The organism is Marivita sp., from assembly GCF_048006345.1.
Taxonomy (GTDB): Bacteria; Pseudomonadota; Alphaproteobacteria; order Rhodobacterales; family Rhodobacteraceae; genus Marivita.
Genome location: NZ_CP180351.1, coordinates 3,897,814 through 3,953,764, shown reverse-complemented (window position 1 = coordinate 3,953,764; position 55,951 = coordinate 3,897,814). Strand labels below are relative to the sequence as shown.

Annotated in this window: 55 protein-coding genes and 1 pseudogene (2 of these 56 running past the window's edge); 28 read left to right on the top strand and 28 right to left on the bottom strand. The window is 61.3% G+C overall.

What is annotated here, in order from left to right; translation table 11 throughout:
- The 4 genes from ACMVPR_RS19170 to ACMVPR_RS19155 form a co-directional block, all read left to right on the top strand.
- Positions 1–23, top strand: the final stretch of a protein-coding gene (locus ACMVPR_RS19170) for a glycosyltransferase (protein ID WP_416884176.1). Its footprint begins 1,195 nt before the window's first position; the window shows 23 of its 1,218 coding nt (coding positions 1,196–1,218); its start codon lies beyond the left edge, outside the window; its stop codon occupies positions 21–23.
- A 67-nt stretch (positions 24–90) separates the two neighbouring features.
- The gene (locus ACMVPR_RS19165) at positions 91–1,077 is read left to right on the top strand and encodes a glycosyltransferase family 2 protein (protein ID WP_416884175.1); all 987 of its coding nucleotides are present in this window, start codon (positions 91–93) and stop codon (positions 1,075–1,077) included.
- Positions 1,074–2,780, top strand: a complete 1,707-nt coding sequence (locus ACMVPR_RS19160; protein ID WP_416884174.1) for a beta-1,6-N-acetylglucosaminyltransferase — start codon at positions 1,074–1,076, stop codon at positions 2,778–2,780. Before ACMVPR_RS19165 ends, ACMVPR_RS19160 begins: the two co-directional genes overlap by 4 nt.
- A 3-nt stretch (positions 2,781–2,783) precedes the next feature.
- The gene (locus tag ACMVPR_RS19155) at positions 2,784–4,217 is read left to right on the top strand and encodes a sulfotransferase family 2 domain-containing protein (RefSeq protein WP_416884173.1); all 1,434 of its coding nucleotides are present in this window, start codon (positions 2,784–2,786) and stop codon (positions 4,215–4,217) included.
- Positions 4,218–4,231: 14 nt separating this feature from the next.
- On the opposite strand, the gene ACMVPR_RS19150 is transcribed toward ACMVPR_RS19155, so the two are convergent.
- From ACMVPR_RS19150 to ACMVPR_RS19125, 6 genes are all read right to left on the bottom strand, one after another.
- The gene (locus ACMVPR_RS19150) at positions 4,232–4,696 is read right to left on the bottom strand and encodes a PTS sugar transporter subunit IIA (protein WP_416884172.1); all 465 of its coding nucleotides are present in this window, start codon (positions 4,694–4,696) and stop codon (positions 4,232–4,234) included.
- A gap of 42 nt (positions 4,697–4,738) precedes the next feature.
- Positions 4,739–5,302 carry a ribosome hibernation-promoting factor, HPF/YfiA family gene (gene hpf, locus ACMVPR_RS19145; RefSeq protein ID WP_300585387.1) on the bottom strand — a complete coding sequence of 188 codons (564 nt, stop codon included), beginning with the start codon at positions 5,300–5,302 and terminating at the stop codon, positions 4,739–4,741.
- A 225-nt stretch (positions 5,303–5,527) separates the two neighbouring features.
- Entirely contained in the window at positions 5,528–6,286 is a 759-nt protein-coding gene (gene lptB / locus ACMVPR_RS19140) for an LPS export ABC transporter ATP-binding protein (RefSeq protein ID WP_292268650.1), read from the bottom strand.
- Positions 6,286–6,768: a lipopolysaccharide transport periplasmic protein LptA gene (lptA, locus tag ACMVPR_RS19135; protein ID WP_292268656.1), complete on the bottom strand. Its 483-nt coding sequence runs from the start codon at positions 6,766–6,768 to the stop codon at positions 6,286–6,288. Before lptA ends, lptB begins: the two co-directional genes overlap by 1 nt.
- Positions 6,768–7,361 carry a hypothetical protein gene (locus ACMVPR_RS19130; RefSeq protein WP_300585382.1) on the bottom strand — a complete coding sequence of 198 codons (594 nt, stop codon included), beginning with the start codon at positions 7,359–7,361 and terminating at the stop codon, positions 6,768–6,770. Before ACMVPR_RS19130 ends, lptA begins: the two co-directional genes overlap by 1 nt.
- A 17-nt stretch (positions 7,362–7,378) precedes the next feature.
- Positions 7,379–7,993 carry a ribonuclease D gene (locus tag ACMVPR_RS19125; protein WP_416884171.1) on the bottom strand — a complete coding sequence of 205 codons (615 nt, stop codon included), beginning with the start codon at positions 7,991–7,993 and terminating at the stop codon, positions 7,379–7,381.
- Between the two features lie 912 nt (positions 7,994–8,905).
- On the opposite strand from ACMVPR_RS19125, the gene ACMVPR_RS19120 reads away from it, so the two are divergent.
- Complete coding sequence (locus tag ACMVPR_RS19120; protein ID WP_416884170.1) at positions 8,906–9,595, top strand: sugar transferase; 690 nt, start codon at positions 8,906–8,908, stop codon at positions 9,593–9,595.
- On the opposite strand, the gene ACMVPR_RS19115 is transcribed toward ACMVPR_RS19120, so the two are convergent.
- From ACMVPR_RS19115 to ACMVPR_RS19105, 3 genes are all read right to left on the bottom strand, one after another.
- Positions 9,596–10,150 (bottom strand): NADPH-dependent FMN reductase, encoded by a 555-nt coding sequence (locus ACMVPR_RS19115; protein ID WP_416884169.1) that lies wholly within the window; start codon positions 10,148–10,150, stop codon positions 9,596–9,598.
- A gap of 129 nt (positions 10,151–10,279) precedes the next feature.
- Complete coding sequence (locus ACMVPR_RS19110; RefSeq protein WP_300580379.1) at positions 10,280–10,948, bottom strand: OmpA family protein; 669 nt, start codon at positions 10,946–10,948, stop codon at positions 10,280–10,282.
- Positions 10,949–11,063: 115 nt separating this feature from the next.
- Complete coding sequence (locus ACMVPR_RS19105) at positions 11,064–11,909, bottom strand: methylated-DNA--[protein]-cysteine S-methyltransferase (RefSeq protein ID WP_416884168.1); 846 nt, start codon at positions 11,907–11,909, stop codon at positions 11,064–11,066.
- Positions 11,910–12,029: 120 nt separating this feature from the next.
- Between ACMVPR_RS19105 and ACMVPR_RS19100 the strand changes: the two genes are divergently transcribed.
- The 3 genes from ACMVPR_RS19100 to ACMVPR_RS19090 are packed head-to-tail and all read left to right on the top strand — an operon-like array spanning position 12,030 to position 14,522.
- A complete protein-coding gene (locus ACMVPR_RS19100; protein ID WP_416884167.1) occupies positions 12,030–12,839 on the top strand; it encodes a GNAT family N-acetyltransferase in 810 nt (269 codons plus the stop codon).
- A gap of 49 nt (positions 12,840–12,888) precedes the next feature.
- The gene (gene nth, locus ACMVPR_RS19095; protein WP_416884166.1) at positions 12,889–13,533 is read left to right on the top strand and encodes an endonuclease III; all 645 of its coding nucleotides are present in this window, start codon (positions 12,889–12,891) and stop codon (positions 13,531–13,533) included.
- Positions 13,530–14,522, top strand: coding sequence for an adenosine kinase (locus ACMVPR_RS19090; RefSeq protein WP_416884165.1), 993 nt, complete (start codon positions 13,530–13,532; stop codon positions 14,520–14,522). Before nth ends, ACMVPR_RS19090 begins: the two co-directional genes overlap by 4 nt.
- An 11-nt stretch (positions 14,523–14,533) precedes the next feature.
- Here the strand turns inward: ACMVPR_RS19090 and ACMVPR_RS19085 are convergent, their stop codons facing one another.
- Genes ACMVPR_RS19085 through polA form a run of 3 tightly spaced genes read right to left on the bottom strand, consistent with a single transcriptional unit; the run spans position 14,534 to position 19,145 of the window.
- Complete coding sequence (locus ACMVPR_RS19085; RefSeq protein WP_416884164.1) at positions 14,534–15,709, bottom strand: winged helix-turn-helix domain-containing protein; 1,176 nt, start codon at positions 15,707–15,709, stop codon at positions 14,534–14,536.
- Positions 15,710–15,727: 18 nt separating this feature from the next.
- Positions 15,728–16,285: a YdeI/OmpD-associated family protein gene (locus ACMVPR_RS19080; protein ID WP_416884163.1), complete on the bottom strand. Its 558-nt coding sequence runs from the start codon at positions 16,283–16,285 to the stop codon at positions 15,728–15,730.
- A 58-nt stretch (positions 16,286–16,343) separates the two neighbouring features.
- Positions 16,344–19,145 (bottom strand): DNA polymerase I, encoded by a 2,802-nt coding sequence (polA, locus tag ACMVPR_RS19075; RefSeq protein WP_416884162.1) that lies wholly within the window; start codon positions 19,143–19,145, stop codon positions 16,344–16,346.
- Between the two features lie 151 nt (positions 19,146–19,296).
- On the opposite strand from polA, the gene ACMVPR_RS19070 reads away from it, so the two are divergent.
- Entirely contained in the window at positions 19,297–19,809 is a 513-nt protein-coding gene (locus ACMVPR_RS19070; protein WP_416884161.1) for a hypothetical protein, read from the top strand.
- On the opposite strand, the gene ACMVPR_RS19065 is transcribed toward ACMVPR_RS19070, so the two are convergent.
- Together ACMVPR_RS19065 and ACMVPR_RS19060 are read right to left on the bottom strand one after the other, a co-directional pair.
- On the bottom strand, positions 19,806–20,432 hold the full coding sequence (locus ACMVPR_RS19065; RefSeq protein ID WP_416884160.1) for a Pr6Pr family membrane protein: 627 nt from the start codon (positions 20,430–20,432) through the stop codon (positions 19,806–19,808). The two genes, ACMVPR_RS19070 and ACMVPR_RS19065, sit on opposite strands and share 4 nt — an antisense overlap.
- Complete coding sequence (locus tag ACMVPR_RS19060) at positions 20,429–20,614, bottom strand: zinc-finger domain-containing protein (protein ID WP_300580355.1); 186 nt, start codon at positions 20,612–20,614, stop codon at positions 20,429–20,431. Before ACMVPR_RS19060 ends, ACMVPR_RS19065 begins: the two co-directional genes overlap by 4 nt.
- 76 nt (positions 20,615–20,690) lie before the next feature.
- Here ACMVPR_RS19060 and ACMVPR_RS19055 point away from each other — a divergent pair, with 76 nt between their 5' ends.
- Complete coding sequence (locus ACMVPR_RS19055; protein ID WP_416884159.1) at positions 20,691–21,608, top strand: ABC transporter ATP-binding protein; 918 nt, start codon at positions 20,691–20,693, stop codon at positions 21,606–21,608.
- A gap of 53 nt (positions 21,609–21,661) precedes the next feature.
- Here the strand turns inward: ACMVPR_RS19055 and ACMVPR_RS19050 are convergent, their stop codons facing one another.
- Both ACMVPR_RS19050 and ACMVPR_RS19045 read right to left on the bottom strand, forming a co-directional pair.
- The gene (locus tag ACMVPR_RS19050; protein WP_300580350.1) at positions 21,662–22,033 is read right to left on the bottom strand and encodes a histidine triad nucleotide-binding protein; all 372 of its coding nucleotides are present in this window, start codon (positions 22,031–22,033) and stop codon (positions 21,662–21,664) included.
- 11 nt (positions 22,034–22,044) lie between these two features.
- Positions 22,045–23,622 (bottom strand): DUF5928 domain-containing protein, encoded by a 1,578-nt coding sequence (locus tag ACMVPR_RS19045; RefSeq protein WP_416884158.1) that lies wholly within the window; start codon positions 23,620–23,622, stop codon positions 22,045–22,047.
- A 141-nt stretch (positions 23,623–23,763) separates the two neighbouring features.
- Here ACMVPR_RS19045 and ACMVPR_RS19040 point away from each other — a divergent pair, with 141 nt between their 5' ends.
- Positions 23,764–24,582 carry a sulfotransferase family protein gene (locus ACMVPR_RS19040; protein WP_300588120.1) on the top strand — a complete coding sequence of 273 codons (819 nt, stop codon included), beginning with the start codon at positions 23,764–23,766 and terminating at the stop codon, positions 24,580–24,582.
- A gap of 70 nt (positions 24,583–24,652) precedes the next feature.
- On the opposite strand, the gene ACMVPR_RS19035 is transcribed toward ACMVPR_RS19040, so the two are convergent.
- Entirely contained in the window at positions 24,653–25,243 is a 591-nt protein-coding gene (locus tag ACMVPR_RS19035) for a DUF1285 domain-containing protein (RefSeq protein ID WP_416884157.1), read from the bottom strand.
- A gap of 70 nt (positions 25,244–25,313) precedes the next feature.
- Here ACMVPR_RS19035 and ACMVPR_RS19030 point away from each other — a divergent pair, with 70 nt between their 5' ends.
- The 4 genes from ACMVPR_RS19030 to ACMVPR_RS19015 are packed head-to-tail and all read left to right on the top strand — an operon-like array spanning position 25,314 to position 32,003.
- Positions 25,314–26,321 (top strand): AAA family ATPase, encoded by a 1,008-nt coding sequence (locus ACMVPR_RS19030; protein ID WP_416884156.1) that lies wholly within the window; start codon positions 25,314–25,316, stop codon positions 26,319–26,321.
- Complete coding sequence (locus tag ACMVPR_RS19025; RefSeq protein WP_416884155.1) at positions 26,318–27,193, top strand: DUF58 domain-containing protein; 876 nt, start codon at positions 26,318–26,320, stop codon at positions 27,191–27,193. Before ACMVPR_RS19030 ends, ACMVPR_RS19025 begins: the two co-directional genes overlap by 4 nt.
- Positions 27,190–29,961: a DUF4159 domain-containing protein gene (locus ACMVPR_RS19020; protein ID WP_416884154.1), complete on the top strand. Its 2,772-nt coding sequence runs from the start codon at positions 27,190–27,192 to the stop codon at positions 29,959–29,961. Before ACMVPR_RS19025 ends, ACMVPR_RS19020 begins: the two co-directional genes overlap by 4 nt.
- Positions 29,961–32,003: a hypothetical protein gene (locus ACMVPR_RS19015; RefSeq protein ID WP_416884153.1), complete on the top strand. Its 2,043-nt coding sequence runs from the start codon at positions 29,961–29,963 to the stop codon at positions 32,001–32,003. Before ACMVPR_RS19020 ends, ACMVPR_RS19015 begins: the two co-directional genes overlap by 1 nt.
- Before the next feature lie 160 nt (positions 32,004–32,163).
- Here ACMVPR_RS19015 and ACMVPR_RS19010 read toward each other — a convergent pair whose 3' ends face one another.
- Both ACMVPR_RS19010 and ACMVPR_RS19005 read right to left on the bottom strand, forming a co-directional pair.
- Positions 32,164–32,847, bottom strand: a complete 684-nt coding sequence (locus ACMVPR_RS19010) for a DsbA family protein (RefSeq protein ID WP_416884152.1) — start codon at positions 32,845–32,847, stop codon at positions 32,164–32,166.
- A gap of 32 nt (positions 32,848–32,879) precedes the next feature.
- Entirely contained in the window at positions 32,880–33,284 is a 405-nt protein-coding gene (locus ACMVPR_RS19005; RefSeq protein ID WP_416884151.1) for a DUF721 domain-containing protein, read from the bottom strand.
- A 189-nt stretch (positions 33,285–33,473) separates the two neighbouring features.
- On the opposite strand from ACMVPR_RS19005, the gene mutY reads away from it, so the two are divergent.
- Positions 33,474–34,529 carry an A/G-specific adenine glycosylase gene (gene mutY / locus ACMVPR_RS19000; RefSeq protein WP_416884150.1) on the top strand — a complete coding sequence of 352 codons (1,056 nt, stop codon included), beginning with the start codon at positions 33,474–33,476 and terminating at the stop codon, positions 34,527–34,529.
- A gap of 76 nt (positions 34,530–34,605) precedes the next feature.
- Positions 34,606–35,748 carry an alkane 1-monooxygenase gene (locus ACMVPR_RS18995; RefSeq protein WP_416884149.1) on the top strand — a complete coding sequence of 381 codons (1,143 nt, stop codon included), beginning with the start codon at positions 34,606–34,608 and terminating at the stop codon, positions 35,746–35,748.
- 68 nt (positions 35,749–35,816) lie between these two features.
- Here the strand turns inward: ACMVPR_RS18995 and ACMVPR_RS18990 are convergent, their stop codons facing one another.
- Positions 35,817–36,305 (bottom strand): peroxiredoxin, encoded by a 489-nt coding sequence (locus tag ACMVPR_RS18990; RefSeq protein ID WP_300588377.1) that lies wholly within the window; start codon positions 36,303–36,305, stop codon positions 35,817–35,819.
- A 94-nt stretch (positions 36,306–36,399) separates the two neighbouring features.
- Between ACMVPR_RS18990 and ACMVPR_RS18985 the strand changes: the two genes are divergently transcribed.
- Genes ACMVPR_RS18985 through ACMVPR_RS18975 form a run of 3 tightly spaced genes read left to right on the top strand, consistent with a single transcriptional unit; the run spans position 36,400 to position 38,366 of the window.
- Complete coding sequence (locus ACMVPR_RS18985) at positions 36,400–37,611, top strand: NAD(P)/FAD-dependent oxidoreductase (protein WP_416884148.1); 1,212 nt, start codon at positions 36,400–36,402, stop codon at positions 37,609–37,611.
- Entirely contained in the window at positions 37,608–38,180 is a 573-nt protein-coding gene (gene rsmD, locus ACMVPR_RS18980) for a 16S rRNA (guanine(966)-N(2))-methyltransferase RsmD (protein WP_416884147.1), read from the top strand. The genes ACMVPR_RS18985 and rsmD overlap by 4 nt, the downstream gene beginning before the upstream one ends.
- Positions 38,181–38,192: 12 nt before the next feature.
- Positions 38,193–38,366, top strand: coding sequence for a hypothetical protein (locus tag ACMVPR_RS18975; protein WP_416884146.1), 174 nt, complete (start codon positions 38,193–38,195; stop codon positions 38,364–38,366).
- A gap of 76 nt (positions 38,367–38,442) precedes the next feature.
- Here ACMVPR_RS18975 and ACMVPR_RS18970 read toward each other — a convergent pair whose 3' ends face one another.
- Positions 38,443–39,492, bottom strand: coding sequence for a TRAP transporter substrate-binding protein (locus ACMVPR_RS18970; protein WP_416884145.1), 1,050 nt, complete (start codon positions 39,490–39,492; stop codon positions 38,443–38,445).
- Between the two features lie 270 nt (positions 39,493–39,762).
- Between ACMVPR_RS18970 and ACMVPR_RS18965 the strand changes: the two genes are divergently transcribed.
- Positions 39,763–40,731, top strand: a complete 969-nt coding sequence (locus tag ACMVPR_RS18965) for an MBL fold metallo-hydrolase (protein WP_416884144.1) — start codon at positions 39,763–39,765, stop codon at positions 40,729–40,731.
- On the opposite strand, the gene ACMVPR_RS18960 is transcribed toward ACMVPR_RS18965, so the two are convergent.
- Positions 40,695–41,912: an MFS transporter gene (locus tag ACMVPR_RS18960; protein WP_416884143.1), complete on the bottom strand. Its 1,218-nt coding sequence runs from the start codon at positions 41,910–41,912 to the stop codon at positions 40,695–40,697. The genes ACMVPR_RS18965 and ACMVPR_RS18960 overlap by 37 nt on opposite strands.
- A gap of 5 nt (positions 41,913–41,917) precedes the next feature.
- Positions 41,918–42,871: an L-threonylcarbamoyladenylate synthase gene (locus ACMVPR_RS18955; RefSeq protein WP_416884142.1), complete on the bottom strand. Its 954-nt coding sequence runs from the start codon at positions 42,869–42,871 to the stop codon at positions 41,918–41,920.
- Positions 42,872–43,010: 139 nt separating this feature from the next.
- Here ACMVPR_RS18955 and ACMVPR_RS18950 point away from each other — a divergent pair, with 139 nt between their 5' ends.
- Both ACMVPR_RS18950 and ACMVPR_RS18945 read left to right on the top strand, forming a co-directional pair.
- Positions 43,011–44,711, top strand: coding sequence for an acyl-CoA dehydrogenase (locus ACMVPR_RS18950; RefSeq protein ID WP_416884141.1), 1,701 nt, complete (start codon positions 43,011–43,013; stop codon positions 44,709–44,711).
- Positions 44,708–45,754: an MBL fold metallo-hydrolase gene (locus tag ACMVPR_RS18945; RefSeq protein WP_416884140.1), complete on the top strand. Its 1,047-nt coding sequence runs from the start codon at positions 44,708–44,710 to the stop codon at positions 45,752–45,754. Before ACMVPR_RS18950 ends, ACMVPR_RS18945 begins: the two co-directional genes overlap by 4 nt.
- Before the next feature lie 45 nt (positions 45,755–45,799).
- Here ACMVPR_RS18945 and ACMVPR_RS18940 read toward each other — a convergent pair whose 3' ends face one another.
- Entirely contained in the window at positions 45,800–46,375 is a 576-nt protein-coding gene (locus ACMVPR_RS18940; protein ID WP_416884139.1) for a YqgE/AlgH family protein, read from the bottom strand.
- 116 nt (positions 46,376–46,491) lie between these two features.
- Between ACMVPR_RS18940 and ACMVPR_RS18935 the strand changes: the two genes are divergently transcribed.
- Positions 46,492–47,310, top strand: a complete 819-nt coding sequence (locus ACMVPR_RS18935; protein ID WP_416884138.1) for a protein-disulfide reductase DsbD domain-containing protein — start codon at positions 46,492–46,494, stop codon at positions 47,308–47,310.
- A 3-nt stretch (positions 47,311–47,313) separates the two neighbouring features.
- On the opposite strand, the pseudogene ACMVPR_RS18930 reads toward ACMVPR_RS18935, so the two are convergent.
- From ACMVPR_RS18930 to ACMVPR_RS18915, 4 genes and pseudogenes are all read right to left on the bottom strand, one after another.
- Positions 47,314–50,719: pseudogene (locus ACMVPR_RS18930) on the bottom strand (efflux RND transporter permease subunit).
- A 3-nt stretch (positions 50,720–50,722) separates the two neighbouring features.
- Complete coding sequence (locus ACMVPR_RS18925; RefSeq protein ID WP_416884137.1) at positions 50,723–52,180, bottom strand: efflux RND transporter periplasmic adaptor subunit; 1,458 nt, start codon at positions 52,178–52,180, stop codon at positions 50,723–50,725.
- Positions 52,181–52,272: 92 nt separating this feature from the next.
- Entirely contained in the window at positions 52,273–52,815 is a 543-nt protein-coding gene (moaB, locus tag ACMVPR_RS18920; protein ID WP_292266148.1) for a molybdenum cofactor biosynthesis protein B, read from the bottom strand.
- 3 nt (positions 52,816–52,818) lie between these two features.
- On the bottom strand, positions 52,819–53,607 hold the full coding sequence (locus ACMVPR_RS18915; protein WP_416884136.1) for a uracil-DNA glycosylase: 789 nt from the start codon (positions 53,605–53,607) through the stop codon (positions 52,819–52,821).
- 103 nt (positions 53,608–53,710) lie between these two features.
- Between ACMVPR_RS18915 and ACMVPR_RS18910 the strand changes: the two genes are divergently transcribed.
- The 4 genes in view from ACMVPR_RS18910 to pyrC are tightly spaced (at most 18 nt apart) and all read left to right on the top strand, a layout consistent with a single transcriptional unit that may run on beyond the window.
- Positions 53,711–54,673: an aspartate carbamoyltransferase catalytic subunit gene (locus ACMVPR_RS18910; RefSeq protein ID WP_416884685.1), complete on the top strand. Its 963-nt coding sequence runs from the start codon at positions 53,711–53,713 to the stop codon at positions 54,671–54,673.
- A gap of 8 nt (positions 54,674–54,681) precedes the next feature.
- Complete coding sequence (locus ACMVPR_RS18905; RefSeq protein WP_416884135.1) at positions 54,682–55,218, top strand: aspartate carbamoyltransferase catalytic subunit; 537 nt, start codon at positions 54,682–54,684, stop codon at positions 55,216–55,218.
- A gap of 18 nt (positions 55,219–55,236) precedes the next feature.
- A complete protein-coding gene (locus tag ACMVPR_RS18900) occupies positions 55,237–55,626 on the top strand; it encodes a hypothetical protein (RefSeq protein WP_416884134.1) in 390 nt (129 codons plus the stop codon).
- 1 nt (position 55,627) lies between these two features.
- Positions 55,628–55,951 carry the start of a dihydroorotase gene (pyrC, locus tag ACMVPR_RS18895; RefSeq protein ID WP_416884133.1) on the top strand. It continues 972 nt past the right edge of the window, so the window shows 324 of its 1,296 coding nt (coding positions 1–324); the start codon lies at positions 55,628–55,630; its stop codon lies off the right edge, out of view.

Below are 55,951 nucleotides of genomic sequence, written 5' to 3'. Positions count from 1 at the left end.
ACCAACTATTCACATCACTCTGATACCTACGTGTGGCGTGTGTCCACAAAGACAGGCAGCTGACTCTTGGGAGTGGTGCAAAGATACGGTTTGAGACTTCAGCGCAAACGCTGGAGGTTCCGCGCGTTTCGCAAACGCCGCGAACTGAAACCTGTATCCAATCGCACCGATCTGATCCGGAAAACCGATATCCTGCTGTTCTGCACCGTGCGGAACGAAGGCATTCGCCTGCCCTATTTCCTGAAATATTACCGCGAGATGGGGATCTCCCATTTCTTTTTCGTCGATAACGACAGCACCGATGGCACCGCCGAATTGCTGGCGCAGCAACCGGATGTGTCTGTCTGGCACAGCCGCAACAGCTACAAGCGGTCGCGGTTCGGCATGGACTGGATGAATTGGCTGTTGCGGCGCTACGGCCATGAGCATTGGTGCCTGACGGTCGATCCAGACGAATTCTTCGTCTACCCGTTCTGCGACTCGCGCCCCTTGCCCGCGCTGACGGATTGGCTGGACGCGTCGTCGATCCGGTCGTTCAGCGCGATGTTGCTGGACATGTATCCCAAGGGTCGGATCGACGCCGTACCGTATCAGGCGGGCCAGAACCCGCTGGAAATCGCGGCTTGGTTCGATTCCGGGAATTACACGCTGAAGCGCAATCACCTTCTGGGCAATCTCTGGATTCAGGGGGGGCCGCGGGCGCGTGTGTTCTTTGCCGACCGCCCCGAAGCGGCACCTGCGCTGAACAAGATCCCGCTGGTGAAATGGCATCACCGGTATGCCTATGCCAGTTCGACCCACATGCTTTTGCCGCGCGGTCTGAACAAGGTTTACGACGAATGGGGCGGGGAGAAAGCGTCGGGTGCGCTGCTCCACACCAAGTTCATCAGCACGTTCAACGAAAAGGCCATGGAAGAACTCAAGCGCCGCGAGCATTACGCGGGCAGCTTGGAATACGTGGCCTATGCCAATGCGCTGCAGGACAATCCCGAACTTTGGTGCAAATGGTCCGAGAAATACATCAACTGGCGACAGCTTGAGATTCTGGGCCTCATGTCGATGGGCAACTGGGCATGAGCATCGGGATCGTCATGCTGGCGCACACCGCGCTGCACCGGGCCGAGCAGGTGGCCCGGCACTGGACCAAGGCGGGCTGTCCGGTGGTGATCCATGTGGATCAGGTGGTGTCGGCGAAGCGGTACAAGATTTTCACCGAACGGCTGAGCGATGATCCTTTGGTGCGTTTTTCGCGGCGGCATCGCTGCGACTGGGGCACATGGGGGCTGGTGGCCGCGAGCCAGGATGCCAGCGAGTTGATGCTGGCCGAGTTCGAAGAGGTGAGCCATGTCTACCTCACGTCCGGGTCATGCCTGCCGCTTCGCCCGGTTCAGGAATTGATCGACTATCTCAAGGCGCGTCCGCGCACCGATCATATCGAAAGCGCGACAACAGCGGATGTGCCCTGGACCGTGGGTGGGTTGGATGAAGAGCGGTTTACCATGCGGTTCCCGTTCTCGTGGCGGCGCAACCGGTATCTGTTCGACCGCTTCGTCGAATTGCAGCGCAAGGTCGGATACAAGCGCAAGATCCCGGACGGTCTGACACCGCATATGGGCAGCCAGTGGTGGTGCCTGACCCGGCAGACGCTGGCGTCGATCCTCGAAGACCCCAAGCGCAAGGTGTATGACCGCTATTTCCGCCATGTCTGGATTCCCGATGAGAGCTATTTCCAGACGCTCGCGCGGCTTTATTCCACCAACATCGTCAGCCGGTCGCTGACCCTGTCGAAGTTCGATTTTCAGGGCAAACCGCACATCTTCTATGACGACCATCTGCAATTGCTGCGGCGGTCGGATTGCTTTGTGGCGCGCAAGATCTGGCACAATGCCGACCGTCTGTACGAGACTTTCCTGAGTCCCAAACCCGGGGAGTTGAGCCTGCAGGAACCCAACCCCGGCAAGATCGACCGCATCTTTGCCAAGGCGGTGGATCGGCGGACGCGCGGACGGCCCGGGCTTTACATGCAGAGCCGGTTTCCCAATGAGGATTGGGAGAACGGGGTCACTGCAGCCAAATATTCCGTGTTTCAGGGATTCACCGAACTTTTCTCTGACTTTGAGCCGTGGCTGGCACAGGTGACGGGCGCGCGGGTGCATGGGCATCTGTTTGCCCCGGACCGGGCGCATTTTGCCGATGGTCAGACAGTGATGAACGGCGCGCTGTCGGACAATGCGACGCTGCGCGACTACGATACCAAGATGTTCCTGACCAACCTGTTGTGGAACACGCGCGGTGAACGCCAGTGCTTCCAGCTTGGGCCAAGCAGCACGCGGCACGTTGTTTGGGATATTGCGAAGGATCCCAATGCGCAGGTCTCGGTCATCTCTGGTGCGTGGGCGATCCCGCTGTTCCAGTCGAACCGGAGCTTTGCCGAATTGCGGCGCGAGGCGGCGCAGTTGCAGAAGATCGAAACCGAGATGCTGGATGCGCTGCGGTCGCCCTATTCCAAATGCCGACGGCGCATCTGGACGATGGCGGAATTCATTGAAAGCCCGATGGAGGCGATCCAGGTGATCGTCGATGAAATCGGAACGCAGCCCACCCGGCGACTGACCGAGGCGCCGAAAATGGTCGATCTGACCGGGTTCGGGCAATTCCTGCAAAACCTGAAAAACCAGGGGATGCATCCCTATCTCATGGGCGATTTTCCAGCCGACCCAATCGCGCAAGCACCGTTTCGGGGTGCGGACCGCCCGCGCCCTTATCTGGTGAAGAAGTAACACGTGGCTGCGGGATTTGATCTGTTCGTCGTCTTTGCGGAAATGCGAACCGGCTCCAACCTGCTGGAAGACTACCTGAACCAGATTGCCGGGATCACCTGCCACGGCGAGGCGTTCAATCCGAACTTCATCGGCTATCCCAACAGCACCGATATTCTGGGTGTCACACAGTCACAGCGCGAGGACAATCCGGACCGTCTGCTGCGCACGATCCGGGACAAGACGGACGGGCTGGGTGGGTTTCGGTATTTCCATGACCATGACCCCCGGGTTCTTGCTCCGATCCTTTCGGATCCGCGCTGCGCCAAGATTGTCCTGACGCGCAACCCGCTCGACAGTTACATCAGCCTCAAGATCGCGCGCGCGACGGACCAGTGGAAGCTGACCAACGTCAAGAACCGCAAGGACGCGCAGGCGCATTTCGATCTGCACGAGTTCGAACGCCATCTGGGCCGGACCCAAGCGTTTCAACTCGAGATCATGCGCGCGCTGCAAGTGACGGGGCAAAGTGCGTTCTATATCGGCTATGACGATCTGCATGACACCGAAGTGTTAAGCGGTCTGGCCCGATGGCTGGGCGCTGCGGCGGAACCAGAGGGGTTTCAGACCAACCTCAAGCCGCAGAATCCGCAACCTCTGTCCGACAAGGTGGCGAATTACAGTCAGATGGAAGTCGCCCTGCGGACGCTGGATCGCTTCGACCTGACGCGCACCCCCAATTTCGAACCAAGACGCGGCCCCGTGGTGCCGTCCTACGTGGCCTGCGCACGCCATCCGCTGATGTACCTGCCGATCCGGTCGGGGCCGGAGCAGACCGTCAAGGCGTGGATGTCAGCACTTGACGGGGATGGGTCAGAGTTGGTGAGCGACTTCAACCAGAAATCCCTGCGCAGCTGGTTGCAGGATCATCCCGGACATCATCGCTTTACCGTGCTGCGGCACCCGCTGGCCCGCGCGCATGCCGCGTTCTGCGACAAGATCCTGAACACCGGACCGGGAAGCTTCGCAAAGATCCGGCAGCAGCTTGTGCGGTCGCATGGAATCGATCTGCCGGATGATCCGAACGATCCCGGATATGATCTGCGCGCCCACAAGATGGCGTTTGAAGGGTTTTTGACGTTCCTGCGGTCGAACCTGAACGGTCAGACCAGTATCCGGGTGGATGCGCATTGGGCCAGCCAGGTGACCTGCCTTCAGGGCATGTCCGAATTCTGCCTTCCGGACAGCCTGCTCCGGGAAAGCGAATTGTCCTCTGCCCTGCCCCGGTTTGCAGAGACGCTGGGTCTCACCTCTGTGCCCGAATGGACGGGAGTGACAGACCCGCATGCAGAACGTCTTGCCGCGATCCATGAGCGCGGCTTGGACAAGCTGTGCCGCGACGCTTACCCGCGCGACTACATGATGTTCGGATTTTCGGATTTCAACGCACCCGCCTGAGCGGGTGCGCGATGTCAGGCTGCCTGAACTGCAGCGGCTTCCGTGATGATGGTGTGCAGCGTGGCGGGATCGGGATTGGCCCGCAGTTTTGCACAGAAGCTCTTGTCGCGGAGGGTGCGCGATACCAACGCCAACGCCTTGAGGTGTTCGACGCCTGCATCCTCGGGTGCGAACAGCGCAAAGATCACGTCCACCGGCTGACGATCGATCGCTTCGAAATCGAGCGGTTTTTCCAGAAGGATGAACACACCCACAACCGCCTCGACCCCATCAAGCCGGGCATGTGGCAGGGCGACGCCATGGCCCACACCTGTCGGGCCAAGGCTTTCGCGTTCGAGCAACGCCTCAACGGCACGCTGAGCAGAGATGCCATAGGCCGACTCTGCGATATCGGCGATATCATGCATCAAGCGTTTCTTGCTGGATGCACTGGTCACAGCCTTAACGGCTTTGGGATTCAACAGGTCTGCAAATTTCATGTACTGCTCGTTGTTTGGACGCTGCCGGCCCGTATACCTACGTTATGGATCGATCCAGCCGATGTTTCCATCTTCCCGACGATATACGACGTTCACACCGTCCTTTTTGTCATTTCGGAACACCAACACTGGCAGCCCCGCCAACTCCATCTGCATCACCGCCTCACCCACGGTCAGCGACGGAATCTTGGTTTCCATCTCTGCGACGATTATGGGCTGCAATGATTCAGGTTCGTCGTCATGCGTATCAACTTCGCTGGCGAGGATATACGAGGACGCCCCAAAAAGTTCAACAGGTTCCGTACGGTCCTTGTGGTGGTCTTTCAGGCGCCGTTTGTAGCGGCGCAGCTGCTTGTCCATCTTTTCGCAGCACGCGTCGAACGCAGCGTAGATTTCCGTCGCATGCGCCTTGGCGGAGGCGTTCAAACCGGTCGACAGATGAATCACTGCCTCACAAACAAACTCATGGGCGCTCTTTGAGAAGACAACGGTCGCGTCGGTCGGGCGACCGGCATACTTGCCCAGCATCGCGTCCAGTTCGGTCTTCGCATGAGTCTGGAGAGCCTCACCAACGTCAATCTGTTTGCCGGTTATCTGGTAACGCATAGGATATCCTTTTTATTGTTTTGGTTTTGCACCGAAACGCCGCCGGTTCAGCCGGAGGGCGCGTTTGCTGGCAAAAAGGAAATGGCATTCTGACCGTTGTGTTTCTTTGTCCAGCCGGGGAGGCAGGCAAGGCAGAATTTGACGGTCTGTGTCTTCAAACGCCATAGGATCATTTCAATCCTGTGACAGCCACCTGTCAATCATTTCTGTCAAATGAAACTGTAATTATCCGATGCGGAAACTGTCGCCCAGATAGACCCTGCGGACGTTCTCGTTGCGGACAACTTCGTCCGGGGATCCGGACATCAGAACCTTACCGTCATGCAGGATATAGGCGCGATCCACGATTTCGAGCGTTTCGCGCACGTTGTGATCGGTGATGAGCACACCGATGCCGCGCTTCTTGAGATCGGCCACCAGATGGCGGATGTCTCCGACGCTGATCGGGTCGACCCCGGCGAAGGGTTCGTCCAGCAGCAGATACTTGGGATCGGCCGCGAGACAGCGAGCGATTTCAACGCGGCGCCGTTCACCGCCCGACAAGGCAAGCGCCGGGGCACGGCGCAAGTGTTCGATGGAAAACTCGCCCAACAACTCTTCAAGACGTTCACGCCGTTTGTGGCGGTCCGGCTGGCTGATGTCGAGAATGGCGTTGATATTGTCTTCGACGCTCATGCCCCGGAAGATCGACATCTCCTGTGGCAGATATCCGATCCCCATGCGGGCGCGGCGATACATGGGCAGATAGGTGACGTCCTGTCCGTCGATCAGAACCTGACCGCCCTCGGGGTTCACCAGCCCTGCAATGGCATAAAAGGATGTGGTCTTGCCGCTGCCGTTGGGGCCCAGCAGCGCGACGACTTCACCGCGATGCACCTCGAGCGAGACATCCCGAATGACCACGCGTTTCTTGTAGCTTTTGCGCAGATGACGGACGACAAGCCCGCTTTCCCCTTGGGTGACAGAGAGGGCCGGACCAGCCATCAGTTGTCGCTCGACTGGAACACCGTCCGCACACGGCCGTTCATCAGGGCGGTCCCCGCTTCGAGATCGACATCCATGCTGTCGGACACAAGCGTGTTCGCGCCCTGCGTCAAGAGCACATTGCCCAGCATACGGATCGTGCCGCGATTGACCTCGTATTCGGCGGTGTCGGCTTCGGCAGCCTGATCGCCGTTGACGAGGGTTACGCCACCTGTCGCCTCGAGCCGTTCGACCCCGCTCTGGTTCTGGGTGTAAAAGACCAGAACACGCGGCGCGGAGAGGCGCATTTCGCCCTGACCGATGACGACGTTTCCGGTAAACAGCGCCGATCCGTCGTTCTGCGAGACCGACAGAGAGTCTGCGCTGACTTCGACCGGGAGCGATGTGTCCTGCTGGACCGTGCCGAAGGCGACAGATGTCCCCTGCGCCTGCGCAAGCGTTGCACATCCCATCGCGATGACGGTTATCACTGTTCGGATCATCATTCAGCCCCGTTCTGTTGCGGGATGTATACCAGCTTTACCCCCTCCGTGAACAGCAACTGAATGTCCGCAGTATCGCCAATCTCTTCGACCCGGAGTTTTCCCGCCGATAGGGTCAGGCCGGGACCGTCTGCCTCGACCGCGGAGGTGCTTTCGATGGCAACCCGATCGACCGCGGCATCCAGACCGTCTGTGCGCACGGTATAGCCGGAACTGCTTTCCAGAGTGACGCCGTCACGCAGCAAAAGGCGGTCTCCTTCCTCCATCTGACCGACCGTCGCATCAATCACGATGCGGTTTCCATCGCTCACGTCGATGACCGCCCTCAGGTCATCTGCAATCATCCCCGAATTTTCCGCATCGCTGAACCTTGCCTGTCGCGCGGCAAGGGTGAGCCCCTGCCCGTTTTCGGTGGTGCCGGCGTAAAAAGGGCTGCCCATCTGTTCTGTCTGCGTAGGATCGGCGCCCCCGGTCAGCACCGGAATGACAGCGATGGGATCAGGACCACGCGCATAGAGAAAGATCGTCGACAGAAGCGCGAGCGCGCCCAGCGGAAGCAGGATCTTCAACCAGGCGATCAGGCGCGAATACATCTTAAATGTCCGCGCGGTCAGGTATGGGCGAAAATGTCGGTTTCCGGCCAACCGGCAAGATCAAGCTGCGCCCGCGTGGGCAGGAAATCGAAACAGGCCTGCGCCAGTTCTGCCCGACCTTCGCGTTCCAGCATCGCCAGAAGCGTGTCCCGCAGTTTGTGCAGATAAAGCACATCGGAGGCGGCATATTCGACCTGTGCCTGGCTCAGGGTTTCGGACCCCCAGTCACTGGACTGCTGTTGTTTGGAAATGTCGATGCCCAAGAGTTCCTGCAACAGCACCTTGAGGCCGTGACGGTCCGTATAGGTGCGGACCAGCCGGCTTGCGATCTTGGTGCAAAAGACAGGCGCGGTGGTGACGCCAAACGCGTTCTGCATCGCCGCAATGTCAAAGCGCCCGAAGTGAAAGAGCTTGAGCACAGTCGGATCGGTCAGCAGTTTTTCCAGATTGGGCGCCGAGGTCTGACCCTTTTCGATCTGCACCAGATGCGCGGTTCCGTCACCGCTGGACAATTGCACGACACACAGGCGGTCGCGGTGCGGATGCAGCCCCATGGTCTCGCAATCAATGGCGACTTCCGGGCCGAGGTCGAGACCGTCTGGAAGGTCGCGGAGGTGGACTTTGTGGGACATCGCATTTCATCCTGTTCATGGAACCTCATGGGCAGATAGACCTAAGCCGATTGTGGCGCAACCTGCGCAGAGCTGCCGCACTTTCGTCCGATTCTGAAATTTAGGACATGATTCGGGCTCATTCGTGTCTCAAGCTGTCTTTAGATAGCCTCAATTATACCAAATATATTTCAGTATATGTCACTTCGTGATCGCACCGACGCTGGCGTGTCGAGGACACATTTGAGGTTCGATCATGGTCAAATACTGAAACAATCGCCTTTTGGAACTGGTTCCAGAACGGCAACATTCTTGATACTTTAAACGAATTGACGTGCCGCACCAACTGTCGTCAATACGTCAACAATCCTTGTCGGTCGTAAAAACTGGTGATGTGACGCGACGGAAAGTGAGGTCAATCGTGCAACTGCAGCATTTTTGAACACGGGTACCACCCAATTCGAACGACCACCTTTAGACAGTGGGTGTCAGATTACCGACAGCGACCCTTCTGTTTCAGCGGACTCTGCCATTTTAGTCAGAGGGTCAAAATTGTGATGACAGGCTCTATTCTTTCCAAATTGGATACATCCAGACGCACACGTTTAAGGCGATAAGTTTCTGGGAATACACGACAAAGTTTCCCCCCATTCCCAAAGTTGACCAAAATAAGGCGCATCGTCATAAAGAGGTCATGCTTTGGCAGGCCACAATCCTGCCGCATTATCGCAAGGCACTTGGGGGTTGGTGCTTCCACTAGGGAGTTGTGTAAGGGTCCGTCTGCTGAAATCTGCCACATAGCCTGAAAATCTGAAGATCGGACATGTTGTCCGCCGCCTCATGCTCATCGCAACGCGCTGTGAGCAAACGATATTTTCTTGCCTGCTGGTACCCAGTGAACGGCCCAAACACGTAGGGTTAACAGGGTCATAAATGACACTTCACATTCGCCAGCCGGGTCCGCACGCAAAAATCGAAACACTGGTCAACGCTGCCTTTTCGACCGCCGAACCAACAAGCCTCTATCGTGACTATTTCAAGCGCTTCATGGACATCACACTTGTGATCCTGGCCGCCCCCGCTGTTCTTCTGGTGGTGGGTATCTGCGCGGTCCTGATCGCACGGGATGGCGGATCGCCCTTCTATCATCAGTCTCGCATCGGCCGCTTCGGCAAGACGTTCAAGATGTGGAAACTGAGAACAATGGTGGCCAACGCGGACGCTGCGCTGGAGGACTACCTGCGCGCCAATCCCGCCGCCCGGATCGAATGGGACCGCAACCAGAAGCTTCGCCATGACCCGCGGATCACGAAAGTCGGCCAAATCCTGCGCAAAACCTCGCTCGACGAGCTGCCGCAGCTTTGGAACGTGCTGATCGGCGACATGTCGCTGGTTGGTCCGCGTCCGATGATGGTGGATCAGCAATCGATGTACCCCGGTTCGGCCTATTACGCGCTGCGTCCCGGCATCACCGGCTTCTGGCAGGTGTCCGTGCGCCACGAGAGCAGCTTTGCCGAGCGCGCCACCTACGACGCGGAATATCTGCGCAAGGTCAACTTTGTGCAGGACATGTCGGTGATGCTGAAGACCGTCAGCGTCGTGACCAAGGGCACCGGCTGCTGATCAACCAGAGTGCTGCGCCAAGGCGTGACGGCGCAGCACCTGCATCAGTTCATCCAGCGCCTTCGCATTCAGTTCATTGATCAACCGACCCTGATCGTCCCATTGCTGCGCCGTCGCGGCGACCATCACTTCCGGCCCTGTGATCAACAAGGGCCGGAATGGCGTCAGGCAGAGACGCGCCATGTTCTGCGTCCGCTCCCCTCCTGCACGACCCGCCGCAGCGGACATCAGCGCCACCGGCTTATTGGCCCAAGGCGCGCCTTTGGTCCGACTGATCCAATCCAGCGCATTCTTGAGAACACCTGAAATGCCCTTGTTGTATTCAGGAGTGGCCACGATGACGGCGTCTGCCGCAGCGATCTGATCTGCAAGGGCCTGAACTTCGGCCGGGATGCCAGAGTTTGCTTCGAGGTCCCCATCATAGAGAGGAAGGCGCAGATCGCCTTCGACGAACTCTGCATCCCCGAACCGCCGGACGGCTTCGAGCATGAGAAGTCGGTTTGTCGAGGCTTTGCGGAGCGATCCGCACAGGCCAACAAGCTTCAATTCTGCCATGGTTATCTCCTGATCTGTTGCGCAGACACTTGGCGCAGCGATCCGGGATGGCAAGCCGTCATCCCCATGCAGAAACAAAAAGGCCCGCATCACGGGGATGCGGGCCTTTTTCTTGGGCTGATGCCGCGATCAGGCGTTCGGCAGGATCACGATCTCGACGCGACGGTTCTGCGCCCGGCCTTCCGGTGTCAGGTTGCTGGCAAGCGGCTGGTCTTCGCCGCGTCCGATGCTCTGGATGCGGAAGGACGGAACGCCTTCGCTCATCAGGATGTTCGCAACCGATTGCGCACGCTCTCGCGACAGGTTGAGGTTGTAGCCAGCATCGCCGGTGTTGTCGGTATGGCCGATGACCTGAACCGTGGTGTCCGGGTAGGCCAGAAGGCTTTGCCCGACGGTGCGCAGATCGCGCTGCAGGTCAGGGCGCAGCGTGGCGCTGTCGGTGGGGAACAGGATATCCTGCGGCAGCGTCACGATGAGCCGGTCGCCTGTGTTCCGGATGTTCACGTTGCTGTTGCCCATCTGCGCGCGAAGATCGGCCTCCTGCTTGTCGAGCTGGTTGCCGATGATCGCGCCGCCGCCGCCACCAATGGCCGCACCAAGAACGGCATTGCGGCGCCGTTCTTCGGGGTCGTTGCCCATCAGCGCACCAACAACGGCACCGGCACCAGCGCCGATGAGCGCGCCTTGCTTGGCTTGTCGATTGGGGTCGTTCGGATCGTTGAACGTGCCTGTGGTACAGGCTGAGAGTGCGATGGCGCCGCACAGCGCTGTGGTCAGGGAAAGTCTGGGAAATGTCATATGTTTTGCCTCGTCTAACTGCGCCCGATTGTAAGGGTCCGTTTACTGCTATGCGATAACATAGACAGAAAGTTCCCCGATGTCGTGAAATAATCGGCACATTTCCGCGCAAGGCTCAGGCTTCGACGCGGGCGGATTCCCAGGCAAGGATGCTGCGTTTGACCGGCAAACCCCAGTGATAGCCGCCCAATCCGCCGGATTTGCGCAGGGCGCGGTGGCACGGGATCAGATAGCTGATCGGGTTGCGCCCCACTGCCGTGCCCACGGCGCGGACGGCTTTGGGATGGCCGATGAATTCCGCAATCTCGGAATAGGTGGTGACGTGGCCCGAGGGGATCTGCATTAGCGCCTCCCACACCTTGATCTGGAATGGAGCGCCGATCATGAAGAGTGGCACATCACCTTCGGTCTGACCAAAGGCGGCGCGGACCCAAGGGTCGAGCCTGTCCGGCGCTTCGATATAGGTGGCAAGGGGCCAGCGGCTGGTCAAATCCTGCATCGCCTCGGCCTCGGTGCATTCGGCGCCGAAGCCGATCCCGCAGAGGCCCTTGTCGGTGCCCATCACCAAGGCAGGTCCAAACGGGCTGTCGAACCAGCCCCAGTAGATCGTCAAACCTTCGCCTTTGCGGGCAAAGTCGCCCGGACTCATCGCCTCCCAGCGCAGAAAAAGGTCGTGCAGACGCCCGCCCCCGGACAAACCAGCCTCGTGCGCAGTTTCGAGCGTTGTGAACCGTTCGGCCAGCAGCGCCTTGGCGTGGCCCAGCGTGAGGTATTGCTGATAGCGTTTGGGGCTGACACCGACCCAGCGCGAGAACACCCGCTGGAAATGCGCAGGGCTCATGTTCATTTCCGAAGCAAGTTCGTCCAGCGATACAGCAGGTCCGCTGGCGTCGATCACATCCAGCGCACGGCGCATGACGTGGAAATGATAGCCGTGAGTGTCTTCGTTCAGAACCTGCATCGCGTCACCTCTTTGTCCTCTGATCCAGTCATATCTCGCAGACCAACCCCGCCGCGACCCGGTTTTTGCGCTTTGCGCAATTTGGCTTTGGAACTCGGCCCGGCCATGCCATGCTGAATCATGACCAAGACCGTTGAAACCTTTGGCCCCCCATCCTCGCAGGCTCTGCAGGCGCGGGTATGGGAAAAGTGGCAGGAGTTGCGTGACGACCCCGCCATCGCCACCCATGGCCGCGCGCTGGCACTGGCGTCGCCCGAGGTTGGACCACTGTCACGCCAGATCGCCATGGCCCGCGAGATGGGTGCCTCGGCCTGCGAGCATGTAAATGCAGCGGACGTCGCCGCCCGCTTTGCAGCGCTGGAGGCCGAAGGGCTGAAAACCGACAGCTTCGTGGATTGGCGCAGCAGCGCGGAAACCCTAGAGCTGGCCCGCGCGCGTCTGGCTGCCCGGCCCTTTGCCGAGGACCTGACTTTGGGCCTCGTGGGTCCGGACACCTCTACAGAAATCATGGCCGGACTCGATGCGGTCACGCAGATGTGTGAGGTGCAGTTGCCCCTTGGGCCGTTCATGCGCGGCCTTGAGCGGCCCGCAGTCTGCGCCTATGTGGCAGAGCCTTCGGGGCGCATCGTCGGCGCGTCGGCCTCGGTCGAGATGTACCACCCCGCATCGGACTGGCCGGGTCTGTGCTGGTGGGGCATGCTGTCCACCCATCCCGACCGGCGCGGTGAGGGCATCGCCAGCCGCCTCGGTTCGGTGGTGTTGGACGAGATGAACCGGCGGCACGGCATGACCGAATTCTTCACTGGTATCCGCACCGGCAACACCCCATCCGAGGCGCTTTGCACGCAGCTTGGCTTTGGGCCGTCGCCCTATCACGTCGTGCTGGCCATTGATCCGGTGCTGATGGCCGGGGGGCGTGTGACCAAGTAACGTGAATTTTCCGTTGCAGGCCGTGCCCGCCCCCGGCCATAAGGCGGCGATGGCAAAACAACTCGATTACCACACGATCCGCGAGATCTTTACCCGCTTTCAGGCGGTGGACCCCGAACCCAAGGGGGAGCTTGAGCACGTCAACGCCTACACGCTGGTCGTTGCCGTCGCGCTGTCGGCGCAGGCGACCGACGTGGGGGTGAACAAAGCCACCCGCGAATTGTTCAAGATCGCCGACACGCCGGAAAAAATGCTGGCTCTTGGCGAAGAGGGTGTGATCGAGCACATCAAGACAATCGGCCTGTATCGCAATAAGGCCAAGAACGTCATCAAGCTCAGCCAGATCCTTGTAGATCAATATGGCGGCGAAGTGCCCAACTCCCGCGCCGCACTGGAAAGCCTGCCGGGTGTGGGTCGCAAGACCGCAAACGTGGTTCTGAACATGTGGTGGGGGCATCCCAGTCAGGCGGTCGATACGCACATCTTCCGCGTCGGCAACCGCACCGGCATCTGCCCCGGCAAAGATGTGGTCGCCGTGGAGCGTGCCATCGAAGACCACATCCCGGTAGATTTTCAGCATCATGCCCATCACTGGCTGATCCTGCACGGGCGCTACACCTGTGTGGCCCGGAAACCCAAATGCGGCGTCTGCGTGATCCGCGATCTCTGCCCATTCGAGGACAAGACAGAATGACCAAAAAATATCAGATCGTCGGCATCGGCAACGCCATTGTCGATGTGATCGCCCGCGCCGAAGACACGTTTCTGGACCTGATGGGAATCCAGAAAGGCATCATGCAGCTCGTTGAACGCGAACGCGGCGAAACGCTCTATGCCGCCATGAAAGAACGGACACAGACGCCGGGCGGGTCGGTCGCCAACACGCTGGCCGGTCTGGGCAATCTGGGCCTGCGTACGGCCTTTATCGGACGGGTGCATGATGATGCTCTGGGTCGGTTCTACGCCGATGCGATGGAAAAGGACGGGACCGCTTTCGTGAACCCGCCCGCGCCGGGCGGTGAATTGCCGACTTCGCGGTCGATGATCTTTGTCTCGCCCGATGGGGAGCGGTCGATGAACACCTATCTGGGCATCTCGGCTGAACTGGGGCCCGAAGACGTGTCCGAAGATGTGGCGGCTGAGGCCGAGGTGGTGTTCCTTGAAGGTTATCTTTTCGACAAGGACAAAGGCAAAGACGCGTTCATCCGCACCGCCCGCACCTGCCGTGCGGCAGGAGGCAAAGCCGGGATCGCCATTTCCGATCCGTTCTGCGTCGAACGTCACCGCGACGATTTCCTCAATCTGATCGAGAACGAAATGGACTACGTGATCGGCAACGAGGCCGAGATCATGTCGCTTTATCAGAATAACGATCTTGAGGCGGATCTGGCCGCCGTTGCCGCGATCTGTCCGCTGGTGGTCTGCACCCGGTCGGGTGACGGTGTGTCGATCATCCGCGACGGCGCACGTTTTGACATCCCTGTCGAAAAGGTTGTGCCGGTTGATGCCACGGGCGCGGGTGATCAGTTCGCTGCCGGGTTCCTTTATGGCCTCGCCACGGGGCGCGACATGGAAACCGCGGGACGTATGGGCTGCGTTGCGGCGGCCGAGGTGATTTCTCATATCGGGCCGAGGCCGGAAGCCAAGCTGCAAGACCTGTTCAAGGCGGCCGGGCTGATCTGATCTGGTGGGCGTTACCGGGCTGGCACCTGCCACACGATCTCTGACACATCCGCCAATCGGGCCAGCCGGACCAGTTCGCTTTCCAGCTTGGCCTGCCGCTGCGCTGTCACCCGAACACCCGGTTCCCACCAAAGGTTCTGGACCGTGAGCCTGTCCTGCTTGCGATCCGCCTTGGCCTCGATCCGCCCGACAAAGCGGTCGGCCTCAAGCAGCGGATAGATGTAGTAGCCCCAGACCCGCTTGGCGGCAGGCACGAACATCTCGACCGTGTAGTCAAACCCGAAGAGGCGCTTGAGCCGCACCCGGTCGCGGATTGCCGGATCAAACGGATTGAGGATGCGCAGCCGCGACGTGGGCGGCGTCAGCCCGGCCAGCCGCTCTTCTATGTCCGGAGCGGCGAGTGCCGTGGTCCAGCCCCCTTCGGCAGACTCGATCTGCACTGGCACCAGTGAGGAGGCAGACCGCTCCGCCCAATCGGCCACTTCTGACACCTCGGTCGCGTCCCAGAACTTTCGGATTTCGCCCTGAGTACCGACTGCGATCCGGTCCAAAGCCGCATGGCAGAGCCAGTCGATCTGTTCCTGATCCGGCACATCCTGGCTGCGCAGGTCTTCGGGAAAGACCCGCTCGGCCAGATCGTAATACTTGGTGAACCCGTCACGGTGGCAGGTCGCCAACTCTCCGGCATACCACAGATAATCGAGCCCGATCTTGTGCGGCGGACGTTTCCACATCTCGCGCGCGCCTTCGATCTTGGTGTCGAAATCATGCGTCGACAGTGCCCCTTCCTGCGTGATCCGGCGGCGGATGTGGTCCAGATGATCGTCGGCCAGATGTTTGCCATACCACGACGACCGGCTGACCTTGTCCCGCATCCGTCTGAATTGCCGCTGCCACATCGGCAGAAACGCCATCGGCAGGACAGAGGCGTCATGGGTGAAATGCTCGAACACGCCGCGATCCTGTGCCAGATGCCGGTTCAGCATCGGTTCGCGGTAGGTCTGGTTGCGGCTCCAGAGGATATGGTGATGGGCGCGTGACACGACCTGGATCGTGTCGAGTTGCACAAAACCCAGGTCTTGGATCAGCGCGCCCAGATCAAGCGGACCGGTCGGTGACTGCCCCAGCCCGTTTGTGGCAAGCCAAAGCTGTCGCGCGGTCCGGTTCGGTATTCTTAGGGCGGTCACATCATCTCCAACAGCAGGTTATCGGCGGAACGGGCTGGGGCGGAGACCTGACTGAGCCGAACTGACGACATCGGCAATCCGTTTCCTGCGCGTTGCCTCGGTCTTGGCGGTCTTGATCCATTCCAAAGTGCCGCGTTTGACCGATTTCGGGTAGTCGTCCCAAACTGGAACAAGATCGCCCAGCGCGGCGGTGAGATCGTCGGGCCGTTCCAGCCGCTCCACATCGTCAAGGAAATCCCACATGCCATTTGCCTGCGCCGCCGCGATCAGCGCTTCACCGGCGGGTGTCATCAATCCCGCGGCGCGGATTTCCTCGACCTTGGCCTTGTTGACCGCCGACCATGCGGATTTGGGGTTGCGCGGCGCGATGCGGTAAGACGAGCGGTCCGCGTCCACCTTACGCGTGACACTGTCGACCCATCCCCAGCACAGGAGTTCAGAAACCGCATCCCCCCACGGCAAGTAGTGGTCGGTGTGTTTCTTGTAGACGACCAGCCAGACGCCCTCGGTCCTTGTGTGGTTCTCGGCCAGCCACGCGCGCAGCTCGGCGCGGGATTTGACCTCGACCTCTGTCATGGGCGCGTAAGGCTCTTGCAAGAGCCTTGGGAAGAGATTTCGAAATCTCTTCCCCGCATCAATGCGCCTCAGCCCAGTTCTTGCCCTGCCCTGCGTCGGCGATCAGGGGCACCGTCAGATGGACCACCGGATCGGCAGCGCCTTCCATCACCTCGCGCGCGACCTTGATCAGATCCTCCTCGGCGCCCTGATCCACCTCGAAGAGCAATTCGTCATGCACCTGCAGCAGCATCTTGGCGGGCAGCGCCTTGATCGCCTCCGGCATGCGGATCATCGCCCGGCGGATGATGTCCGCCGCCGTGCCCTGAATGGGCGCGTTGATCGCCGCGCGTTTGGCGAACCCGGCGCGCGGGCCTTTGGCGTTGATCTCTGGCGTATGGATGACGCGACCAAACAGGGTTTCCACACGGTTGTGTTTCTGCGCGAAGGCCGTGGTGTCGTCCATGTAGGCCTTGATGCCCGGGAACCGTTCGAAATAACGGTCGATGAAGCCCTGCGCCTCGGCCCGTGGGATGCGCAGGTTGCGAGCAAGTCCGAAACCGCTGATCCCGTAGATCACACCAAAGTTGATCGCTTTCGCCTGTCGGCGCACATCGGGCGTCATATCCTCAAGCGGCACGTTGAACATTTCCGACGCGGTGGCGGCGTGAATGTCCTGCCCCTCTTTGAACGCGTCCTTCAGCGCCTGAATATCCGCGATATGGGCAAGGATCCGCAGTTCGATCTGGCTGTAGTCCAGCGCCACCAGCGTTTTGCCCTCTTCAGCCACAAATGCCTCGCGGATGCGGCGGCCTTCCTCGGTGCGGATCGGAATGTTCTGAAGGTTCGGATCAGTCGAGGCCAGACGACCGGTGTTGGCCCCGGCGATGGAATAGGAGGTGTGAACGCGCCCTGTTTCGCGATTGATATGGTCCTGCAAGGCGTCAGTATAGGTCGATTTCAGCTTGCTCAACTGCCGCCAGTCGAGCACCCGCCGCGGCAGTTCGTGCTCGGTGGCCAAATCCTCCAGCACATCGGCACCCGTGGCATAGGCTCCGGTCTTGCCACGTTTGCCGCCATCCAGCCCCATCTCGTCGAACAAGATCTCACCCAATTGCTTGGGTGAGCCTACATTGAACTTGCGACCGACCAGCTCGTAAATCTCGTCCTCGAGCCCCGCCATCTTCTGGCTGAACGCGTTGGACATGCGGCTGAGCGTGTCCCGGTCGACCTTGATCCCGGCCATCTCCATCTCGGCCAGCACCGGCACCAGCGGGCGTTCCATGCCTTCGTAAACGCGGGTGACCTTGGTCTTGTGAAGCTGTGGTTTGAACATCTGCCACAGGCGCAAGGTGACCTCTGCATCCTCGGCCGCATAGGGCACGGCCTTGTCGATCGGCACGCGGTCAAAGGTGATCTGGCTTTTGCCACTGCCCAGCAGATCCTTGATCGGGATGGGCGTGTGGCCCAGATAGCGTTCGGCCAGCGTGTCCATACCGTGTCCATGCAGCCCCGCGTTCATCGCGTAGGACATGAGCATCGTGTCGTCGATGGGCGCGACATGAATCCCCAGACGCGCCATGATCTTGGCGTCGTATTTCATGTTCTGGCCGATCTTCATCACCGCCGGGTCTTCGAGCAGCGGTTTCAGCGCAGCCAGCGCGGCGTCCATCGGGATCTGCCCCTCGGCCAGATCGTCGGACCCGAAGAGGCCCTCACCGCCGTCCGCTTTGTGGCCCAATGGCACGTAGCAGGCCTTACCCGGCTCCACGCACAGAGACACGCCGACCAGTTCGGCGGTCATTTCATCGAGCGAGGTGGTTTCCGTATCAAAGGCCACCCAGCCTTTTTCGTTGGCCGCGTCGATCCAGCTCTGAAGTGCTGACAGATCGCGCACACACTCGTAATTCGCCGTGTCCATCTTTGGCAGTTCGGGGGCATCGCCGGACGGAGGGTTGGACCCCTCGGGTGTCGTATCGGGAATGGCCGGCGCATCGACCTTGAGCGCCTCGGCGATGCGTTTGGTGAGCGTGCGGAACTCCATCTCGGCCAGAAACGCCATCAGCTTGTCCGGATCGGGTTCGCGGACCTCAAGATCGTCGAGGGTAAAGGTCAGGGGTGTGTTCTCGTCCAGCAGAACCAGCTTCTTTGACAATTCAATCTGTTCGCGCTTTTCGATCAGGGTGTCGCGACGCTTGGGTTGCTTGATCTCGCCTGCCCGGTCCAACAGTTCTTCCAGCGATCCAAACTCGTTGATCAGCAGCGCCGCCGTCTTGATCCCGATCCCCGGCGCGCCGGGCACGTTGTCGACACTGTCGCCAGCAAGCGCCTGCACATCGACCACGCGTTCGGGGTAAACGCCAAATTTCTCGAACACCCCCTCGCGGTCGATGGTGCGGTTCTTCATGGCGTCGAACATCTCGACCCCCTCGCCCACCAACTGCATCAGGTCCTTGTCGGAGCTGATGATCGTCACGCGCCCCCCGGCCTTGCGCGCCTGCACGGCCAGCGTGGCGATGATGTCATCCGCCTCGTATCCCTCCAACTCTTCGCAGGCGATGTTGAACGCCTCGGTCGCGCGGCGGGTCAGCGGGATCTGTGGGCGCAGGTCTTCGGGCATCGCCTCGCGGTTGGCCTTGTACTGATCGTACATATCATTGCGGAACGTGTGGCTGCCCTTGTCAAAGATCACCGCCACATGGGTCACATCCGACCCGGCATTCCCTTCGACATAGCGCTGCAGCATGTTGCAAAAGCCGCTGACCGCCCCGATGGGCAGACCGTCGGATTTGCGCGTGAGTGGCGGCAGCGCATGGTAGGCGCGAAAAATGAAGGCTGACCCGTCGATCAGGTGAAGGTGATGTCCTTTGCCGAATGCCATGTCGCGCGTCCCCATTTTCGTGCTGCCAAAGGTGTGCCACGGTCGGCGAAGAGGTGCCAGCCCGAACGTGGTGCTGCGCGTCGTCATTGGCGTTTCACAGGCTGTGGATTATTCTTTGATCGTGTCTGACGCAGCAAACGGAGAAAATGTCGTGCGTGCTTTAATTGGTGCAGTTTTCCTTGCCATCGGGGCCAGTCCTGTTGTCGCCAACGAAACGCTAAAGCTTGACGGATTGGAGCCCAAGACCGATCCCAAAGCCAGTCTTCCGATCTGCGAGAACATCCCTTATGACAAGGCGAATTGCGTGCGCGCATTGGCCTGTATCGGAACCGATGGTGTCTATTTCGACGGGCAGGTTCATGGCTGGGACACCGGCATCATCATCGGTTTTCTGGACGACGGCACGCCGTGCAACGGCGAATGGGTGGCCGGTGGGCCACAGACGCCGGGACGGGCCAGCATGATCTGCGAGAACGGCGTCGAGGCAAACGTGCTCTATCACACGCTCAACAACGAGACCGGCACGGTGATCGGCAGCGGCAGCGACAATCAGGGGCGCGAGATCACGGCATGGTCCGGGGAAAAGGTGCTGCAGTTTCTGACCGGGCCAGAGGATGACACGCCGGTTCTGCCCTGCGGTCCGGCCCCGATCCCGATCAGTTAAAACCCGGTTCCCGCGAAGCCGGGGCGGCGGCCCAGCCGCTGTCCCGCCCAGACGATCAGCGCCCCGAAGCCCGAGAACACGATCAGCAACCCGAAGATATTGAGCCCCGTGCGCAGCGGGCCAAGATCGTCAAGGTTCAGGAAATGATAGGGATAGCGCCCGTCAACAAACGCAGCGCGCAGCATCGCGACGATGCAATACAAGAGCGGCAGGATCAGCCAAGGCAGGATGTCGGGATAGCTCAGATCGGCTTTCTGTACGAACGCCAGCCAATAGCCCGCGAACCCGAGCGGGATCAGCGTGTGCAGCATCAGGTCGATCACCATGTCGATGCCGCGATAATCCCGCAGATGCGCAAGCAGCACGTGATAAACGATGGCGACCATCGCAATCGACAAGAGCAGCCCGCCCTGAACCTTCGCCGGTTCGCGCCCGCCCAGCGCCACCCAGGCACAGGTCAGGCCTACCAGCGTGTTCGTCCAGATCGTGAAATAGCGGTAGTTGAACGCCAGCGTATCGAGCAACCCGATGTCGTACCGGTCGATCCGCAGCCAAATGCGCGTGACGATTGTCACGCAGACCGCGAGCGCCAGAAGCGCTGCGCAAAGACGCTTGGCTGTCACGTGTCGTGCTGGTCAGCGAAATCCCGGTGGACGTATTTCGCATCGCAATAGCCGCACTCGACCCAACCGGTGTCATGCGGAATTTGCAGCCAGACGCGCGGGTGACCCAAGGCCCCTTCGCCGCCATCACAGGCGATGCGGTAGCTGTCCACGATCTTGGTTTCGGGCGCTTGCGTAGCCATCTGCTGCGTTTCCTTCGTTCGGAATTTCCACTAGGTGCGGTTTAAGACGACGCGGCCACGGGAGCAAGAGACAGCGATGACACAGCACGCCATTGAGATCGAAGGCCTGAAAAAGACCTATTCCGGAGGCAAAGAAGCCCTGAAAGGCATCAATCTGAATGTGCCCCGCGGTTCGGTCTTTGGGCTTCTCGGGCCGAATGGTGCCGGGAAATCAACGCTGATCAACATTCTGGCGGGTCTGGTCACCAAAACCGCAGGCCAAGTGACGATCTGGGGATGGGATCAGGATGTGAACCCACGCCAGTCCCGCGCGGCCATCGGTGTGATGCCGCAGGAGTTGAACCTTGATCCGTTTTTTACTCCGCGCGGCGCTTTGGAGGTGCAAGCGGGGCTCTATGGCGTGCCGAAATCGCAGCGGCGCTCTGACGAAATCCTCGAGATGATCGGCCTCACCGACAAGGCTGAAGCCTATGCCCGCACGCTTTCGGGCGGCATGCGGCGGCGGTTGTTGCTGGGCAAGGCGCTCGTGCACCGCCCGCATGTTCTGGTGCTGGACGAACCCACCGCCGGTGTGGATATCGAGCTGCGGCAGATGCTCTGGACCAATGTGCGCAAGCTGAACCGCGACGAGGGCATGACGATCATCCTGACCACGCATTACCTCGAAGAGGCCGAAGAGATGTGCGACGAGATCGCCATCATCAATCATGGCGAGGTGGTGGCCCGCGACAGCACGAGCAACCTGCTGGGCGCGCTTGATGCCAAGACGATGGTCATTCAACCCGACAACGCGGTGGGCGCTCTGCCCGAAGTCGAGGGCATCGCCGTGACCACCCGGGAGGATGGCACGATTGCAGTCAGCTATCGTGCCCGCCAGACCTCGGCGGAAGATGTGCTGTCGATGCTGCGCGACAACGGCGTGCGCATCCGGGACGTGCGCACCGAACAGGCCGATCTGGAGGACGTGTTCCTGTCACTCACGCGCTCGGCGTGAGGGGGGCGCAAGCCGCTTCGAAGCGGCTTGGCCAAGCGCCTTCGAAGGCGCTTTTACCCCGCCCGTTGCAGCATCCGTCCCAGAACCCGGCCGCCCAGTACGTGGACATGCAGATGCGGCACCTCCTGCACACCGGCTTCACCGGCGTTCGAGATGATCCGGTACCCACCTTCCTGCAGCCCTTCGGCCTTCACCACCTCGCCCACGGCGCGGTTGAAATCGACGATTTCGGCATCGCTCGCTTCGAGCACGAAGTGATCGTAGCACACATAGGGCCCTTTCGGGATCACCAGCACGTGCACCGGGGCTTGCGGCTGGATGTCCCGGAACGCCAGCGTGTGGTCGGTTTCAAGCACGGTGGAATTCGGGATCTCGCCGCGCAGGATCTTGGCGAAGATGTTCTGGTCGTCATAGGTGTAGGCCATGCGGCGTATCCTCAGTCTGCAAACAGGTGGTCGGTGCGTGCGATTTCCAGCGCCTGCTCCGGCGCGATGGACAGGAAACTGGCCAAGGCGGCGGCATTGACCTCGATACTGTCTTCCTCGCGGATGCGCAGGTGGTTTTCGAACTCCGCATCGCGAATCCGGTCGCTTTCATGCACGATGTCATTGCGGATGGTCGGCAAAAGCCGTTCAAGCGTTTCCTGTGGCGTGCGTTCGCCGGCCAGCCCGACGCGCATGGCGTGGCCGATCAGGTAGTCATCCGTGAAGGTGCAATTCACCTCAAGCAGGCGCGTCGTGGCACGGTCGCGGCAGAAATCCTCGAGCAGGTCCAGATTGCCGGGGTCCATACAGACAACCATGCGATCCGAGTCGAAATAGTCGAACAGCATCCGCATGAGCGACCGCCGATGGCGATGCCGCTTGCCCAGCGTTGACTGGATGCCCCCCATATCCGGCAGATCCGTCTGTTCTTCGTTGAAGAGGTATTCGATGCAGGGCACGTTTGTCTGCTGCCGGATCCGCGAAACCAGCCGTTTGGCCACGTGCCACTTCTTGCAGACCACGATCAGCAATTCGCGTTCGCGGCCCAGCGTGCTTTCCGTCTCCCAGAAGCGAGGGGCAAAGCGGCGGCCGATCCGGCCCTTGCCGGTGAGGAACTTGTAGAGCGACCGGCCTTCGTTCGAGATCTGGAAGTTCACACCCTTCGCAGAATACAGCGACCCCAACCGCTCTTTCAGTTGCAAAGCCTCTGGGCTGATCTTGCGGGCGAACAGGAAATCCTGACTGAGCAGCAGATCGAAGTGGTCGTTGTAGAACGTGACCGGCATCCCGTAATCCGAGAACATCAGGAAGGTCAGCGTTCGGCATTCAATCTCGTTCTCCGGCACGAGGTGCCGCACCAGCGTCTGGAAAAACGTCTCGTCAGGGATCCAGGTGGTGCTGAAAAACCGCATGACATCGCGCCGCTGCCGGACGAAATCAAGGATCGCCTCAATGGTGCGGCGCCGCAGGCACCACCACTGGCTGCCGATCTGGATTTCCAGATCTTCGGGGATCTTGCGGGTGAGACCCAGCTTTTTCTGCCAGTTGAAGCTTTGGTAGAAGATCCATTTCTGGGTGCGCTCGTTGAAGTAGTGGCGGTAGATCAGCCGCTCTTCCTTCATCCCGGTCTTGATCCAGTCGGACGCGAAGAAATCGAAGCTCTCGATGAAATCCGCATCCATCCGGTCAAGATATTTGTGCGCGTATTCGGCGGTCTTGATCGCCTGGCAATCGCCCGAGAGCATGTAGAAATGCGTGGCCCGAGGGAATGCCTCGACCGCCGCTTCGACCGCATAGAGCGTGGCCTGAACCAGCGACCATTCCCCCCAGCCACATTTGATTCGCTTCTTCGCAAAGGTGACGTTGGGGTTGTCCGACAAGGCCGTATGAATGGCTGCGTAGGCCGCTGCATCCGCCCGCGCATCAAAGTGAATGGAGATGAAATCTCCCACTGCCGTCAGGCTGAGCGCCTGTCGGATGATCGCGTCCGGGTCCTTGTGACACAGCAGTATGAAGGCAATATTTGCCATTCAGGTCTTCATTTGCCCAACTATTACCTCTTTTTCATAGTGATACGCATGTTCAGTGATTGAATAAACCGACTTTCTTTGATTTTTTGTTTACGTTACCGGACGACAAGAGCTCGGAACGAGGCTGGAGGCGGCAGAAAAATGGGTTTTCCCGGCACATGGATGACCGAAAGCGAAAGCATGGTCTATCGCGTGGTTCCTAAATGCGCGTGTTCGACCATTGGTCAGATCATGTATTATTCCGATCATGGCACGTTCTTTGACGGTGACATCCACGATGCGCAGTCGGGCCTGCATAAATGGGCTCTGGACCATTCGAAGGACCCGATCACCCAGCGCATTCAGGCACAGGACACCTATGCGTTCACCTGCGTGCGCAACCCCTACACGCGCATCCTCAGTTCGTTCTTCGACAAAATCTGCGGCATTCAGCGCAACGGCAAACGCTATCGCGGCAACCTCGTGCCGCTGCTGATCCAGAAATACGGGATCGAAGTTGGTGGCGAGGACGGCAAGCAGGAGTTCGACCAGATCAAGAGCTTCCGCCGCTTCCTGCTCTTTGCCCGCGACACCATCCGCTGGCGCCGTCCGATGGAGCCAGACATCCATTGGTCCGCGATGTCCGGCCATATCAGCACCTTCATCGTCAATGGCGGCCGCTACGACAACATCTTCTGGACCGAGACCTTCAACGACGGCATGGCCGATGTGCTCAACCATGTCGAAACCAAGAAGAAGATCGACCTCAAGACCATTCCCCGCTTCAACGAAAGCGAAGGGCATGGACCCAAGCGAGCCCATCCGGTCGAAGATTATTTCGACGATCTGTCGATGCACCTGATCTACGAAATCTACAAAAAGGATTTCGAGCTCTTCAAATACGATTTCGAGAACCCGGGGAACAAGATGCCCATCGGTGAGATCGATCTTGATGAAGTGCACGCCAAGCTGGGTGACTGACGGTCAAGCTTGGCGGGAACGCTTTTCGAAAAGCGTTTTTAAACCGCTTCGAAGCGGCTTCCGGCGCCGATCACTCCGGCAGGTCTGCTGACGGGATGATCGGAAAGAACTGCCCGCCCGACCAGACGCCGAACCAGCTTTGCCCGTCCTCCTCATGGTGCGTGCCGCAATCGACCAAGCGGTAGAAACTCTTGCGGTCGATCAGCGCTTCAAGATTGGCGCGCACCAGCACGTAGGGTGAGGGCTCCCCGGTTTCTGCATCGCGCTCCACCCGGATCGGATGGTCAGGCCCGGCGACCGCCGTGTCTCCGACATGGGTGGTGAAGGTCAGCACCTGTTCCTCGCCCTCACCGGTCACGTCGAAATCGGTGGCAACAAACGGTGCGTCGTCCACCGTGATTCCCACCTTCTCGACCGGGGTCACGAGGAAATACTTGTCGCCATCCTTGCGCAGAATCGAAGAAAACAGCTTGACCAAAGGGGCGCGGCCAATCGGCGTGCCAAGATAGAACCACGTCCCGTCGCGGGCGATGCGCATGTCGAGATCACCGCAAAACGGCGGGTTCCACAGGTGGACCGGCGGCAAACCCTTGCTCTTTGTGGCGCGAACAGAGGCAGCGATGCCTTCGGCGGATGGAATTACACGATCTTGTGCGCTCATTGCTTTTGCCATTTCCCCTTTGCGCATTACACTTTCTTGAAACGGACGTAATGCGCAAGGGAGACACGTCATGGCCGCAGGCGAAGATTTGGTCGCAGAGATCGAAGCGCTGGAAGACAAGCTGGCGCAGGCCAAGACGGCGATCACCCGCCGCTTCATCGGTCAGGAGCGTGTGGTCGAACTCACCTTGGCGGCACTTTTGTGCGGGGGTCACGGACTGCTGATCGGCCTGCCCGGCCTTGGGAAAACCCGTCTTGTTGAGACCGTTTCGACCGTCATGGGGCTCAATGGCAACCGCGTGCAGTTCACGCCGGACCTGATGCCTGCAGATATTCTTGGGTCCGAAGTGCTGGAAACCGGGTCTGATGGCAGCCGGGCCTTCAAGTTCATCCAGGGCCCGATCTTCTGCCAGCTTCTGATGGCCGACGAAATCAACCGCGCCAGCCCGCGGACACAATCGGCGCTGCTGCAGGCGATGCAGGAAAAGGCGGTCACGGTGGCGGGCGAAACCCGCAAGCTGGACGCACCGTTCCACGTTCTGGCCACCCAGAACCCGATCGAGCAGGAAGGCACCTACCCCCTTCCGGAAGCCCAGCTTGACCGCTTTCTTGTGCAGATCGACGTGCAGTATCCCGACCGCAAGACCGAAAAAGAGATCCTTCTCGCCACCACAGGTGCGGAAGAGGCCGATGCTTACGAGGTCTTTACCGCCGACGAACTGATCGCCGCGCAGAAGTTGCTGCGCCGGATGCCCGTTGGCGATGCCGTGGTCGAAATGATCCTCGATCTGGTGCGCGCTTTCCGTCCGCATGACCCGCTGGCCGGTGACCGCGTCAAGGACACCGTCGCATGGGGGCCTGGCCCGCGCGCGGCGCAAGCGCTGATGTTGACCGTTCGTGCGCGTGCCCTTCTGGAAGGGCGTCTGGCTCCGTCGCCCGAGGACGTCATCAATATGGCCCGCCCGGTTCTGACCCACCGGATGGCGCTGACCTTCTCGGCCCGTGCGCGCGGCGAAGATCTTGGCAGCCTGATCGACGATGTGGCCCACCGCATGATGGCAACCGAGGCTGCTGCGTGACAAACGTCGCTGCCCTTCGTCAACGCTCGGAAGAGGAAGCCGCCAAGCTTCCCGCGCTTCTGGCGCGGGCAGAGCACTTGGCCGGAACCGTTCTTTTGGGTGAACACGGGCGGCGCAGGTCCGGATTGGGCGATGATTTCTGGCAATACCGGCCCATGCAGCAGGGCGACGCCCTGCGCGACATCGACTGGCGGCGCTCGGCCCGCAGCGACACGCAATTCGTGCGCGAACGCGAATGGCAGATTGCGCAAAGCGTCATCCTCTGGGTGGATCAGGCGGCATCCATGCGGTTTGCCTCCGACGCCAACCTGCCGACCAAAGCCGACCGCGCCCGCACTCTGGCGCTGGCCAGTGCGATCCTGCTCATTCGTGGCGGCGAACGTGTGGGTCTCACCGGTTTCGACCTGCCGCCCCGGCGGGGGCAGGCGCAGATCACGCGGCTTGCGCATATGTTGTCGGTCGACCACGGGGACGATTATTCCGAACCAGAAGCGCGCGGCATGATCCCGCAGTCGCGGGCGATCTTCTTTTCCGATTTCCTGGGTGATCCTGAGCCTGTCGAGGCCGCCCTGACCAAGGCGGCAGATCGCGGCGTGCGCGGTGCGCTTGTTCAGATTCTCGACCCCAGCGAAGAAAGCTTTCCTTTCGACGGGCGCACGATCTTTCAAAGCGTCGGTGGCGGGATCGTACATGAAACGCTCAAAGCGGGCGATCTGCGGACCCGCTATCTGGACCGGCTTGCCGAACGGAAAGACCGGCTTGACCGGCTGTCGCGGTTAACCGGCTGGCAATACCTTTGCCACCACACAAGCGAGAGCGCGCAATCCGCGCTTCTCTGGATTTACCGGGCTATGGATGGGGCTCACGGATGACGCTATTTGGCATCGGATTTGCGACCCCCTGGCTTTTGCTGACGCTTCTGGCGCTACCGATCCTTTGGCTGATCCTGCGCGCCGTGCCGCCTGCCCCGATCCGCCGCATGTTCCCCGGTGTTGTCCTGCTGCTTGGCCTGAAGGACGACGATCAGGTCAGCGACCGCACTCCGTGGTGGCTGCTTTTGTTGCGGATGCTGGCGGTCGCGGCAATCATCATCGGGCTGGCTGGCCCGATCCTGAACCCGCAGACCGACGACATCGCGGCGAATGACGGACCTCTCTTGTTGGTTATGGACGCGTCCTGGGCCAGTGCCGCAAGCTGGCGCGCCCGCACGCAGGCCCTTGATGGCCTTCTGGCACAAGCCGCCCGCGATGACCGTCGCGTCGCGCTTCTCAAACTGACATCACCCGAACCCACAACGTTCCAGACTGCAGACGACCTGCGCACGCGACTGGTCGGACTGACACCGGAACCATGGGAACCTGGCGAGGCCCAGATCACCCGCGCTGTTGAGCTTTTGCCAGAGGGCGATTTCGACACCTACTGGATGTCCGACGGGCTTGACCATGACGGACGCGAAACGCTTCTGTCCGCGCTCGAAGACCGTGGGACCGTCACGGTATTTCAGGCCGGACAAAGCATTCTGGGTCTAGCCCCCGCACGATTTGAAGACGGCAATATCGTTCTGACCGCGCTTCGCGCCCAATCGGGTGCCGCGCGCGAGGTCACGATCCTGGCCCAGGGCCGGGACCCTGCTGGCAATCCGGCGGTTCTGGCGCGGGCGACGGCCACGTTCGATGCGGACGCCACGACAACCGAAACCGCGCTGGCCCTGCCCTCGGAACTGCGCGCGCGGATCAACCGGTTCGAGATCGAAGGCAACCGCAGCGCGGGTGCCACCACCCTTCCCGATGACAGCCTGCGCCGCCGCGAAGTGGCGCTGATGGCTGGTCGTGAGGATCGGGAGGGCCTGCAACTGCTGTCGCCGCTGCATTACCTTGAGAAAGCGCTGGAACCCAGCGCGGACCTGCTGACCGGCGCGTTGATGGACATGATCCCGGCCAATCCCGATGTGATCGCCCTCGCTGATGTGGCCACCGTTGGCGCGGCCGAGGAAGAGGCGCTGCTGGAATGGCTCGACAATGGCGGCATCCTCCTGCGCTTTGCCGGGCCGCGTCTGGCCGCAAGCGACATCAGCCGAGAGGCCGAAGACCCCCTTCTGCCCGTACGCCTGCGCGCCGGTGGCCGCAGCGTTGGTGGTGCCATGAGCTGGGGAGAGCCGAAATCGCTGGCCGAATTCGGCGAGGACAGCCCGTTCTTTGGCCTGCCCGTGCCCGCCGATGTGACCGTCACCGCGCAGGTCATGGCGCAGCCCGATCCCGCCTTGGCAGAACGCGTGATCGCGCAACTCACCGATGGGACGCCGCTGGTTACGCGCAAGGCGGTGGGTCAGGGTCAGATCATCCTGTTCCACGTCACTGCGAATGCCGAATGGTCGTCCCTGCCGCTGTCCGGTCTCTTCGTGCAGATGCTCGAACGTCTGGCCATTGCTGCAGGAAGTGGTGCAACACCCAGCGCGGAAGAGCTTGCGGGAACGATCTGGCAGCCAAACCTCGTGCTTGATGCGTTCGGCTCTCTGACCGATGGCAGCACCCTTCAGGGTGTCACAGGCGAAGCTCTTGTCGAGGCAGCCCTCGGTCCCGACCTGCGCCCCGGCCTTTACCAAAGCCAGGACCGTGCATTGGCCCGCAATGTTCTAAGCACCGATGAGACGCTGACCCCGGCAAGCTGGCCCTCGGATGTCACCGTCGAAGGACTTGCCCAATCCGAGGAAACGCCGCTCGCGGGATGGCTCCTCGCCCTCTCCCTCGCGCTCTTGCTGGCGGACATCATCGCATCGCTGTTCCTGTCGGGTCGCCTTTCCGGACCCCGCGCCACAACGGCGGCGGGCGTTGTGCTTGCGGTGTTGTTGATGCCGGCCGCCCCGGCACTGGCGCAATCCTCGGACGACCTGTTCGCCCTTGCGGCCACGGCCGAGGTCACGTTTGCCCATGTCATTACGGGCGATGAGGCGCTGGACCGCACCGCCCAAGCGGGGCTTGTGGGCCTGTCGGAAACCCTGTTCTTCCGCACCTCGGTCGAACCCGCAGATCCGGTCGCGGTCAACCTTGAAACCGATGAGCTGGCGTTCTTCCCGTTCCTCTACTGGCCGATCACACCCACCCAACCAACCCCCTCGGCCGAAGCCTATGCCAAGCTGAACACCTATCTGCGGTCCGGCGGGATGATCATGTTCGACACCCGCGATGCCGACATCGCCCGTTTCGGCACCGGCAGCCCGAATGGCCGCAAGCTGCAACAGCTGGCCGCGCCGCTCGACATTCCGCCGCTGGAGCCGCTGCCGCAGGACCACGTCCTCACCCGCACGTTCTACCTGCTTCAGGATTTCCCCGGCAGGCACAACAGCACCGATGTCTGGGTAGAGGCCTCTCCGCCTGATGCCGAACTGGTCGAAGGCATGCCCTTCCGCAACCTGAATGACAACGTGACCCCCGTGATCATCGGCGGCAACGACTGGGCGGCAGCCTGGGCGATGGATGCGCGCGGCAACCCGATGTTTCCCATTGGCAGCGGCTATTCCGGCGAACGCCAGCGCGAGATCGCCTATCGCTTTGGGGTCAATCTGGTCATGCACGTGCTGACCGGGAACTATAAATCCGATCAGGTTCACGTGCCTGCACTTCTTGACAGATTGGGCAATTGATGACCGGAAGCATCGTCTTTGATCCACTTCTTCCGTGGATGTTCATTGCCGTTCTGGCGGCCCTTGCAGCGCTTGGCATCGCCCTCGCGCTGTGGCGCGGACTGCAGGGATGGGCGCTCCGGGCACTGGCGGCGCTTGTCGTGCTGGGCGCGCTTGCACAACCGTCCTACCAGGTCGAAGACCGCGCGCCGCTGTCCAACATCGTTCTGATCGTCGAGGACAAGAGCGCAAGCCAGTCGCTGGGCGATCGCATCAACAGCACCACCAATTCCGCCGTGTCACTGGCCGCGCAACTGAACGCCCGCGAAAACACCGAAATTCGCCGGATCGAAGTAGGCGACGGAGAGGGTGACACCGGGACGCTGCTCATGTCTGCGGTTTCGGATGCCCTCGCCGAAGAACCGCGCGGCCGCATCGCGGGCATCTTCCTGCTCAGCGATGGGCGGGTCCACGATCTTGAACGGACCCCCGACCTGCCTGCGCCGTTGCACCTGCTGCTCACCGGCAAGGAAACCGACTGGGACCGCCGCCTGATCGTCAAGAACGCGCCCGCCTTTGCCATTCTGGGTGAACCGGTGACCCTAACCCTGCGGGTCGAGGATGATGGCGCCGCACCGCAAGCAGCATCCACCGTGATCGATATTTCCGTCGACGGGCAAGAGCCGCAGCGCTTTGACATGCCCATTGGCGAAGACATCGAACTGCCGATCACGCTGCCCCATGGCGGGCTGAACGTGATCCAATTCACCGTCCCCACCGCCGAGGACGAACTCACCGACCGCAACAACACGGCGCTTGTGCAAATCAATGGCGTGCGCGACCGCCTGCGCGTGCTGCTCGTCAGTGGCGAACCGCATGCGGGGGGCCGGACATGGCGCAACCTGCTGAAATCCGACAGCTCGGTGGACCTTGTGCATTTCACCATCCTTCGCCCGCCCGAGAAACAGGACGGCGTGCCGGTGACGGAACTGTCGCTGATCGCCTTCCCCACCCGCGAGCTTTTCCTTGAGAAGATCGAGGATTTCGACCTCATCATCTTCGACCGCTACAAGCGGCGCGGCATCCTGCCGGCCATTTATCTCGACAACGTCGCGAACTACGTGCAATCCGGTGGCGCTGTGTTGATCGCGGCCGGACCCGATTTTGCCAGCGCGGACAGCATCTATCGCTCGCCTTTGGCAAGCATCATTCCCGCCGAACCCACCGCCCGCGTGATCGAGCGCGGCTACCGTCCTGCCATCTCCGATCTGGGTGACCGCCACCCGGTGACATCCGGACTGGCCGGAGCCGAGACATGGGGTCGCTGGATGCGCCAGATCGAAGTCGAACCCGTCGGCGGCGACGTGCTCATGACCGGGGTCGATGACAGGCCGCTTCTCGTTCTGGACAGGGTCGGCGAAGGCCGTGTTGCGCTGATCGCGTCGGATCACGCCTGGCTCTGGTCGCGCGGCTTTGAAGGGGGCGGGCCGCAGCTCGATCTGCTGCGCCGTCTGGCCCATTGGATGATGAAGGAACCCGAGCTTGAGGAAGAGGCGCTTTGGGCCGAACCCACCGGGCAGACCATGCGCATCATCCGCCGCACCTTGGATGAAACAATCGGCACCGTCACCGTCACACGGCCCGATGGCACCGAGGAAGAAATCATGCTGGACGAGGTGACACCCGGTCGGTTCGAGGCGCTCTATACAGGGCCGGAGATTGGTCTCTATCGCTTGGCAGAGGGCGATCAGGAGGCCGTGGTCGGCCTTGGCCCTGCGGCTCCGCGCGAATTCGAACAGACCATCGCCAGCGGTGAGGTTCTCGAAGCGACTGTTGACGGAACGGGCGGTGGCGTCAGGCGGCTGGAGGACGGTGTGCCCAGCATCCGTGCGGTCGGCGAAGGCCGCCCCGCGGCCGGGCGCGGTTGGCTTGGCATTACCCCGCGCGAGGCGTTCGAGACATTGGACGTGACACAGACACCGATGCTGCCGGGTTGGCTTGTGCTGCTCTTGGCATCCGGTCTGATCCTTGCAGCATGGCTGCGCGAAGGCCGCCGGACGTAAGCATTAGTTAACAAAGGGTTAATAGGTCCGGATTGAACCCAATGTTTCGCACGCGAAACAATCGGACCGTATCGGACCTATTTGCAGAACTCGTTGCAGACACCAAAAAAGGCCGGTTCAAAGACCCGGCCTTTCTTTGAAAGATAATGGCGTTGCGGGCTTAGCTGCCCAGCTTGTCGTCAATGATTTCCTTGAACTCGCTATAGCTCATGTTCGAATAGGTGGTCCCATCGATCACGAAGGACGGGGTCGAATTGATCCCATGCTCTTCGGCATTGGCCTGATACCATTCGATCAATCCACGCGCCTTGTCGCCATTGCTCAGACACGCCTCAAGCTGATCGTTCTCCAGACCAGCAATCCGGCCGATCTTGCGCAGCTCATCGGCAATTGCCGCTTCCGATCCGGCACGGGTCCATTGGCCCTGGGTGTCATAGATCATTTCGGTGATGCCAAAGAACCGATCCTCACCACCGCAGCGCGCGACGAGCGATCCCCACAGGCCATAGCGGTCGAAATAGACCTCGCGATAGGTGAACTTGACCTTGCCGGTGTCGATGTAATCCGCCTTCAGGTCCTTGAAGACACCCTTGTGAAAATTGGCGCAATGCGGGCAGGTGTAGGACGCGTATTCGATGATTTCGACCGGTGCGTCTTCGGCACCCAGCACCATGTCCTCGATGGTCACCTCTGCCTGTGTGCTGGACTGCGCATTGGCCGCGCCGGGCAGCGCAATGGCCTGCCCATTGATCGTGGGCGCCTGAGAGCCTGTCCCGGTAATCCACCATCCTGCGCCACCCGCAAGGGCCACCGCCAGTGCAATCGTCATCATCCGTTGTTTCATTGCGAAACCCTTTGCTCTGTTTCCCGAAGGACTTAAGTCCGATTTTGTGTTTTTGAATAGACGTTCGTGGCAAGACGTTCCAGCGCCGCGCGCAATCCGTCGTCCTGAACGCCCCCTGCCACGTGCTGCGCCTCTGGCAGGATCGCGGCGGGCGTGTCGTCACGCACGCCTTTGGGGCGGTGATCAAAGCTCACCTGACCTTCCGAAAACCCGGTCGAGGCGGTCTGCGTGATCCGCACCTTGGAAATCGCGTTGTAGCCATAAACCGCGTTCACCTTCTCGCGCAGCTTTTCCTTCTGCATCTCGAGAATCGGCGCATTGGCCCCCGTGGTCAAAAGCGTCAGCGTCGCGCCGAACCCGCCCCGCCCATAGCGCACTTCGACAGGACGGCTCATCGCGGCGATGTCCTCGCCAGCGATCTCGGCCCAGTGGGTCAAAAGGCGCGACTGCGCAAAGCCACGCGTCTCGGATGTCTTGCGGATCGAGTCTGCAAGAGGCTCGATGTGCGTTTGAAGCCATGGGTCTGACTGTTGCGCGGCGCCATGTTTGACTCCCTTGTCCGAACGCTATTCTAGTGGCGAGATGCCATCGCAACCACCCCACAAATGAGACCCGAGTTCAAAGGAATGTCAGACTTGCGTGAACGGCCCGACCCCGCCGCGTTGCTCGACTGGTACGACAGGCATGCCCGCCAGATGCCGTGGCGTGTGGGACCGGCCGCGCGGGCACAGGGTGTGCGCCCCGACCCGTATCGCGTCTGGATGTCCGAGATCATGCTGCAACAGACCACCGTGGCCGCCGTCAAAAGCTATTTCGAGGCGTTCACCACCCGCTGGCCCACCGTCAGCGATCTGGCAAAGGCCGAAGATGCCGATGTGATGGCCGCTTGGGCCGGGTTGGGCTACTACGCCCGCGCCCGCAACCTGCTCAAATGCGCCCGCGTGGTACATCACGATCACGATGGCGTGTTCCCAGACAGCTATGCCGGACTGATCGCGCTGCCGGGCATCGGCCCATACACCGCGGCTGCCATCGCCTCCATCGCCTTTGACCTGCCAGAGACCGTGCTGGATGGAAACGTGGAACGGGTGATGGCGCGACTCTATGACGACCACACGCCCCTGCCCTCAGCGAAACCAGTGCTGATGCAATACGCCTCAGCCCTCACCCCACAGACACGCCCCGGCTGCTATGCCCAAGCGGTGATGGATCTGGGGGCCACCATCTGCACCCCGCGCAACCCGGCTTGCGGTCTGTGCCCATGGCGCAAATCCTGCGCAGCGTGGGAGTCGGGCACAGCCAAAGACCTGCCGAAGAAATCTCCGAAGAAGCGCAAACCGACGCGGTTCGGCATTGCCTACCTTGCCCGCCGGGTTGATGGCGCTTGGCTGCTGGAACAGCGCCCCGACAGCGGGCTCTTGGGCGGGATGCTCGGCTGGCCCGGCAGCGACTGGGGCGACGCTCCCACCGAAGATCCCCCGATCCGCGCCGAATGGCGCACACTTCCCGAAGAAGCGCGGCACACCTTCACCCATTTTCACCTGCGGCTCACGGTCAAGACCGCGCTGGTGCCGATGGACCGCGCACCGATGCGCGGCATGTTCGTTGAGGCCGACGATTTCGATCCGGACGACCTGCCCACGGTGATGCGCAAAGCCCATGCCCTGACCAAAGCAAAATGACGCCACGTTACGTCATTATTGGTGAACGCCAATTCTGCCGTTACATGCTGTGTACTAGGAAATACCGAGCACGTTCATGTCTGACAGCGCCCTGACTCCCTCTGTGTCGCGTCTGCCGTTCCGGGCAGCGGTGCCCTTCTGGCTTTCGCTGTTCATGCTGCCGCTGGTGCTGTCCGGCGCGGTGATCGGCGGGGTCTGGGCGCTCGTTCCGATCATCGCCACATGGGGTGTCTTCGCCACGCTGGATGCCGCGTTGGGCCTTGATACCGACAACCTCGACCCGCAGACCAAGGACAGCGCACTTTACTGGCACAAGATGATCACGCTGATCTGGCCGCCACTGCAATTCCTGATGATTTTTGGCATGGTCTGGTACATCCCCCGTGCCGACCATCTTGGCCCGCTTGAGATTTACCTCGTGACTGTCGGCATGGGGGTTCTGTCTGGCACCGTGGGCATCGTGTACGCGCATGAATTGATGCACCAGAAAAACAAGCTGGAACGCTGGCTTGGGGATATCCTGATGTGCATGGCCCTTTACGGCCATTTCCGATCAGAACACCTGCTTGTGCATCACCGCCATGTCGGCACACCCCGCGACCCGGTGACGGCGCGCTACAACGAAAGCTTCTGGCGGTTCTACCCGCGTGTATTGAAGCAAAGCCTGCTGTCCTCGTTTCTCGCCGAACGCGACATGCTGGCGCGCAAGGACCTGCCGTGGTGGCACATCAGCAACCCGTTCTGGCGCTATTGGATGTTGCAGCTGTTCTTCATCGTGCTGGCCTTTGCTCTTGGCGGCGGGCTGGGTGCGCTCGTGTTTGTCTTGCAGGCGCTCGCGGCAATCTTCCAACTGGAGCTGGTGAACTATGTGGAACATTACGGCCTGACGCGGAAATACCTGGGAGACGGCAAATACGAACATGTCAAACCGCGCCACAGCTGGAACGCATCTCAGAAGGCGTCGAACTGGTTCCTGATCAACCTGCAGCGACATTCCGACCACCACTACAAACCTGACCGCCGCTTTCCGCTGCTGCAGACCTATGATGAGGACGAGGCCCCGCAACTGCCCTATGGCTATCCGGTGATGACCTTCTTCGCGCTTTTCCCGCGCAAATGGCGGGCGATGATGAACCCTAGGGTCAAAGCGTGGCGCGAGAGGTACTATCCCGAGATCGACGACTGGTCCGCCTACAACAAGGCCCGGCACGGACTGTAATCCGACACCGGGCCCAAAAAACTCTTCGAAGAGTTTTGGGCAATCCTTCAAAGGATTGCCCGCGCCGATCACAGCTCGGCGAGCAAAGCCTCACCACCCGAAATCTCGCAGACGCCGGGGCTTTCTTCGACATGCAGCTTGGTCACTTTGCCGTCCTCGACGACCATCGCATAGCGCTTGGATCGCGCGATCAGTCCGGCGGGCGGCGCGTCGAAATCCATGCCGATGGCCTTGGTGAAGGCGCTTTGCGCGTCGCCCAGCATGGTGATGCCGGCTTCGGTCGCGCCCGTGGCTTCGCCCCAGGCTTTCATCACGAAGGGGTCGTTGACCGACACGCAGATGATCTCGTCAACGCCTTTTGCGGCAAACTGATCTTTCGTGCGGATGAAGCTGGGCACATGGGCCGAATGGCAGGTTGGCGTGAACGCGCCGGGTACGGCGAAGATCACGACTTTCTTGCCTTTGGCATGATCGGCCAAAGACACGGCTTCAGGGCCTGAGGCCCCCAGTTTCACAAGTGTCGCTTCTGGCAGGGTATCACCCGGTGCGATTGTCATCTTCTGTCCCTCGTTGAAGAATTGCATTCTGGATGCTCTGCCATATAGGGTCGCCCGCAACCAGACCAATGGTACGGCGAAAAAAGGTTTATCAATGAGACAGGTAATTGTGGTCGGGGCGGGTCAGGCCGGATCGTCATGCGTCGCACGTCTGCGCGCCAAAGGGTTCGAAGGTCAAATCACGCTGATCGGGGAAGAACCGTTTCCGCCGTACCAGCGACCGCCGCTGTCCAAGGCCTATCTTCTGGGAGAGATGGAGCGGGACCGGCTTTATCTGCGGCCCGAGAGTTTCTATGCAGAGCAGGATATCGCCTTGAAACTTGGTGCCCCTGTGACGGCGATAGATCCTGCGACGCAGACACTGACTGTCGGGGACGAGGTGCTGCACTACGATGATCTTGTGCTGACCACAGGGTCCACCCCGCGCCGTTTGCCTGCCAGCATTGGCGGCGATCTGGACGGTGTGATGGTCGTCCGCGGCTTGCACGATGTGGACGCGATGGCCCCCCGCTTTACCAACGGTGCGCGGGTGCTGATCGTCGGCGGCGGGTATATCGGGCTGGAGGCCGCAGCCGTGGCGGCCAAGCTGGGGCTGACCGTGACGCTGGTCGAGATGGCAGACCGCATTCTGCAACGGGTCGCAGCGCCCGAGACCTCGGCCTATTTCCGGGACGTGCACAGCCGTCATGGAGTGGACATCCGCGAAGGCGTCGGGCTGGATCACCTGACCGGCACTGAGGGTCGTGTGACGGGTGCTGTGCTGAGCGATGGCAGCACGCTGGAGGTGGATTTCGTGCTGGTGGGTGTGGGGATTGTTCCAAACACGCAGCTTGCCGAGGCGGCAGGCGTTCGGATCGAGAACGGCATCGCCACTGACTCGCTTGGGCGCACGTCGGACCCGCATATCTGGGCGGCGGGGGATTGTGCGTCCTTCCCGATGAACGGTCAGCAGATGCGCCTGGAAAGCGTCGGCAATGCCATCGATCAGGCGGAAAGTGTCGCGGACAACATTCTGGGCGAAGGTAGGGCGTACGAGGCGAAACCGTGGTTCTGGTCGGATCAGTATGATGTGAAGCTTCAGATCGCAGGGCTGAGCGCCGGATATGACCGGATCGTCACCCGGCAGGGCGAGGATGGTGTGGTGTCGTTCTGGTACTACGCAGGCGACCGGCTGCTGGCCATCGACGCGATGAACGACCCGCGCGCCTATATGGTGGGCAAGCGGCTGATCGAGGCGGGCAAGTCGCCTGCGCCGGAGGCCGTGCGCGATCCGGCCACCGACCTCAAGGCGCTGCTCAAGGCGTGAGGATCATCGCGGGCACATGGCGCGGGCGGGCGCTTGCCAATGTGGGCAAAGGCGATCCCGGTGCGCATCTGAGGCCCACGACGGACCGGGTTCGGGAGAGCCTGTTCAACATGTTGGCGGGCGGGCGGTTCGGAGATCCGTTCGAGGGCGCGCATGTGCTCGACCTTTTTGCAGGGACCGGGGCGCTGGGGTTGGAGGCGCTGTCGCGCGGGGCAGCGTCGGCTGTGTTTGTCGATGACGGGCGCAAGGCGCTGTCGCTGATCAAGGAGAACCTCAAGCTGTTGCGCTGCGAAACGGGGCGGGTGATCGCGCGGGATGCGACGCGTCTGCCGCCTTGTGATGGTGCGCCCGCCACGCTGGTGTTTCTGGACCCGCCCTACGGCAAGGGGATGGGGGACAAGGCGCTGTCGGCTGCCGTGAAAGGTGGTTGGCTGGCCGAGGATGCGCTGGTCGTCTGGGAAGAGAACACGCCGCAGGTGGCACCCGAAGGGTTTACCCGGCTTGAGACGCGGCGCTATGGCGATACGCATGTGACGGTGTTGCGATTTGGGGAAATGGCTGACCTGTGATAGGGTCTGCTCATGGATATCTACAGCCCGACCCTTGAAGAGTTGCGCATGCTGGAGATGCGCGCGCAGGCCGACACGTCCTCACCCCGGCGCGACGGGCCGGTGTTGATGGCCGATTGCACCACACCGCTGGCCGGAGAAACACTCTTGTCGCTGCTTTGGAAGCGCTGGGACCGGGAGGACTGATCCCGAGCGGAGAGTTTTGCGTCGACGCAAAACGACGCGGCATGGATGCCGCGTCGCTCTTGGCACTGTAGGCGCTTTACCCGTCCGTGCCGCTGGCGGTTCCACGGGTCGCTTCGACCGCCGCGCGGGCATCTTCGACCAGTTGCGCGCCATCAAGGCCACGCTCGGTCATCTCGGCGATCCAGTCCTGCGTGACCTCATCGCCCAGCGCCACGATCTGCGCGGTCACGTCTTCGCTGAGCGTCGCGATCTCGTTCCCGGCGTCTTCCATCACGACAAACCCGTCACGGTCACCCGTATCATGGGCCCGACCCGCCATCGCAGACGTTTCCAGACCCGAATTGGCGTCGATCACCGCTTTGAGGTCGTCGGGCAGCGCATTGTAGCTGTCCTTGTTCATCGCCCAGATGAAGTAGAGGTTATAAAGCGACTTGTCGCCAGCAACGTCAGTGTGGCTGTCGGTCAGCTCATCCAGCTTGAGCGAAGGCGACATTTCCCATGTGATCACACCGCCATCGACCACGCCTTTGGACAGCGCTTCGGGGAATTGCGGCACCGGCAGGCCGATGGGTTCGGCCCCCAGCTTGTCGAGCAGCAGGGTTGCCGGGCGCGACGGGCCGCGCAGTTTGAGACCCGCGAAATCGCTCAGGTCTTCGATGGCCGCACCTTTCTTGTGCACGATACCCGGCCCGTGCATGTGGGCGGCGATCAGGTGCACATCGGCGAAATCGTCCATCAGGTGCTTTTGCGTGAACTCCCACGCCGCGCGCGAGGCTTCCTCGGCGCTTTTGGTGACCATGAAGGGCAGCTCCAGCGCCTCGGCTTCGGGAAAGCGGCCCGGTGTGTAACCGGGGATCACCCAGCCGCCGTCGATCACGCCATCGCGGATCAGGTCATATTGCGCGGTGGCTTTGCCGCCAAGCTGCATGAACGGGTAGATCTCGATCTTGATCCGGCCATTCGATTCAGCTTCGACCTTTTCGACCCACGGATCGAGGAAGTACTTGGGGTTCGCCGAATTGGGCGAGACGAAGTGCTGGAAGCGGAGGGTGACCTCCTGCGCGATACCAGTGGTTGCGGTGATGCCAAGCATGGCGGTGAGAGCGGCTGTCTTGAGAAAGGTCATTCCGCGCCTCCTGTATGAAGCTATGTCCAAGCGCTGCTGCACTGCAGCGCAGGGGGTATCTATGCTGCCCCTGCGGCAGTTGCAAATCACTCGCAACGTGGTGCGACCTCGGATTGACCATCAAGTCTTTGGCGTGATTGGCCAAATTCCCGATATGGGGGAATTGAAATTAATTATTCCCCCATCGCGGTATGAGTGAAAATCAGAATTGCAGCGCCGCGGACAGTAATGTTATTCACAAAATTGAATTTATCTCTGGGAGGAGACACCATGCTTTTGCGCCCGACACGCCGGTCATTCCTGAAAACCGCCGCCGCGATGCCTGCCTTTGCGCTTCCGGGCGCACAGGCGCTGGCCGAACTGGGGGGACCGGAAGGTGGCAACCCGGCCTATTTCCGTTTCACCATGGGTGAGGCGAAGATCACGATTGTCTCGGACGGCTATCTGAGCCTGCCGACCAATGGGTTAGGCGTGAATGCCGATCCCGCCGAGGTGCAGGCGTTTCTGGCGGCGCATTACCTGTCGACCGAGACCAACACATCTCACACCAACCACCTGATCGTGGAGATCGGGGGCAATACGGTTCTGATCGATGTGGGATCGGGCAACCGCTTCCTCGATACAGCGGGGCGGCTGTGGGCCAATCTGGATGCGGCGGGGATCGATGCGTCGGGGATCACCCATGTGGTCATCACCCATGCGCATCCCGATCACATCTGGGGCATTCGGGACGATTTCGACGAAGCGATCATTCCGGACGCCGCCTATTACCTTGGCGAGGCTGAGCATGATTACTGGATGCAGGATGGGCTGGCGTCACAGGTGCCGACAGAGATGCAGCAATTCGTGGTTGGTGCGCAGAATTCGATCAATGTCGACGGGGCCGAATGGGAGCTGATGTCGGACGGGTTCGAAGTGGTGCCCGGTGTGCGGGTGATCGACTCGCCCGGCCACACGCCCGGCCATATGGCTGTGGTGGTGGAAAGCGGCGGGCAGCAGTTGATCGCGTTGGGCGATGCGATGAGCCACGCCTACACCAACTTTGCGCATCCCGAATGGTACAACAATTTTGACGCCGATGGCGATCAGACTGTGGCGACGCGCAAGCGTTTGCTGGATATGGCGGCGACGGATCGGATGGCGGTTCTGGGCTATCACTTCCCCTTCCCCGGTGTCGGGCACGTGATGCGCGACGGCGATGCCTACAGCTTTGTTCCGGCGCTTTGGAAGTTCGACTGACGCGCAGCGCGGAGATTGGCGGCGCGGTGGGACCACAGCAGATGGCCCAGCGCGCCCAACATCCCAATGCCACCTGCGGCCCCCAGCCAGGTCAGGTCACCGACCGTCTGGATCAGCCCACCCAGAGCTGACCCGGACGCGGATCCGACATAGATCGCCGCCGCATTCAGGGCGAGGACGACACCCGCCATGTCCGGGGCCAGTTTCAAAAGGCGAACCTGCTGGGGCGCGACGAAGGACCAGCCCACGGCTGACCAGACGAAGGCGAGCACCAACACAAAGACGTGCTCAATCGGCAGACCCGAAAACAGCGGCATCAGAACGATCTGACACAGGCACAAAAGGACAAGGGATTGCACCGATCCGAGCCTGTCGCTGAGCACCCCGCCCATCAGATTTCCGACAACCGCACCTGCCCCGAACAGCAACAGCACCAATGTGATGCCGTCCCGGCCATATCCCATGGTCTGATCGAGGAGTGGCGCAAGATAGGTGAACAGCACGTAGAACGCGCAAAGGTAACTGGATGTGAAAAGCACAGCCCCCATCACCAGCCCGTTTTTCAACGTGCGGCCCAAGTCGGACAGCGATACGGGCGTGAACCGCAATCCTGCCGGGACGCGCCGCCAGATCAGCGCACTGAACAGAAGCGCCATCACCATCACGATCCAGAACGCAGCACGCCACCCGAATGTATAGGCGATCCAGCCGCCAATGGGGACACCCAGCGCCTGAGACAGGGTCAGCCCGAAATAGAAGGCCGCAATGGCCTTGCCTTGGGTGCTCTGAGGCGCAAGCGCGGCCACAACAGCAGCCCCGACTGGTGTGACCAGACCCGCCCCCGCCGCAGACAGCGCGCGGGCGAGATAAAGCATCGTCAGATTTGGCGCGAGGGCGGACAGGAGCGCGCCCCCCGCGAACACGACCATCCCCGCCGCGATCACCCGTCTGCGCCCGACACGCCCGGTCAAAGAGACCAACACCGGGGACAGCACGGCATAGGACAGCGCGTAAACCGTCAACGCGCCACCGGCCGCTGCGGTGCTAATCCGCAGATCGGCGACCAGCAAAGGCACCATGCCAATGACGACAAAGGCCCCCATTCCGATGACAAAGTTGCATGCGGACAAAAGCGCAATCAGGCCGATGGGCGATCGGCTTTGGGCTGTCTGCTCTGTCATTCGGGTTATCCTTCGCGCGGTGCCGCGGCGCGGCTGAGGCGGTCGTTTATCGCGATACCTAGACCTTCATGCGGGATCGGCGAAACGGCAATCGTGCCGCCTCCCATTGCGTCGAGGCGGTGCAGGTAGTCGAACAGATGCGCCGCAGCCTCGACCAGATCCTCAGTCCTGGACAGGTTGAGGTCACAGTCCACCTCTCCGAACCCAAGGCGAATTTCGCCCGGCTCCCATTCGGTGGCGTTGAGGCGCACCAGCGCCTTGGGTGCATAATGCGACATCAACTGACCGGGGGCCGAGATCGCCTCGGCCTTGTGGCGCACGGCAAGATGGCGGCCAAGGGTCTCGGCGAGTTCCTGTTCGGTGATACCACCGGGGCGCAAGAGAACCGGTTTGTCTGTCAGGCCGACGATGGTCGATTCGACGCCAACCTTGCAGGGACCGCCATCGAGGATGGCATCGACCCGCGCGCCAAGGCTGTCGACCACATGCTGCGCCGTTGTGGGGCTGATCTGACCCGACCTGTTGGCCGAGGGTGCCGCCACGCCGCCCCCGAACGACCGGAGGATCGCTCGCGCCGAGTCGTGGGCCGGAAGCCGCACCGCAATCGTGTCGAGACCGGCTGACACAAGCTCTGAGATCGGGCTGTCCGCCTGCTTGCGCAGCACAAGCGTCAGAGGGCCGGGCCAATAGGCCTGTGCCAGAAGCTCTGCCTCGGGTGTCCAGTGAACATGCTGCTTCAGGGTGTCGAGATCTGCAAAATGCACGATCAGCGGATTGAAGCTTGGCCGTCCCTTTGCCTCGAAGATTCGCGCCACGGCGCGATCATCGCACGCATCCGCACCCAGCCCATAGACGGTTTCGGTCGGGAAGGCGACCAACCCTCCGGACCGCAAAATACCCGCTGCAGTCGCGTGACCCGCGTCGGTATCGGGCAAAAGGTCAGGTGAGGAGGTGTTCATCTGTTATGACGCCGCGTTTTTGTTGATGGGGTCGGCCGCATTCGTCAGGGTCGCACCAAAAGCTGACGGTTGCTTACCGTTCCGGCCTGCAATTGCCAAGCCGCAGCTCATATGTCCTGACGTTCAAGGAAAGCCGTACATGTCCTACCGCGCCCCTGTTTCCGAATTTCGTTTTCTGTTCGACCACGTTGTCGGGTTTGATCAGGTCTCCGCGACCGAGCGGTTTGCCGAAGCCACGCCTGAAACGGTCGAAGCGGTGCTGACCGAGGCGGGAAAGCTGTGTGAAGAGGTTCTGGCACCGCTGCAGCGCGCAGGTGATCTGCACCCTGCGCAGCTGGAGAACGGGATCGTGCGCACCTCACCGGGATTCGGCGATGGGCTGCGGGCGATTGCCGAAGGCGGGTGGATCGCGATTGCCGCTGATCCGGAATATGGCGGTATGGGCCTGCCGATGGCGATGACCACGGCGGTAAACGACATGATGAGCGCGGCGTGTCTTTCGCTGCAACTGTCACCGCTGATGACACAAGGCCAGATCGAGGCATTGGAAAACCATGCCAGCGACGAGCTCAAGGCGCTTTACCTGCCCAAGCTGATTTCCGGCGAATGGACCGGCACCATGAACCTGACCGAGCCGCAAGCGGGCAGCGACGTGGGCGCGTTGACCACCAAGGCGGAACCGAACGGCGACGGCAGCTATGCGATCACCGGGCAGAAGATCTACATCTCGTGGGGGGACAACGACATCACGGAGAACGTCTGTCACCTTGTGCTTGCCCGCCTGCCCGACGCGGTGCCTGGCACCAAGGGAATCAGTCTGTTCCTCGTGCCCAAGCGCATTCCTGACGAAAATGGTGTACCCGGCGTGGCCAACAGCCTCAAAGTGGTCAGCCTTGAGCACAAGATGGGTCTGCATGGCAGCCCGACCGCGGTGATGCAGTATGATGGCGCAACAGGCTGGCTTGTGGGCGAAGAACACGACGGCATGCGCGCCATGTTCACCATGATGAACAACGCACGGTTGGGCGTGGGTGTGCAAGGGATCGGCGTGGCCGATGGCGCCTACCAACACGCACTTGCCTACGCCGAAGGGCGCAAGCAGGGCCGGACCGAGAACAACACCATCACCGACCACGCCGATGTGCGCAGGATGCTGGCCACGATGAAGGCCGACACCTTTGCCGCGCGGGCGATCGCGCTGGCCAATGCGGTAGCGATCGACATGGAAACCGCAACTGGGCATGCCGATTGGGCGACGCGCGCAGCCCTTTTGACACCGATCACAAAAGCCTTTGGCACCGATACGGGGATTGACGTGGCCGAACTGGGCGTGCAGGTGCATGGCGGTATGGGATTCATCGAAGAAACCGGCGCGGCTCAGTATTCGCGCGACGTGCGGGTGACCGCGATCTATGAGGGCACCAACGGCATCCAGTCGATGGACCTTGTTGGTCGCAAGCTGATGGATGGCGGTGAGGCCGCGTACCGCCTGCTGGACGAGATGGAGGCCGATGCCGAAGCCGCCCGCGCCGATCTGCCGGAACTGGCCGAAGCGGTGTGGCAAGCCTGCGAAACCCTGCGGGAAACCACCGAATGGATGGTTGCCCATGGCGCACAGGATCGCTTTGCCGGATCGGTTCCCTATCTGCGCGGCTTTGCCCGCGTGTTAGGTGCGCATTTTCACCTCAAGGCCGCACGCGCGGATCGGGGCGGCAAACACGAACGTCTGGCGGCGTTCTACATTCACCGCCTCTTGCCCGAGCATGTCGGCCTTCTGACCCACGCGCGTCAGGGTGCGGAAGACCTCTACGCGCTGAGCATGGACGATCTGGCCGCATGAAGGATCGGAGCACCGGCGGACTTCGCTACCCATGGGACACTCCGCCGGACGAAGGCGATGCCATCGAAGTCGCTGAGGGTGTTCTGTGGATCCGCCTGCCGCTCCCGATGAAGCTGGACCACGTCAATGTCTATGCGTTGGACGATGGCGACGGCTGGACGATTGTGGACACAGGCTTTGCCTCGAAACGGGGCAAGGCGCTTTGGGCGCAACTGATGGACGGGCCGCTCAAGGGCAAGCCAATCACACGTGTGATCGTCACGCATCACCACCCCGATCATGTGGGCATGGCCGGGTGGCTGAAGTCCGAACACGGCGCCGATCTGGTGACCACGCGCACCGCATGGCTGACGGCGCGGATGCTGACGCTGGACGAACAGGCTGTGCCCAGCCCGGAAACCCTGACCTTCTGGCAACGCTGCGGGATGACGCCAGAGATCCTTGAAAAACGCCGGACCGAACGCCCGTTCAATTTCGCCGATTGCGTTGCTCCTTTGCCGTTGGGCTACACGCGCATCCAGCAGGGCGACACGATCACCGCTGGTGGTCGGACGTGGGACATCCATATCGGCAATGGACACGCGCCGGAACACGCGACCTTCTGGTCGCGCGATGACTCTCTGATCCTAGCGGGCGATCAGATCCTGCCGTCGATCAGTTCGAATATCGGCGTCTATGCCACCGAACCCGAGGCGGACCCGGTCGCAGACTGGCTCGAATCCTGTGAACGCCTGTCCACCATCGCACGCGAGGATCATCTGGTCCTTGGCGGACACAAGCTTCCCTTCACGGGCCTGCCCCTGCGCCTGCACCAGCTGATCGAAAACCACCACGGTGCGTTGCGGCGGCTCGAGGCGCATCTGGACACACCGAAATCCGCTGGCGACTGTTTTGCGCCGCTGTTCAAACGGACAATTGGCGAGGGTGAGTACGGATTGGCGCTGGTCGAGGCGATGGCCCATTGCCAGCACCTTTGGCACGAAGGGCGGGCCACCCGCCATCTGAGCGACGCGGGCGCGTGGGTATTTCAAACCCGGCCCTGATCTTCTTCGGTTCGAAATACCTTGGGGCAAGAGGCAGCGCGCCCCTCAGGCGCGTCCCCCCTCGGACGACAGCGCCAAAGGCGAAATGCCAAGACTGCCCAAAGCCGCCTCCCATTTGTCGCTGTCAGATGTGTCAAAGACCAGATCGCTGCGCGCCTCGCAGACAAGCCAGCCATTCTCTGCAATTTCCCGTTCAAGCTGCCCTGGCCCCCAGCCGGAATAACCGAGGACGATCAAACTTTTTTCCGGTCCGGTGCCCAGCGCAATGCTTTCCAGCACATCAAGGGTCGCAGTCATGGCGAAAGCATCGTCGACCTGCAGGGTGGTCATGTCGGACTGGAAATCGGGCGAATGCAGCACAAATCCCCGGCCCACCTCGACCGGTCCGCCGAAATGCACCCGAATGTCCGACAGGTTCCCCGTATTCTCGATCGGCAACTGGTCGATCAGCGTCTCGAAGCTCATCTCGACTGAGGGCTTGTTCACGATCAGCCCCATGGCGCCATCCGAAGAATGCGCGCACAGGTAAATCAGACTATGCGAGAAACGCGGATCGGGCATACCCGGCATCGCGATCAGCAACTGTCCTGTCAGGTCTGTTATCGGTGTTTTCTGGCTCACAATTCAGAACATGGAGAGCGACGCATGGGGTTGCAAGAGCACAGACACGTGGCGCACACGACGGATCGCCCCTTTGTGACTTTTCATCGCGGCGGAAAACCGCCATCTGCTAAGGAATGACCTATCTCCGAACCCTGATCTCTGCACTGTCTCTGGCGCTGGCGACCGCTGCGCCGACGGGTGCATCCGCGTCTGACACCACCGGGCTGTCGCAGGTCGAACTGCGCCCCGGCTGGCGGATGGCCGATGGCACCCATATGGCCGCCTTGCACATCGTTCTGGAACCGGGGTGGAAGACTTATTGGCGCGCGCCCGGCGATGTTGGCATTCCTCCACAATTCGACTGGACCGGATCGCGCAACATTCAGGCGGTCTCGACCAACTGGCCGACGCCGGTTGTGTTTTTTGAACAGGGCATGCGGTCAGTCGGTTACAAGTCCGAACTGGTGATCCCGCTGCATCTGACAGCGCAGACCGGCGGCGCGGACATGCAATTGTCCGGCGAGATGCAGATCGGCATCTGCAAGGATATCTGCATCCCGGCGAACCTGTCGTTCAACGCGGCCCTGCCGCCCGATGTCACCCGTCCGGACCCGATGATCGCGGCGGCACTGACCGACCGTCCCTATTCAGCACGCGAGGCCGGTGTGCGCGGTGTGACCTGCGCCATCGAAGCCGGGGCCGATGGTGCCCTGATCCTGCATGCCCGGATAGACATGCCATCCGCAGGCGGCACGGAATATGTGGTGGTCGAAGCGGGCAATCCCCATGTCTGGGTCGCCGAACCGGACAGCCGCCGCGACGGTGCGATCCTTCATGCCAGCACCCGGCTGGTGCATGTCGAAGGCCGCAGCTTTGCGCTGGAACGGTCGGAACTTCGCTTCACCGTGATCGGCGAGTCCCGCGCTGTCGATATTCTGGGCTGTTCGTCCTGACCGTCAGGCCGGACGTCGCAGCCGGAACACCGCCAGCGCCAGTCCCGAGACGAGATAAAGCGCAAGGCAGATCACCGCAGCTCCGGCCACAAACAACCCGAGGCTGGTCATCAGCGTGATATCCCCCGCAAGCGGAGTGTCGGCCAACGCGTTCTGAAGAGCCTGAGGCAAGGTGCCCGTGACAGCAAATGCCCCCATGGTCGCCGCAAGCCAAGCAACGATCATCGCCGATGCCAGCGACAGGGCGGCACGAATCCCCCCACGCCGGAACCGCAACCCGCGACGCGCTGTCTGGGTCAGGCGTCCAAGATCGCTCTGAATTGCAATCAGCGACGGGACGATCAGCAGCACGAGGAACATCCCGAAACCAAGCCCGTAGACCAGCGTGATCACCGTCGGTTTCAGGAATTGCGCCTGGCTGGATTGTTCGTAGAGCAGCGGCACTAGGCCGAGAACCGTGGTCGCCGTGGTCAGGAACACCGGGCGCAAACGGTCTGCCGCACCGTCGACAATCGACGGAATCAGCCCCCGATCCTGCGCCTTTTCATCGATTGTCGTCACCAGAACGATGGAATCGTTGATGATGATCCCGGTCATTCCCAAAAGACCGACCACCGTGAACATGCTGAGTGGAACGTCCCACGCCGCATGGCCATAAATCGTTCCAACGAGCCCGAACGGGATCACCGACATGACCACCAATGGTCTGGTCCAGCTGGCAAAGACCCAGGACAGAACAAGATAGATGGCGAGCAACGCCAAAATCAGGCCAGTGCGCGCATCGTTGAGGAAATCCCCTTCCTGTTCGCTGAGGCCCGACAGGCGGTATTCCACCTGACGTTCGCTGGCGATGGTGGGCAGGATCTCGGTTTCCAGCGCCAGCATGATGTCATTGGCGCGGGCCGGGTCGTCTTCCGAGATGTCGCCGGTGACGGAGATCAGACGAATACCGTTCTCGCGACGAACCGTTGAGAACCCGGTGCGACGTTCGACGCTGACGATATCGGCAAGCTGCACATAGGCCCCTTCGGGCGTGCGCATCTGGGTGCGTTCAAGGAAATCCGCCGTCAGTTCACCTGCAGGCAGTTCGACACGGATCTCGGCGCTGCGGGGGCCGTCGGGATAGGTCGCGGCTTCGATCCCGCCCAGACGGGCGCGCAAGACGCTGCCCAGACCGTCGATGGTAAAGCCCAGCGCCTGCCCTTGTGGCGTCAGTTCAAGGATCAGTTCTTCCTTGTCATAGGCCAGATTGTCTTCGACCGCCGAGACCTCGGGATATTGCAGCAGCGCGTTCTTCAGGTCTTCGGACGCGGCTTTGAGCGTGTCAGCGGTCGCCCCGTAGAATTGCACATCGAGCGCATCGCTTTCCGGGCCGCTGCCCCAGCTGCGGAAGCTGATGGTTTCGACCATCGGATGACGCGGTACGCTGTCCTGCAATTCGCTGACAAAAGCCTGAACTCGAGAACGGGCGCAGATCGGGGTCGATCAGTTCGATGGAGATCCCGCCCAGCTGGTCGGCATCCTTGGTGTCGGCCCCGGCAATCCCGCGCCCGGCATTGCCGCCCACCTCGGCGATCACGTAGTCAATGGGGTTGACGCCGTGGCGCTCTTCAAAGCTTTTCGCGACATCCTCGACCGATTTCTGGAAGATGCGCATCATCTCGAACGTGTCTTCGCGGGTGGCACCGGGGGCCATGGCGAAGTTGCCGGTGACAGAGCTTTGCTCTGGCGAATTGAAGAACCGCCATTGCACATCGCCCCGGATAAACAATGCGGCCTGTGATGCCAGAAGCACCACCGCACCGGCCAGCACCGCGTACCTCGCCTTGATGACCAGCGCCATGAACGGGCGGAACAGGGTTTCGCGCATCCAGCGGAACCCCCGGTTCACCACGCGCGACGGAATATCGTACCAATGTTCCTTGGCGCTGTGGGCGATGGCATGGGCCATGTGGTTCGGCAGGATCAGGAAGCATTCCACAAGCGATGCCGCCAGCACTGCGATCACGGTGAAGGGGATGTCGGCGATCAGGTCACCGAACCGGCCTCCGATGGCGACAAGGCCAAAGAACGCGATGATCGTGGTCAGGGTCGCGGCAAAGACCGGAAGCGCCATACGGTGCGCTGCGCGTTCCGCCGCCTCGACCGGAGGAAGACCGGACCGCGCAAGGTGGTCCGCGTGTTCACCCACAACTATGGCATCATCCACAACGATGCCCAAGGTGATGATCAGCGCAAAGAGCGAGATCATGTTGATCGTGATCCCGGACACATACATAAGCGCAATCGCCGCCATCATCGATGCGGGAATACCAGCCGCTACCCAGAACGCCGTTCGCGCGTTCAGGAACAGGAAAAGCAGCAGAACCACCAGCAAGAGACCCGTCAGACCGTTGTCGAGCAGGATGTCCAGACGTCCGGTGATCGCCTCGGCCCGCGTGCGGATCAGGTCGACGGTCACGCCATCGGGAAGTGATGCTTCGAACTCGGCTGCGACCTCTTCGACCTTGCGCTGGATGGCGATGGCATCGCCCTGATCGCTGCGGTCGACGCGGATGGAAATCGCAGGGTTCTCGCCCACGAAATAGCTGCGTTCCCGGTCGATCCCTTCGATGATGATCGTGCCGACATCGCCCACCGTCAGGTTCGATCCATCGGGGTTGGAGCGCAGAGCGATATTGGCGATCTGTTCCGCGCTGCGCTTTTCGACGCCGGTGCGGACACGGGTGTTGGCGTTGCCGATGTCACCGGCCGGGTCGGCATCGACCTCTTGCGCGATGGCATCCGCGATCTCGCGCATGGAGATGTCGAAGGCGATGAGATTGGCCGAGGGCACCTCGATCACGGTGCGGGGGGCCGAAAGCCCCCGGATGGTGGTGCGCGTGACCCCTTCGGCAAAAAGCCGGGCGCTGAGTTCATCGGAAAACCGCGCGAGTTGATCCACACCGACAGGGCCGGTGATGACGATATCGGTCACCCGGTCGCGCCACGTGCCGCGCTGAACCACCGGGTCTTCGGCGTCGGCGGGCAGGGTCGAGACCGCATCCACCGCCTTTTGCACGTCGTCAGCGGCGCGGGACATGTCCCAGCCGGGTTCGAATTCGAGCCGGATGCTGGCACGCCCTTCGCGGGATGTCGCCTCAGAGCTTTCCACCCCTTCGACCGACAGGATCGCGGGTTCAAGCACCTGCACAATGCCACGATCCACGTCTTCCGCCCCGGCCCCGTCCCAGACGACCGAGACATCGACATCATCGACGACCACATCGGGAAAGAACTGCGCCCGCATGTTGGGGATCGAAAACGCCCCCGCAGCAAGCAGAAGGATCAGCAGCAGGTTCGCCACGGTTCGGTGGCGCACGAAATAGCTGAGGATGCCCCCGGCCTTGCCCGACAGAGTGCGCACCATGGCTTAGCCCCCCATCCGGGATTCGATGCGTTCAACGACCTGCGCGGGCACGGTGCCCTGCGACAGCTGTTGCAGAATGCGCTGCCGTGCCTCTTCGGGCATCCGGGTGTTGGACTGCACAAAGGCCGTCAGACGGGCGCGGCGCTCTTCGGTGAGTTCAACCATTTCAGGCTCTTCGGGTGCCGCCTGTCCGGCGTCACGCAATGGGCGCACCTTGATGCCTGCGCCCAGCAGCGGCGTGCGTTCGGCCACGACCTCGCGCCCCTGCAAGCCGCGTGCGCGGACCAGAACGTCATCGCCCTGTCGGCGCAGCAGGTTGACTTCAACCACTTCAAGACGGTCTTCATCCGCGATCACAAGCACTTCGTTCGCAGCATTCAGTGCCGATGCCGGGAGACGCGCGACGTTTTCAAGTGGCGGTTCGGCGATCTGCACGGTTACGAAATCGCCCGGACGGAACCCCGGCGCGCTGTCCAGCGTGGCAAACAATTGCCGCCCGGTCTGGCCATCGCCGACAGCGGCGCCAGCGCGGCTGAGCGTGCCGGTCGCGGTCAGGTTGGTGCCGAACACGTCCAGCACAACGGTCACGCCGGTCTTGGCCAAGGTGCCATTTTCATCCAGCAACCGCGCGAATTGCTGCGTCGAGACCCGGAACGCCACTTCAAGCGCATCGGCGTCGATCAGGCGGGCCAATTGTTCGTTGGACGACACCAGACGCCCCTGCACCACGGACACATCCGCCAACGTGCCTGAGAAATCGGCTGTGATGAGCGTGTCATCCAGACGACGCTGGGCTTCGGCCTCGGCAATCACTGCACGGGACAGGCGCGTGGTGGCTTGATCAATCCGGGCTTCGGCCTGTGCCACCGCCTGCCTGCGGGACAGAACCGCCTGCCGTGCCTGTGCTGCGGCAAGTTCCGCCACTTCGACTGCCGCAGCCGTGCCGACGCCGCGATCCTGCAAATCGACCTGCCGCTGGTATGCGCGTTCGCGCAGCGTGGCCTGTTCCTCGGCGGCGACCAGTTCGTCGCGGGCAAGGACGATGGCGCGCTCCGCCTCGCGCTGTTCGGCTTCGGCATCAAGGATATCGCTTTGAACCCGCTGCAGAACCGCCTCGGCATCTGTCGGGTCGATCCGGACAAGCATCTGGCCTTCGGTCACGGTGCCGCCTTCGACAAATTCGGGCGCGATTTCCAGAACACGCCCTCCGGCCGCTGCCCGCAACTCCAGCGTGCGGACGCTTTCGATCTGGCCAAACGCGGTAAGGATCGGAGTGACGGTCTCAAACTCCGCCGCAACGACGTTTACGGCGAACACACGTTCCCTCTGCGGGAAGCTGCGCGGTTCCTGCGCCATCCGTTCCTGCACGGCATCGCGCACCTGCACCCCGGCGTAAGCCAGAAGTCCAAGCGTCAGCGAAAGTAGAAAAAGCCCTGTCAGGCTACGGCGCAAAAACCGCATGTGCGACAATCCTCATGAGCCAGTCCGCCTATCAGATAGCCAGACTTGCATGTTTTCCAATAACACAACTCTTCGTTTCACGAAGTGAAATGCTATTTCCGTCGCAGATGTTCGTCCAATCGCGGTAAAATCTCGACAAAGTTACAAGGACGGTGCCGATAATCGAGCTGCAGGCTCAGAATTTCGTCCCACGCATCCTTGCAGGCACCGGGGCTGCCGGGCAGCGCAAAGAGGTACGTTCCGTTGCGCACACCACCCGTGGCACGGCTTTGAATGGCGCTCGTGCCGATCTTCTGGAAGGACACCATGGTAAAGACGGTGCCGAAGGCGTCGATCTCTTTTTCATAGACATCGCGATGCGCCTCAACGGTCACATCACGCCCGGTCAAACCTGTGCCACCGGTCGAGATCACAACGTCGATGTCGGGCTGATCGCACCACGCGCGCAGCTGCGCCGCGATCTGATCGCGCTCGTCCTGAACGATTTTGCGATCCGCCACGATATGCCCCGCACCTTCGATACGCCCCACCAATGTGTCGCCCGACCGGTCTTCGGCCATGGACCGCGTATCACTGACCGTCAACACGGCGATGCGGATGGGCAGGAAGTCTTTGCTTTCGTCGATACGGCTCATGGATCAGGCTTTCTTGGTCAGACGCGCTTGCAGGTCGAGAAGATCGGCCCACGCCTCGCGCTTGGCAGAGGGGTTGCGCAACAGGTAGGCGGGATGGAACATCGGGACCACCGGCAGGCCCTCGACCTCGTCCCATTGGCCCCGCAGGCGGGTGATCCCGCGTTTGCCCAGCAGGGCCTGGCATGAGATATTGCCCATGACGACCAGAACTTCGGGTTTGGCCAAGGCGATGTGGCGCTTGAGAAAGGGCTGCATCATTGCCATTTCGTCGGGTTTCGGATCGCGGTTCTGCGGCGGGCGCCATGGCAGGACATTGGTGATGTAGACCGCCTGTGCGCCCTCGCGATCGCGTCCCAGATTGATGGCGGCCAGCATCTTGTCGAGCAATTGCCCGGCGCGGCCCACAAAGGGTTTGCCGATCCGGTCCTCGTCGCGCCCCGGCGCTTCGCCCACGATCATCACGCGTGCGCCCGCCACACCATCGCAGAACACAAGGTTGCGCGCGCCCTTCTGAAGTTCGCAATGCGGGTAGGCCGCCATCGCTGCCTGCAACGCCATAAGGTCCGGTGCAGCGCGGGCGGCTGCTTCGGCTTCGGCGACAGGATCGGCCTCGGGCGCGGCCTGCACGGGAACGGTTGGCGCAGCGACGCCGGGGCCGACACCCGCTTTCGGCGGTGGGGCCACCTGCTCGAAACGGTTGATGGGCGTTTCCGAGATCGCCTCGGTCACACCCATCTCAAGCTGCCATTCAAGGGCAGCACGCGCCGCATGCCAGTCGATTTGCGAATCCATAAGACACTCTATCCCGGCATTGTGTCGCGCAAAAGGGAACACGGTCTTGCCGCGAGACAGTGCAGTTTCTATAAGCAGCCGACCACTCCGAAAAGGCCAGATGATGCGTTTCGATCAACGACACCTGCTTGGGATCGAACCCCTCCGCCCTGACGAAATCACCACCCTGCTGGATCTGTCGGACCAATATGCCGACCGCAACCGCAAACGGACGCCAAGCACGGACGTTCTGGCGGGGATGACGCAGATCAACATGTTCTTCGAAAACTCTACCCGGACACAGGCCAGCTTTCAGCTTGCGGGCAAGCGTCTGGGCGCGGATGTGATGAACATGGCGATGCAGGCCTCGTCGGTGAAGAAGGGCGAAACCCTCATCGACACCGCGCTGACGCTGAACGCGATGCATCCCGATCTGTTGGTCGTGCGGCACCCGCATTCCGGGGCTGTGGATCTCTTGTCGCAAAAGGTGAATTGCGCGGTTCTGAACGCGGGTGACGGCAAGCACGAACACCCGACGCAGGCGCTTCTTGATGCGCTGACCATCCGTCGCGCCAAGGGGCGGTTGCACCGTCTGTCGATCGCCATCTGTGGCGACATCGCCCACAGCCGTGTCGCCCGGTCGAATATCCTGCTGCTGGGCAAGATGGAAAACCGCGTGCGCCTTGTCGGTCCACCGACGCTGATGCCCACGGGGATCGGCGAATTTGGGGTCGAGGTGTTCGAGGACATGCGCGAAGGACTCAAGGACGTGGATGTCGTCATGATGCTTCGCCTGCAAAAGGAACGCATGGATGGCGGGTTCATCCCGTCCGAACGGGAATATTACCACCGCTACGGCCTTGATGCGGAAAAGCTCGGCCATGCCAAGGAAGACGCCATCGTCATGCATCCCGGCCCGATGAATCGCGGGGTCGAGATCGACGGCACACTGGCCGACGACATCAACCGGTCGGTCATTCAGGAACAGGTGGAAATGGGCGTGGCCGTGCGCATGGCCGCGATGGACCTTCTGGCGCGGTCGCTCCGCGAAAGACGCGAGGCGCAGACCGAGGGCGTGATGGTATGAGCACGACCATGCATATCAAAAGCAGCGAACGCGGCGTGATCCGGGTGTTTCACATCGACCTGCCACGCGAAGCCATCGAACGGTTCACAACGCAGGCCGGCACGGGCGAATGGCCCCTGCAATATGCGCTTGGGGCGAAGACGCTGCGGTCGGCCTTTGTCGAGGTCATCAACATCCGCGATCTTGGCGACATGTCGCTGTCGCAATACCTGATCAATGCGCATGACGTGACCGGCCCCGAGTTTCAGGCGATGCGGTCGCGGATTGACGCGCTGACCGGGTTTGCGCTTGTGCTGCCATCGCAGGCGTTTGACCACACCGAACAGGACCTCACGATCTCGAACCCGCTGCGCTGGATCGGCACGTTCAACGAACCGAAAGTTGCGACAATTGCCACGCCGATCCACACGAAGTCGGCCAAAGGCGTTGTCGGCACCGTCAGCGGCGGGGCTCAGTCGCGGTCGAACACCGGGCTGTGGGTCGTTGTCGGGCTGTTTGTCCTGATCCCGCTTGCGATCATCGTTGCCCGTTTCATGCTTAACTGAAGACCGTCGAAAGCCCTTATGATCGAATTCAAACCTGATATGGCGACCTATATCCGCGCCCATGCCGTGATGACGGCGTTTGCGATGGCGGCAGGGATGCTGATCCTCTGGGTAATCGACAATCCGCATATCTGGACCGGGGCCGTTGGCGGGTTGGCCGCGGTTGCGCTGCGAGGATGGTATATGGCGGACGAAGTCATGGACGAGGTTTGGGCGATGAACAGCACCAGCCTGACCGGTCCCTATGAACGCAAGGCCCGCCTTGACGAGATCGCCAAGGTACGGACAGTTGCCGGTTCGGTTCAGATCATCACCCGATCCGGGGACAAGCACCTCATCAAATACCAGCCAGACCCGAAAGCGGTGATCGACCAGATCAACGCGGCGCGTCAGAAACAGGCGGCGTGACATGACCCTTCTCATCACCAATGCCCGCCTTGTCGACCCAGAGTCGTCCGAGGTCACAGTGGGCGCCGTCCTGATCCGCAATGGCGTGATCGCCGAAGTGTTCGATACGCCGACACCGGAGATCAGCATCGACAACGTGCCCTCCGAGAACCGCCGCGATGCGGGTGGGAAATACCTTTCGCCCGGCATTGTCGATATCGGCGTGAAGATCTGTGAACCCGGCGAACGGCACAAGGAAAGCTATGGCTCTGCCGGGCAGGCGGCAGCTGCAGGAGGCGTGACCACGATGGTCACCCGCCCTGATACCAATCCGGCCATCGACACG

Coding starts and splice junctions, on each gene's coding strand:
- ACMVPR_RS19160 (WP_416884174.1), top strand. CDS start 1,074: ATGAGCATCGGGATCGTCATGCTGGCGCACACCGCGCTGCACCGGGCC.
- ACMVPR_RS19150 (WP_416884172.1), bottom strand. CDS start 4,696: ATGAAATTTGCAGACCTGTTGAATCCCAAAGCCGTTAAGGCTGTGACC.
- hpf (WP_300585387.1), bottom strand. CDS start 5,302: ATGCGTTACCAGATAACCGGCAAACAGATTGACGTTGGTGAGGCTCTC.
- lptB (WP_292268650.1), bottom strand. CDS start 6,286: ATGGCTGGTCCGGCCCTCTCTGTCACCCAAGGGGAAAGCGGGCTTGTC.
- lptA (WP_292268656.1), bottom strand. CDS start 6,768: ATGATCCGAACAGTGATAACCGTCATCGCGATGGGATGTGCAACGCTT.
- ACMVPR_RS19130 (WP_300585382.1), bottom strand. CDS start 7,361: ATGTATTCGCGCCTGATCGCCTGGTTGAAGATCCTGCTTCCGCTGGGC.
- ACMVPR_RS19125 (WP_416884171.1), bottom strand. CDS start 7,993: ATGTCCCACAAAGTCCACCTCCGCGACCTTCCAGACGGTCTCGACCTC.
- ACMVPR_RS19120 (WP_416884170.1), top strand. CDS start 8,906: ATGACACTTCACATTCGCCAGCCGGGTCCGCACGCAAAAATCGAAACA.
- ACMVPR_RS19115 (WP_416884169.1), bottom strand. CDS start 10,150: ATGGCAGAATTGAAGCTTGTTGGCCTGTGCGGATCGCTCCGCAAAGCC.
- ACMVPR_RS19110 (WP_300580379.1), bottom strand. CDS start 10,948: ATGACATTTCCCAGACTTTCCCTGACCACAGCGCTGTGCGGCGCCATC.
- ACMVPR_RS19105 (WP_416884168.1), bottom strand. CDS start 11,909: ATGCAGGTTCTGAACGAAGACACTCACGGCTATCATTTCCACGTCATG.
- ACMVPR_RS19100 (WP_416884167.1), top strand. CDS start 12,030: ATGACCAAGACCGTTGAAACCTTTGGCCCCCCATCCTCGCAGGCTCTG.
- nth (WP_416884166.1), top strand. CDS start 12,889: ATGGCAAAACAACTCGATTACCACACGATCCGCGAGATCTTTACCCGC.
- ACMVPR_RS19090 (WP_416884165.1), top strand. CDS start 13,530: ATGACCAAAAAATATCAGATCGTCGGCATCGGCAACGCCATTGTCGAT.
- ACMVPR_RS19080 (WP_416884163.1), bottom strand. CDS start 16,285: ATGACAGAGGTCGAGGTCAAATCCCGCGCCGAGCTGCGCGCGTGGCTG.
- polA (WP_416884162.1), bottom strand. CDS start 19,145: ATGGCATTCGGCAAAGGACATCACCTTCACCTGATCGACGGGTCAGCC.
- ACMVPR_RS19060 (WP_300580355.1), bottom strand. CDS start 20,614: ATGGCTACGCAAGCGCCCGAAACCAAGATCGTGGACAGCTACCGCATC.
- ACMVPR_RS19055 (WP_416884159.1), top strand. CDS start 20,691: ATGACACAGCACGCCATTGAGATCGAAGGCCTGAAAAAGACCTATTCC.
- ACMVPR_RS19050 (WP_300580350.1), bottom strand. CDS start 22,033: ATGGCCTACACCTATGACGACCAGAACATCTTCGCCAAGATCCTGCGC.
- ACMVPR_RS19045 (WP_416884158.1), bottom strand. CDS start 23,622: ATGGCAAATATTGCCTTCATACTGCTGTGTCACAAGGACCCGGACGCG.
- ACMVPR_RS19040 (WP_300588120.1), top strand. CDS start 23,764: ATGGGTTTTCCCGGCACATGGATGACCGAAAGCGAAAGCATGGTCTAT.
- ACMVPR_RS19035 (WP_416884157.1), bottom strand. CDS start 25,243: ATGAGCGCACAAGATCGTGTAATTCCATCCGCCGAAGGCATCGCTGCC.
- ACMVPR_RS19030 (WP_416884156.1), top strand. CDS start 25,314: ATGGCCGCAGGCGAAGATTTGGTCGCAGAGATCGAAGCGCTGGAAGAC.
- ACMVPR_RS19020 (WP_416884154.1), top strand. CDS start 27,190: ATGACGCTATTTGGCATCGGATTTGCGACCCCCTGGCTTTTGCTGACG.
- ACMVPR_RS19015 (WP_416884153.1), top strand. CDS start 29,961: ATGACCGGAAGCATCGTCTTTGATCCACTTCTTCCGTGGATGTTCATT.
- ACMVPR_RS19010 (WP_416884152.1), bottom strand. CDS start 32,847: ATGAAACAACGGATGATGACGATTGCACTGGCGGTGGCCCTTGCGGGT.
- mutY (WP_416884150.1), top strand. CDS start 33,474: ATGTCAGACTTGCGTGAACGGCCCGACCCCGCCGCGTTGCTCGACTGG.
- ACMVPR_RS18995 (WP_416884149.1), top strand. CDS start 34,606: ATGTCTGACAGCGCCCTGACTCCCTCTGTGTCGCGTCTGCCGTTCCGG.
- ACMVPR_RS18990 (WP_300588377.1), bottom strand. CDS start 36,305: ATGACAATCGCACCGGGTGATACCCTGCCAGAAGCGACACTTGTGAAA.
- ACMVPR_RS18985 (WP_416884148.1), top strand. CDS start 36,400: ATGAGACAGGTAATTGTGGTCGGGGCGGGTCAGGCCGGATCGTCATGC.
- ACMVPR_RS18975 (WP_416884146.1), top strand. CDS start 38,193: ATGGATATCTACAGCCCGACCCTTGAAGAGTTGCGCATGCTGGAGATG.
- ACMVPR_RS18970 (WP_416884145.1), bottom strand. CDS start 39,492: ATGACCTTTCTCAAGACAGCCGCTCTCACCGCCATGCTTGGCATCACC.
- ACMVPR_RS18965 (WP_416884144.1), top strand. CDS start 39,763: ATGCTTTTGCGCCCGACACGCCGGTCATTCCTGAAAACCGCCGCCGCG.
- ACMVPR_RS18960 (WP_416884143.1), bottom strand. CDS start 41,912: ATGACAGAGCAGACAGCCCAAAGCCGATCGCCCATCGGCCTGATTGCG.
- ACMVPR_RS18955 (WP_416884142.1), bottom strand. CDS start 42,871: ATGAACACCTCCTCACCTGACCTTTTGCCCGATACCGACGCGGGTCAC.
- ACMVPR_RS18950 (WP_416884141.1), top strand. CDS start 43,011: ATGTCCTACCGCGCCCCTGTTTCCGAATTTCGTTTTCTGTTCGACCAC.
- ACMVPR_RS18945 (WP_416884140.1), top strand. CDS start 44,708: ATGAAGGATCGGAGCACCGGCGGACTTCGCTACCCATGGGACACTCCG.
- ACMVPR_RS18935 (WP_416884138.1), top strand. CDS start 46,492: ATGACCTATCTCCGAACCCTGATCTCTGCACTGTCTCTGGCGCTGGCG.
- ACMVPR_RS18925 (WP_416884137.1), bottom strand. CDS start 52,180: ATGCGGTTTTTGCGCCGTAGCCTGACAGGGCTTTTTCTACTTTCGCTG.
- moaB (WP_292266148.1), bottom strand. CDS start 52,815: ATGAGCCGTATCGACGAAAGCAAAGACTTCCTGCCCATCCGCATCGCC.
- ACMVPR_RS18915 (WP_416884136.1), bottom strand. CDS start 53,607: ATGGATTCGCAAATCGACTGGCATGCGGCGCGTGCTGCCCTTGAATGG.
- ACMVPR_RS18910 (WP_416884685.1), top strand. CDS start 53,711: ATGCGTTTCGATCAACGACACCTGCTTGGGATCGAACCCCTCCGCCCT.
- ACMVPR_RS18905 (WP_416884135.1), top strand. CDS start 54,682: ATGCATATCAAAAGCAGCGAACGCGGCGTGATCCGGGTGTTTCACATC.
- ACMVPR_RS18900 (WP_416884134.1), top strand. CDS start 55,237: ATGATCGAATTCAAACCTGATATGGCGACCTATATCCGCGCCCATGCC.